This window comes from Ruegeria sp. A3M17 (assembly GCF_003318255.1).
Lineage (GTDB): Bacteria > Pseudomonadota > Alphaproteobacteria > Rhodobacterales > Rhodobacteraceae > Ruegeria.
Window position 1 is genome coordinate 229,866 of record NZ_QOCF01000035.1, and the last position, 56,755, is coordinate 286,620.

Consider the following 56,755-nt stretch of genomic DNA (forward strand, 5'->3'; position numbering starts at 1 on the left):
GCGATTTCCGTGCGTCGTAACGCTCAGCTGCTGCCCGAACCGTCCGGCCCGCGCCAAGGGCGCGAAGGGCGCGGCCCCCGGTTGCGGCTGCTCATCGCAGGTGACAGCTCGGCAGCGGGTGTGGGGGCGGGGCGACAGCAACAGGCGCTTTCGGGGTTTCTGGTGGCGCGGTTGGCCCGCCATTACAGCGTAGAGTGGCGACTGGAGGCGACAACGGGCCACACAACACAGGATACACTGGAACGATTGAACCGCCTTGAAGGCACCTATGACGCCGCTGTGACAGCCTTGGGTGTAAACGACGTCACGCGTGGAGTATCCCGGCAAAAATTCACGGCTTTGCAGACCCAACTTCTGGATCATCTGACGAGCAAACTGGGTGTTCGCCATGTCGTGGTTACCGCCGTACCGCAGATGAACCGTTTTCCGGCCTTGCCCCAGCCGCTGGCCTGGGCACTGGGGCGACAGGCGGCCCGGCTGGATCAGGGTTTGCAAAAGGCCGTTATGGCATTTCCGCAAGCCCGGCACCTGTCATTGGAGTTTCCGGATGACCCGGCACTGGCTGCTCCGGACGGATATCACCCAAGCCCCAAAGCCTATCGCTTGTGGGCAGAGGCCGCGGCCGACTTATTGCATCAGCGCTGACGCCGCATCTGACGAATCATCGGGATCGTATAGACCACCAAAGCCGCCCAGATCAGCGGGAACGCGATCATGCGGCCCCGATCGATCTGTTCACCGAACACAGTAATCGCAGTGATAAAGATCATTGTCGGCGCGATGTACTGCAGGATTCCCATTGTGGACAACCGCACCAATTTGGCCCCGTTGGCATAGACCAGCAGCGGAACAGCGGTGACAATGCCGGCACAGGCCAGCAGCATGGTGTCCCCAGCGGCAGCGCCAAAGTGGCCGGTTCCTTTTGCCCCCAACCAGGTGATGTAGACCAAGGCAGGGATCAGCAGGATCAGAACCTCAAGCAGAAAGCCCTGATTGGGACCGATGGGCAGCGAGCGTTTGAAGAAAGCATAAAAACCCCAACTGACCGTCAGGGCCAGCGCAGCCCACGGCAGCCGACCCGCTTCGACGATCAATACCAGCACACCCAAAGCAGCTAACCCCACCGCCGCCAATTGCGTACGATTCAAAGGCTCACGTAACAGGATTGCTCCTAGTGCAATGCTGAACAGCGGGTTGATGTAATAGCCCAATGCTGCGTCCAATGCGTTACCGCTGGCAATCGCCCAGACGTAAATGGCCCAATTCACCGAGATCAAAGCCGCTGTCAGACAGGCCATGCCCAGCATTTTCGGGTTTTGTAAGGCAGCCTTCAAATCCCTGGTTCGCCCTAGCGCCACCAGCAACAGCCCAGCCACAGGCACCGACCATACAATCCGATGCGCCACGATCTCGACCGGCCCGATATGCGCCAGAGCTTTCATGTAAAGCGGCAGGAAACCCCATAGAACGTAGGCGGTCACCGCCAGAGCCAATCCCTTTGGCGTGTCCTCATTCTGGGGTGATGTTGCGACGTCCGCCATCATGGATCTCCGGGTGATACCGTTTGTCTATACGGCTGTTCCGGAGGGTTTGGAAACTGCGAAAACCGTGAACGGTCGCATCAAGAAAATTGATATGTACCAATAAAACGGGGCGCCGAGGCGCCCCGTGTGTCGAACCTTGGCGTTAAACTTTAACGCGCTCGGATTTTGGGTCGTACATCGGCTTGAGCGACGCCTCGGCTTTGACTTTGACGCCGCACACATCAATCTCGTACGTCGAGGCCAACACGTCAGCGGCCTTTTCGCCTTCACAGGGCACATAACCCAGACCGATCGCGCCGCCCAGAGTGTGGCCATAGTTGCCCGAGGACAGATAGCCAACATACTCGCCGTCCCGGATGATCGGCTCGTTATGGAACAACAGCGGTTCCGGATCGGTCAGCTTGAACTGAACCAAACGGTTATGCGGTCCGCTTTCCTTGCGCGCGATCACCGCCTCGCGACCAATGAAGTCGCTGCCCTTGTCAACCTTGACGGCAAAGCCAAGACCGGCATCGACCACATGGTCCTCGCAAGTGATGTCGTGGCCGAAGTGGCGGAAGCCTTTTTCGATCCGGGCGCTGTCCATCATATGCATCCCGCACAGTTTTAGCCCCATATCCTGACCTGCTTCGTGCAGGGTTTCGAACACGTGACCTGCCATGTCAGACGAGACGTAGATTTCCCAGCCAAGCTCTCCCACATAGGTCACGCGGTGTGCTCGAGCCAGACCCATGCCAATCTCGATATCCTGCGCGGTGCCAAACGGATTGGTCGCGTTGGTGAAATCGTTGGGCGAGACCTTTTCAAGCAGCGTACGCGCATTTGGACCCATAATGGCCAGTACACCCTCACCCGCCGTGACATCGGTGATGACGACGTTAAAGTTGCCCGCATGGCGCTGCATCCAGGTCTGGTCAGCCAAACGGGTCGCTGCCGGAGTGACCACCATATATGCGATCTCGGTCAGGCGGGTGACGGTCACGTCCGCCTCAATCCCGCCTGCGCGATTAAGGAACTGAGTATAGACAATCTTGCCATTCGGGACCGAGTAATCGCTGCCACCGATATAGTTCATGAACGCTTCGGCATCAGGACCGTCGACGCGGATCTTGCCGAACGACGACATGTCGTACATGCCGACATTCTCGCGCACGGCTTTATGTTCGGCAGCCGAGTTCTCAAACCAGTTCTGGCGTTTCCAACTGTATTGGTATTCGCGCTCCTGCCCTTCGTTCGCGAACCAGTTGGCACGTTCCCAACCCGCCAACTCGCCCATGACCGCGCCCAGTTCCAGCAGGTGGTGGTGGAACGGGGTCCGACGCACGCCGCGCGCGGTGGCTTTTTGGCGATAGGGATAATGGTCAGCGTATAGCAGGCCTAGCGTCTCTTTCGAGCGCTCAAACAGGTACTGCTTATTGCCCTGGAACGGCTGCATCCGGCTGATGTCCACGTCTCCCAGATCGAACGGTTTTTCACCGCTGTCCATCCATTCGGCCAGCGCCATGCCAGCGCCACCGGCGGACTGGATGCCGATTGAGTTGAAGCCCGCCGCGACCCAGACATTGTCCATCTCAGGCGCGAGGCCCAGATGATAGGCGTCATCGGGGGTAAACGACTCGGGCCCATTGAAGAAGGTGTGAATACCCGCTTCGGCCAGCATCGGCATACGTTCACACGCAGCTTCGAGGATCGGTTCGAAATGGTCGAAATCCTCGGGCAGCTGGTCGAATTCAAAGGTGTCAGGAATACCGCCCATCGCCCAGGGCTTGGCATTCGGTTCAAATGCACCCAACAGGATTTTGCCTGCGTCCTCTTTGTAATACGCGCATTCATCAGGAACGCGCAGAACCGGCAACTGCGTCAGGCCCTCGATGTTTTCGGTGACGATGTAGAAGTGTTCGCAGGCATGAAGCGGGACGTTGGCGCCAGCCATACGGCCAACCTGATGCCCCCACATACCGGCGCAGTTCACCACCATGTCGCATTCGATGTGACCAGATGCGCTGCCGTCATCCGCGACCCAGTCAACGCCGGTCACCTTGCGGCCCTGCTTGACGATGTCAGTGACTTTTACGCGTTCTTTGACGATACCACCGCGTTGACGGGCCCCCTTGGCCAACGCCAAGGCGATGTTGGCCGGATCGCCTTGACCGTCCAACGGAAGGTATACGGCCCCTTTGACGCCTTCGAGGTTGATGTGGGGATACAGTTCCTGAACACGCTCATTCTCGATTTCTTCGACCTCGACGCCGAAAGCGCGCGCCATGGCTGCCTGACGGTAGATCTCTTCTTTGCGCTCTTCGGTTAGCGCAACAGTGATTGATCCGCAGCGTTTAAAGCCTGTGGCCACACCAGTTTCTTCCTCGAGCGAGCCATAAAGTTCCTGACTGTATTTCGCCAGTTTCGTCATGTTCGCCGTTGCGCGCAGCTGGGCGATCAGACCCGCCGCATGCCAGGTCGTGCCGCTGGTCAGCTGCTTACGCTCCAGCAGGACAACATCTTTCCAGCCTTTCTTGGTCAGATGATACGCCACCGAACATCCGATGACACCGCCACCGATGATGACAACACGGGCCTTGTTTGGAAGATCAGCCATTCTCATGATTCCGATTTATGAGTTTCCACCCAAAATGACATGGAAGAGCGACACAGAATGCACGAAAAACGTCAGTCCATTCGCAAAAATCAACGTTGTTTGAGTTGCCGTTTTTCGCGTCTCAGCACAAAGGGTGTCACGCCGAAAAAGCTTTTGTAGACCGACGAGAAACCGTTGGGAAACCCGCAGGCAAGACCAATTTCGCGAACGCTCATCGTTGTGTTCAGCAGCAAGTTATTGGCTTTTGCCAGCCGCATTTCGCGGTAAAAGCCATTGGGCGTGGTTCCGAAATAGTTCTTGAACTTCCGTTCCAGCGACCGGTTCGAGAGCATTAGCGCTTCGACGATTTCGTTAATCGGCAGCGGGTCTTCGATATTGGCCTGCATCACCTTGATGCACTGGTCCAGTTTGGCGTCACCCGTGGCGGTGGTTTTTGATCCGGAAAATGGCTGGAGCGACGAGAAGTCCCGGATGTTTTCGTGCAGCATGATGTCGGCCACCGTCATTCTGGTAGGCCCGGAAATGTGACGCCCGATCACCGCCAGCGCGACATCGATAGTCGCCTCCATCCCCGCGCAGGTCACCACGGCGCCCTGCTCCGTTGCAATCGACAGTTTGGCCTCGAACTGAGCCCGACGCTCACGCAGGAAGGAGGCGTTTTCCCAATGGGTCGACATGTCCTCGGTCCCCTGCTCGTCGATGTAGCGGCTTGCAGCTTCGGACAGTAAAAAAACCTGTGCACCGCGGAAAGTATAATCCGACACAACACGCCCCAGCGACAGATCAGGATGATCGGGGTCGGAATTTCCGATGACGAACAAGTAGTCCGCGTTGGGCTGCGACGGAATGCGGTCGGTCTGGATTGTTGCCTCGCTGCTGCTGGCGACCGGGCCACCCCTGAGAGAGCGATAAGCATAAGTGAATGGCGGACTCGGGCAAACGCGGTTGGCCAGCCGCAGCACCTCAACCAATGACGCCAGTTCCAGCAGCACATAGCCCGGCGCGACAACGATGTCGAAATGTCGCTGCGCGTTAGAAGCCGGGATGTTCGACGGCGATGGCATCACTTTCCTCTCAGACAATCCGGTGCCCGGCGGACCGCAATCGATCGGCAAGGACCTCAATGTGGTCCGGCCCGACTTCGCAGCATCCGCCAACAATCGTTGCCCCCTGCGCTACCCATTCCATGGCATGATCGGCATAAGCCTCGGGTCCAAGATCGTGGCGTTGTGTCAACACGTCGACAGTCGGCGCGTCTTTCAGAAAATCCTGTGCAATCCCGGTGAACCCGTTTGCATAGGCCCCAAATGGCCGCCCCATCGTGGCGATGACCTTCAGCGCAGCAGGAACGGCCTCGGGGCGGGAACAGTTTATCAGAACAGCGTCAGGGTTGAACCGATCCACAAGAGGCGCAATATCGGCAAGAAGTTCACCGGACCGCAGCCGTGTTCCGTCATCATCCATCACAGAAAGCGCCAGCCAGACCGGTTTGCCTGCCTCAGCCGTGCCGCGCAGGGCCCCTTCGGCCTCTTGCACCGAGGAAACGGTTTCGATCAGGAATAGGTCGACGTCATCGGACATGAGGGTAACCAACTCGGCAAACTTTTTGGCGGCGTCTTCCACATCAGGTTTCAGATCGGGGCGATAAGACGCCAGCAAAGGACCTAGCGCCCCGGCGACGCGCCCGGAACCGCCCGTGCGTGCGAGGTTCGCCTGGGTAACCGCAGCACGGACCAGGTCGGGCAGTTGATCCTCCATATCCAGACGCTCCAGTCGAGAACGATGGACCGCGTAGGTGTTGGTCGTTGCGACCGTCGCACCACGGCGGAAGTACTCGGCATGGACCTCCTCCACCAATTCAGGATGGTCGATCATCACGCGCGTCGACCACAGCGGCGTGGGTTTGTCCCCACTGCGTTTGACCAGTTCCTGCCCGATCGAGCCATCCAGAAGCGTGATATCCGCCATTTGCCAACCTCCCTACGGAATTAGAACGAGCTTTCCCGGCAGCGCCTTGGACTGAAAATCCTCTTGCGCCTTGGCGATGTCTTTTAGTGGATAGGTTTTGGCAACCAAAGGTTTGATGCGGCCTGCATTCATCATCTCGACAAGACGACCAAAGACTTCAAATGCCTGATGTGTGCAGCCATGAATCGTGATGTCGCGCAGGTAGATCTCGCGCAGGTCAGCCTGCACTATCGGTCCTGCGATTGCCCCGGAAACGGCATAATGACCGCCGGGTTTCAGGGCCAGAATCAGGCCGGGCCATGCCGGGCCTCCGACAACGTCGATCACGACGTCGAACATGTCCTTGGGCAGCGGCGCGTTGCGGTCAAAAGTGTCCACGGCCCCCTGCGCTTTGACCACCTCGGCCTTGGTTGAACCCGTAACGCCCCAAACTGTCGCCCCGCGCAGCGCCGCCAGTTGCACGGCGGCAAGGCCCACGCCACCCGAGGCACCGGTAATCAGCGCCTTATGCCCCGCGGTCACGCCAGCGCGGGTCAACAGATTTTCGGCTGTGCCAAATGCACAGGGGATGGCGGCGATTTCGACATCTGACAGGGGTGAGGTCGTCACGTCATACAGGTCGTCGGCCTGAACCAGACAGTACTGCGCAAACGCGCCGTCGATTTCATAGCCTAATGCGATAAAGCCAGTCGGATTGCCGGGACGCGGGCGTGGCAGGTTGATCGGGCCGGTCACCCGTTGCCCGGCCTGAAACCCGGTCTCTTGCCCTGCCAATTCGACTATCCCACACAGATCGCCACCCTGAATGCGCGGAAACGCCAACGCACCTCCCCAGCCTCCAGCATCAACATCCTGATCAACGGCGTCCGTTGCCCCGGTCACGTCCGAGGAATACCAGCCGACCCGTGTATTGATGTCCGTGTTGTTTACCGCTGCTGCCGCGACCCGAACCAGAACCTGCCCCGGTCCGGGCGTTAGGACCGGAATATCCTCGCGCCATTCCAGCGCTTCGGGACCGCCGTGGCGCGTCAGGTAAACGCCGGACATTTTCGTGGGCGTGGTCATCTTCAGACCCTGTCTTCCGGATGGGCTGGAACCGGCCCCATCGGCACAATGTCATAGCGCGCGTTCAACTCGGCCATTTTCGCCTCATCTGCAAAGTCTGCCTCAGTCATTGTCGCCAGTTCGGCCAGAAACCCGTCGAACCCCGAGGGCTGAAAGATCATCAGCATTCTGGCGGGCGCGCCATCGGCGACACGACACGCATGGGGTACTCCGGGCGGGACATGCATGGTTGTGCCCGGAGTACAGCGATGCCAGTCGCCATCAACGTAGAAATCCACCGCGCCTTCCAGAAAGTAGAAAGTCTCGGCGTGGGTATCATGGCGATGAAGGCCAAGCGCGAAGCTGGCCTTCAGATTGTCTTCCATGAGCGTGTATGCGCCATCGGTATCCTGACCAGACACCTTCACAAAGGTGTGGTCATTTTCCCAGTCATAGTTGGGACCCTCACCAGGTCCCAGTTTGGCGTATCGTTTGCTCATGGTGGTCTCCGTGAGAATTTAAGCGCGCAACCGCTCGTTCTCGGGATCCCAGAGCGGCTGATCCTGCTCTACCACGGCGCGGCACTTTTGGCCGTAGATTTCGACCTCAAGCTCGGTGCCGGGGTTGGCAAGCTCGGCCTTGACCATGCCCAGCGCGATGGACTTGCCGACGCGGTAACCCCATGCGCCCGATGTGGTCTCGCCCACGATCTCGCCGTTCTGCCAGATGCAGGACATGTAGGGCGCATCGCAGTCGCCGGCGTCCACGGTAATGGTGACAAAGGCCTTTTTTACGCCCTGCTGCTTTTCGTTCAGGATCGCGGCCTTGCCGGGGAAGTCCTGCGGCTTGTCCAGCTTGACGAAGCGTTCCAGCCCGCCTTCCAGCAGAGAGTAGTCGGTCGACAGGTCACCCTTCCATGCCCGGTAACCTTTTTCGATACGCAGAGAGTTCAGGGCGTACATCCCGAACGGCTTGGCACCAGCGTCGACGATTGCGTCATAGATCGCAGGCATATGCTCGTTCAGGGCATGCACTTCCCATCCCAGTTCACCGGCAAAGGAAACGCGGATCAGGTAGGCGGGCTGGCCTGCAACGGTGGCGGACTGGTGGGTCAGCCAACCAGTGGTCAGATCGGCATCCGTCAGGTTCGACAGGATCTCGCGCGAATTCGGGCCCGTGACGATCAGAGTGTCGCGTGTTGTTGTCACGTCCTCGATCGACACACTGGCAGGCATAGCATTCATCAGGATGTCCCGATCATGCCATTGCGCGGTGGCGGCAGTGATCATGACGAATTCGTCCTCGCCCAGACGGATACAGGACATCTCGGTCAGAATGCGGCCACGGTCGTCAGAGACATAGATGAGGTTCATCCTGCCGACCTTTGGCAGTCCTCCGGTTGCGAGGCCACGCAACGCCTCAGCGGCGCCTTCGCCCTTGACCATAAAGCGCGAGAAGCCTGGCAGATCCAGCACTCCACAATCATCTCGCACGGCCTCGCATTCTTCTTGGATCCGCTGCTCCCATGGGCCGGATCGGCCCCAGGTATGGGTGGCATCAAGCGATGTGTCGTCGCCCGGCATTGCGAACCAATTGGCCCGCTCCCATCCGTTATAGGCACCCATTACGCCGCCCAGCGCTTTGACCTTGTCATGCACCGGCGACAGTTTCTTGTCGCGTGCGGCAGGCCATTCATGATGGGGGAAGTGCATGGCGTATTCGTTGCCATAAACTTCCAGACCTTTCTGGTTGCAGTAGTCCTGATCTGTGTAATCGGTGTAGCGGCGCGGATCGACGGCCCACATGTCCCACTCGGTCGCGCCATCGACGATCCATTCGGCCAGCACCTTGCCTGCACCACCGCCCTGCGCGATGCCGAAGGTGAATGTGTGTGCCTCGAACGCGTTTTTCACACCTGGCATTGGGCCGATCAGCGGCAGGCCATCCGGTGCATATGGGATCGGGCCATTGATTACACGGCCAACGCCCGAGGTTGCCATCAGCGGAACCCGCTCCATCGCATCGGTAACGATGTCTTCGATGCGGTCCAGATCGTCATTCCACAGCTGGAACGAGAAATCCTCGGGCATAGCGTCGTCTTCGGTCATCCAATGGCCCTTGCAGTTAGGCTCATACGGTCCAAGGTTGAAGCCATTCTTTTCCTGCCGCAGGTAGTACGAGATATCCACGTCACGCAGCAGCGGCAGCTTCTTACCACCGTTCGCTTTGGACCATTCTTCAATTTCTGGAACTTCGTCCGTCAGCAAATACTGATGGCTCATGACCATCGCCGGAACGGTGCGGCCGCCAAAGGGCTTGAACCACTCGCCGACGCGTTGCGCGTAATATCCGGCCGCATTCACTACGTAATCACAGGCGATATCGCCCTTGTCGGTGTGGACGGTCCATGTGCCATCGGCGTGCTGAGTTACGCCAGTTGCCGGGCAGAACCGAATGATCTTCTGACCCATGTCACGGGCACCTTTGGCCAGCGCCTGTGTCAGTTGGGCCGGATCAATGTCGCCATCTGTCGGGTCGAACAAAACGCCTTCAAGATCGTGCGTTTCCAGAAACGGATAGCGCTCTTTAGCTTCTTCAGGCGTCCACATCTCCATCGGGATGCCTTGATAACGCCCCATCGCCATGGCGTGTTCGAACTCTTGCATCCGCTCTTTGCTATGCGCCAGACGGATCGAGCCTGAAACGTGGTAGTTCATCGGATAGTCGACCTCTTCGCCCAAGCGCGAATACAGCTCGGTCGAGTACCGCTGCATATTCATGATCGCCCATGAATTCGAGAAGGTCGGAACGTTACCAGCCGCGTGCCATGTCGAGCCTGCGGTCAATTCGTTCTTTTCCAGCAGCACACAATCAGTCCAGCCCTTCTTGGCCAGATGATACAGCGAGGAGGCCCCCACCACACCGCCACCGATAACAACCACGCGGGCTTTTGTCGGAAAATCACTCATGCGTTTTGATCCCTGTTACTGTGCCCGTTGGGGCAGATCGTCTGTGATGTCGTAATAATCGCCCTTGTCGGCCACAAAGATGTGCCGGGCGAGCTGAAGTCCGGTGGGCGTATCGAAGGCCCCCATGGAAATCGAAATCGTGTCCTCGTCATTGTGTTGCCAGAACAGGAATGAGCCACATGCGCTGCAAAAACCCCGGCGCGCGGTGTCCGAGGTACGGAACCACGTAAGCGTATCGCTTGCGGTAAAGCTCAAGTTATCCTGATGCGTCCAAGTCGAAGACCAAACATGGCCGGATTGCTTGCGGCATTGACCACAATGGCAGGCCGAGGGAGGCGACAGTTCTCCGTCAATCCGGAACGTGACAGCGCCGCAGAGGCAGGAACCAGTTTGCATATATTTACCCCTTTGCTGTGGGCGTGGAGCTAGTCCCCAGCAACACGCCATAGATAATGAAACAGGCGGCCATGACACGGCGCACCCATGTGTTGAACACAGCGCCCAGCGCCGCTTTACCCATCAAAGCGCCCATCAGGGTGAACCCGGTATAGCTGAGCGTGGTGATGATCAGCGCCGTGGGCATGATGACGACCATCTGCTGCCAGATCGGCACATCTGGTTGCACAAACTGCGAAAAGGCGGCGAGATACCCTGCCACACTTTTAGGATTGATCGTCGCGACCGCCAGTGCGTGTAGATACACGTGACGCGCGGGGCGTTCGGTAATTGGCACCGGGCGGGATGCATTCATCCATCCGCGAACCCCAACCCAGATCAGGAACGCTGCCCCCACCACTTTGGCGATGAAAAACCCGGTTGGGGAGGCTGTGATCAACGCGGTCACACCCAGCGCTGACAGGATCAAAAACGCACTGGCCTGCGTCAGGATCGCCAACACACCCAGCATCGCTTTGGGAAACGGCAGGCTCATCCCGTTCGAGATGCAGTTTGCCGCATTCGGACCCGGAGTGGTGACGAACACCACCCAGAACAATGCGAATATGGTCCAGGCCTCGAAACTCATCAGTACACCGGCGGGGCGATCACCCAGATGGCCACGGCGGGCTCATCGTAAGGGTTCGACCATTGATAAGGTTGGTGTTTAATCCGAAAGCTGTCGCCCGGACCCATAAAAAACCGACGGTCTCCGATCGTCAAATCCAGCCGGCCCGACACCATGTACCCGACCTCCTGCGTCGGTCGGTTGGCGGGCGTTTGCATTTTTGAGCGTGGTTTGAACGTCGAGTGCACCATCTCGAAATCATCGGTCAGGTCGGGCGAAAGCAGCTCTTCGATCAACCCTTCCTCGCCCGAGCCCATTGGGCGGCGCGATCCGGCACGCACGACATAACCCTGTTCGTCCGCAGGTGCCGAAGAGTGCGCGAACAGCATAGACATCGGAACGCCCAAACATTCGGCGATCTCGCGAAGGTCCGAAATTGATGGATCCGACATGTCACGCTCGACCTGGCTCAACCAACCGACAGAGCGGCCAAGGCGCGCTGCAATCTCGCTCAGCGTCAGCCCGCGCGCTTTGCGCAATGCGCGAAGGTCGGCTCCGAGTGTGGCACTGTGCGGGGCTTGGCTGTTCACTGAACGCTCCGAAATTTGGTGAAATTTTCTCCTCGTTTTTCACGATGCATTGATTCCGTGAAAAAACCAAGAATTTTTTCACTTGGGTCCACGGCATTGTTTGGATATCCGTCAACCATGTGGATTGCGGTGGTTTATCTGTGGGTCGTCAACACCCTGACTTTGCTTGCCTTTGGCTGGGATAAGCTGCGGGCAAGACGGCGGAAAAGGCGTATCCCGGAACGAAAATTATTGTGGTTGGCGGCGCTGGGCGGCAGTCCAGGCGCATTGCTGGGGCGGTGGATTTTCAGACACAAAACCCGCAAGCGGCTGTTTTCATACTACATCTTTGGGATTTTCGGCGCACAGGCTGTGCTGGCCTATCTTCTGGCGGCCTTGGAATTGCCCAGCCTGGTCTAGCGCGAAAATTCCATCAGGGATTAGGTGCTAACCATTTGGGAAACTGTCTGCTACACTCCCATTCTATCTGAATATGATTATTCTTACGCATTCGCAAAGGGTTGAATGACAAATGGACAACGGTATCGGCTTTTTCGACATAGTCTGGTCAATCTTCTGGCTGTTCCTGATGGTGGCCTGGTTCTGGGTGATGATTTCGGTTGTGGCCGATGTCTTCCGCTCCAAGGACCTGAGCGGCGGTGGAAAGGCAGTCTGGATCGCCTTTGTCATCCTGATTCCATGGATGGGCGTTCTGGCCTACCTGATCGTCCGCGGCGACAAGATGCACCAACACAATGCCGAGGCTATGAGCCAGATCGAACAGGCGCAAAAGGACTATATCCGCTCGGTGGCCACCGTATCTGCTGCGGATGAGCTGGAACGGCTTGCTGCGCTCAAGGAAAAAGGCGTTCTGACGGATGAGGAATTTGCGGCGCAGAAAGCCAAGCTTCTGAGCACCTGATAGGAAGCACACTCTAATCAAAATGGCCGGGGGTACGCCCCCGGCCATTTTTACTTGGCGAATACGCCGGCTAGAATTTCGCTCAGTTTCCTTTCGTCTTGTTCATTGAACGCGTTGGGTTGATCACTGTCGATATCGAACACCGCAATGACGTCACCGGCGGCGTTGTGCACAGGCAGCACCACCTCGGATCTGGTCGAAGATGCGCAGGCGATATGGCCCGGAAACGCATCCACATCCGGCACCAACTGTACCTCGCCCGTACGGGCGGCAGCGCCACAGACACCGCGGTCGAACGGGATGACCAGACAGCCGTGCCCACCTTGATAAGGTCCAATCTTCAAAAGCCCCGGCTCGGTGACACGGTAGAAACCTGTCCAGTCAAATCGATCATCGGAATGATGCACCTCGCACGCGACCGTGGCCATCAGGGCCACATTGTCGGTTTCACCCTCGGTCAGTGCGGCGATGGTCTTGGCAAGTGTATCGTAATCAGCTGTCATGTCGGAACTCGTGGCAGGTTTGCACCGGAGTATTTGGAAAAAGGTGAAGCGTCAAACGCGTTCGATGGCTATCGCCGTGCCTTCGCCGCCGCCGATGCAGATCGCCGCCACCCCGCGTTTCAGGTTTCGCTTTTCCAACGCGTTCAGCAGCGTGACCATAATCCGCGCACCCGACGCACCGATCGGATGCCCAAGTGCGCAAGCCCCGCCGTTCACGTTGACGATATCGCGGGGCAGACCCATCTCGTGCATGAACGCCATCGGCACGACCGCAAAGGCTTCGTTAACCTCCCACAGATCGACATCTTCCTTCGACCAGCCGATGTTGGTCAGCAGTTTCTGGGCGGCCGGTACTGGTGCCGTCGTGAACAGTCCCGGCGCTTGCGCGTGACTGGCATGGCCGACTATACGGGCACGAACGGTCAGTCCCTGCGCTTGGGCTGCGTTCTCGGATGCCAGCACCAATGCGGCGGCACCATCCGATATCGAAGAAGAGTTGGCCGCCGTGACAGTGCCATCCTTTCGAAACGCTGGCTTGAGCGTCGGGATTTTCTCAGGCCGCGCCGATAATGGCTGTTCATCCGTGGCCTGCGTGACCTCACTCTTGCGGGTGCGGACCGTAACCGGCGTGATTTCATCCGCGAATGCGCCGTTTTCCTGTGCGGCCAGCGCATTTGACAATGAACGCAGCGCATATTCGTCCTGCGCTTCACGTGTAAACTGATAGGCTTCGGCACAGTCTTCGGCGAATGTGCCCATCAGGCGACCTTTGTCATAGGCGTCCTCGAGCCCGTCCAGGAACATATGATCCATTGCCTGCGTATGACCCAATCGCGCGCCTTCGCGCATTTTGGGTAAAAGGTATGGCGCGTTCGTCATGCTCTCCATCCCGCCTGCGATCATTGTATCGGCATGCCCTAAAGCGATCTGGTCATAGGCCATCATGGCCGCTTTCATGCCCGATCCGCACATTTTGTTCAGCGTTGTGGCGGGAACGTCTTCGCCCAACCCTGCCGCAAAACCGGCCTGGCGCGCGGGCGCCTGCCCCTGCCCGGCCGGCAAAACACATCCCATAAGGACTTCGTCAACGGTTTCAGTACCGGCCCCTTGCAACGCTGCCCTGATGGCGTCGCCGCCCAGATCGGCCGCTGTCACGGTATCGAACATCCCCTGAAACCCACCCATCGGGGTCCGCGCCGCGCCGGCGATAACGACTTGCTTCATCTGGATGCTCCTTCGCTTTTCTACTGAGATGGATACCGAATGGTAAGAATTGCCGTCTAGCGTATTTCTACGAGTGATTATCAGTTTAGAGAACCCGCGCGCATGGCCCTGACCAGTAAGATAACAGACACGACGCAGATCATTACCGTGCATTCGGACCGGATTGATGCTGCAATGGCCATTCAGTTCAAGGAAGACATGCGCAATGAGGCCGAAGGTGGCGCGCCGCGTGTGGTCCTGGATCTGACGGGGGTGGAATTCATCGACTCTAGTGGCCTTGGGGCTATCGTCGCGTCGATGAAACAACTGGGCAGTGACCGCAGGTTGGATTTGGCCGGGTTGCACCCGTTTGTCGAAAAAGTGTTTCGGCTGACCCGCATGGATACGGTTTTCAACCTCTATCCTACCCTGGACGACGCTCTGGCACCGTCGGCGGAATGACTTCACGAATTGAATAGGCGCGATGTCGATGGGGAACGGGAACTGCTTGGATCTGAGCTTTGCTGCAACCGAAACCGAAGCCAGTGTTGGCATCGCCCAGCTAAGCAAAGGGCTGGAGGCGCAGGGTCTACCGCCACACAAGGCGAGCGACGTGAAAATCGCTCTGGCCGAGGCGATCAACAATGTGGTCGAGCATGCCTATGCGGGCGTCACTCCGGCCAAGGTCCGGGTGCATTGTCGCCTGCACCAAAACTGGCTGGACATTTTGATCTCTGACACCGGGACTCCCTTGCCTGGATTTCGCGTGCCCCACGGTGTGCCCGCGCCTTTGGGATCGACACTCGACGAGTTGCCCGAAGGCGGGTTTGGCTGGTTCCTGATCCACGAACTGACCAGCGACATTCGCTATGAACATCGGAACGGCTGCAACCGGTTGTCCTTGCGGTTTGACTTTCCCAACCCGACCGCCTGACCCAAAATCGTCACATAAAGGCCCTGATCGCACCATTGCCGCGCCGCAAACAAAGGGCAAAAAGGTATCCGTAGCTCAGATAGCTTCCCTCGGCGCCTCGTGTCACAGCCCCCACCCAGTGAACGGCGCCGAGGATCTTCTCCTTGATGTGACTAGACAATCTCTGACCACGCTTTACCTTCGGCGCGGTCAAAGGGAGAAGGCAAAGCTATGCGGGATTTTCACACTCCAGGTCGGTCCGAAGTTTTGGCAACCGAAGGAATGTGCGCCACATCACATCCTCTGGCCGCGCAGGCTGCGGTGAGTATTCTCCAACAAGGCGGCAATGCCATGGACGCCGCCATCGCAGGTGCCGTGCTGCTGGGTATTTGTGAACCGCAGATGACTGGGATCGGCGGTGATTGCTTTGTTCTGTTCAATCGCGCGGGCGAAGATCAAATTCGGGCTCTGAACGGGTCTGGCCGTGCGCCAGCAGCGGCGGATACCGATCGGTTGCGGGCCGAGGGGCTGGATTCAGTGCCATTAAACACGCCCGACGCCGTGACCATTCCCGGTGCAGTTGATGCGTTTTGCCATTTGGCAGAATCCGAAGGAAAGCTTGGGCTGGACGCAATTCTACAGCCAGCCATACACTATGCCGAGGTGGGTGTCCCGGTTGCACCCCGCGTCGCCGTTGATTGGAAAACGGGGGCTGCCACGTTACAGGGCGCCGCGCGCAGGCACTACCTGACTGACGGCGAAGCGCCAAAAACAGGTCAGGTCTTTCGCGCGCCAGGGCAAGCCGAGGTTTTGCGCCAGATTGCGCGCAATGGCCGTGATGCTTTTTATTCCGGTGAAATTGCACAGGATATGATTGACGCCCTGACGGCATTGGGTGGTGTTCACACGGCCGAGGATTTTCTGGCCACGCAATGCACAGAAACCCAACCCGTCAGCGGAAACTACAACGGCATCGATCTTGTCGAACACCCGCCCAACGGCCAAGGTGCGACTGCAATCCTGCTTTTGAACATCCTAAAGAACTTCGATCTGGCCGGTCTTGACCCATTTGGCCCAGAACTCATCCATCTTGAGGCCGAGGCCTCAAAACTCGCCTATGACGCGCGCAATCGGTTCATTGCGGACCCCGATCACACAACCCACGCTGAACGCTTCCTCGACCAGAGCGTGGCGGATAAGCTGGCCGCGTTGATTGACCCCAAGCGCGCCATGCCAGCGGCGGCCCCACTAACCGAGTCCATTCACAAGGACACGGTCTATATCACGGTTGTTGACCGGGATCGGATGGCCGTTTCGCTGATCTACTCCATATTTCACAGCTTCGGATCTGGCATCGCATCGAAAAAATACGGGATTTTGCTGCAAAACCGCGGCTCAGGCTTCAACCTGAGCGCCGGTCACCCAAACGAGCTTGGCCCGGGCAAACGCCCGATGCACACGATCATTCCCGGTATGCTTAAACGGGAAGGACGCGTGCTCATGCCATTTGGCGTGATGGGCGGCGCTTTTCAACCAACTGGCCACGCACGCCTATTGTCCAACCTCACGGATCATGGGTTGGGTTTGCAGGCCTCTGTGGACGCCCCGCGCGCCTTTGCAGACGGCGGCGTTCTGAAACTTGAACGCGGAATTCCGCCCAGCACATCTCAACAATTGAGCGATTTTGGGCACAACGTTCAGGTTCCAGAAACGCCACTTGGCGGGGCGCAAGCAATCCGAATCCGCACAGATGGTGTTCTGGAAGGCGCAAGCGACCCCAGAAAAGACGGTTGTGCGTTAGGTTATTGACCACCAGGGCGCGCAATCTGGCGCACCAAATCACTTAGTTCAAATTAAAGTGCAGCGGGTACGCGCCATTCTCGAAAGGACCGAACATGTCAGGAATATCAGGATGCTCAACCGGTTCCCCCGATTGGTCCGCAACCAGATTTTGTTCTGAAACATAAGCCACATAGAAGGATTGATCGTTTTCTGCGAGCAGATGGTAAAACGGCTGATCCTTGATGGGGCGGCTGTCCTCGGGAATGGCCTGATACCACTCTTCTGTGTTGGAAAATTCCGGGTCCACGTCAAAAATCACCCCTCGAAAGGGATGCTTTTTATGGCGGACCACCTGTCCCAGGCGGTACTTGGCATTTGTCTTCAGCATTATCTCAGCCCCCAGAGAACTTTCTACCTCTTTCCGGGCCGGAATGCCAATCATTGATCGGAAATTAAAGGAAACAGTCTGTGAACATCTTACTGACAGTGTTCGAAATTGTAGCGCCGGTTTTCCTGCTGGCGGGCATTGGATTCACCTGGGTCAAACTTGGTTTTGAGTACCGTTTGGAGTTTGTGACGCGCCTTGCCGTGACGCTTGCCGTGCCCAGCCTGATATTTGTGGCACTGATGCAGACCGAGATCCCGGCAGGAGAGTTGACCCGTTTCACACTGGCCGCAATTGCGGGACATGTTGGCCTTGCTGTGGCCTTGGGCGTTTTCGTTCGATTTTCAAACCTGGACCGCCGCACTTACCTGTCGCCGCTTATTTTTGGGAACACGGGCAATCTGGGTTTGCCGCTGTGTATTTTTGCGTTTGGTCAGGCAGGCCTTGGTTTTGCAGTCATTTTCCTGGCCATTACCGCCCTGTTTTCCTTCACCTATGGAATTTACCTCGTCGCTGGAAAGGGTGCATTCGGCAAAGTTGCGCGCGAACCGATGGTTTGGGCAACCCTGCTTGGGGCCTTATTCCTATGGCAGGACTGGGAAACGCCATTGTTCCTGACCAATACGCTAGAGCTGCTGGGCCAAATGGCCATCCCTATGATGTTGATTACAGTCGGTGTGGCAATTGCAAGGCTGACGACGCGCAAATTGAGTCAGGCGATCTGGCTGTCTATCCTGAAGCTTGTGGTCTGCTTCGCCCTTGGCTGGGCAATAGCCCGCTTCTTTGATCTGGATTCAACCGCCTTCGGCGTACTGGTCCTTCAGATGTGCACCCCGGTCGCAGTTACATCGTACCTACTGGCCGAGCGGTTTGACGCGGATTCGGACGCGGTTGCAGGGATGGTCATGGTATCAACTGTGCTGTCCGTGGGCGCTTTGCCTATAATTCTAGCCATTGTCCTATGACGATTGTGATTTCCTAAACGCTCAATTTGCGCTAGAATAAAGAAAAAAGGCACGAGGCACATGAGCAGAATTCTTTTCGTACTCTTCGGGGTGCTGCTTTTGGCATCCTGCGGTGGTGGGTCCAAACAGCCACCGAGCAGATTGAATGACGCGTGCAGCATTGCGCGCGAACGGCCTGATTTTATCAAGGCGTTCAAAAGCACCGAACGGAAATGGGGCGTCCCAATTCACGTTCAGATGGCGACAATCTATCAGGAAAGCCGCTATAAGCACGACGCACGCACACCGCACCAATACGTTCTGGGTGTGATCCCTATGGGCCGTCAAAGCAGCGCCTACGGTTTCAGTCAGGCGCTGGACGGCACCTGGGATGAATACCGCAAAGAGACCGGCAAACGGCGCGCCAAGCGGGACCGCATCCGCGATGCGTCAGATTTCATCGGCTGGTACATGAACAAAAGCCAACAGCGGAACGGTATTCACCCCACAGATACCCGCAACCAGTATCTGGCCTATCACGAGGGGCACACCGGCTTTGCCCGCGGCAGCCATAACAGCAAATCCTGGCTGTTGAACGTCGCCAATGACGTCGACGCACGCGCCAAGCTTTATCAGGCGCAGCTGGCCAATTGCCGCTACTGACAGAATTGCGGGTCAGCGATTGCCTGACCCGCTTCTTTTTGATCTGGAAAACAGATCGTTGCTGAGATTTCCGCCGGTACTCAACTGCCCCAGCAGAACGGTCGTCTGACTACCGGCATTGTCGTGAATGACCCATTTGCGCAGCTCAATCGGGTCCCCCGTGAACATCAGCTCAATCCGTCCGGATTCGGGGTTCTTTGGGTCCCGAGCGGTAACAACCGTGGCCGTCCCGTCAAAATCATGGGCGACCACCATATTCGCCTGTCCCAGATTGACGTTGCGCGCCAGCACCAGCGACAACGGCGTACGTTTTAGCGGGTACTGCTCCGGCGGTTGGTTCGATTTCGGATCAAAGATCTGCACCGTACCTGCGCGCGCCAGAACCACAGCGCTGTTGGGCGGGTCATATTCGAACCGCATCTTACCGGGGCGTTCCATCCACAGCTTTCCGGTACTCAGGGAACCGTCATCGTTAACTTGCGTAAACGTGGTCTCAACGGTTTTGAGGCCATTGAGGTAGTTTGAGATTTGCGACAACGGCAGCTTTTCAGCCGCCCAGGCCGCAGGCGCGGCGAGTGTCAAAGCAAGGGCAAAGGTAATCTGTTTCATAAGTCCCCAGATAAGCGCTCTGCCCTTGTTATTAAATATCCTATTGTTCAGGGACGAGGATTTCGCGTTTCCCGACATGATTTGCCGACGAAACAATGCTTTCATCCTCCATTTGCTCAACAAGTCGCGCAGCTTTGTTGTAGCCAATGGCAAGTTTCCGCTGAATGTACGAGGTCGAGCATTTGCGATCCTTGATCACAATCGCCACAGCCTGATCGTAAAGCGCGTCTTCGCCGTTGGTATTGCCGCCCGTGTTCAGGCCCAGAACCGCATCAATGTTGTCCGCTTTATCCTCAGATGGGCCGTCCAGCACGGTGTTCACATAGTCTGGTGGGCCGAACTGTTTTAGGTGGTTTACGATCTCTTCGACCTCTTCGTCCGACACAAACGGACCATGACAACGGGTAATCTTGGCACCGCCGGCCATGAAAAGCATATCACCCTGCCCCAAAAGCTGCTCGGCACCCATTTCACCCAAGATCGTGCGGCTGTCGATCTTTGAGGTCACCTGGAACGAAATCCGGGTTGGGAAGTTCGCCTTGATCGTACCAGTAATCACATCGACCGAGGGACGTTGCGTGGCCATGATCAGGTGAATACCCGAGGCCCGCGCCATCTGCGCCAGACGCTGGATGCAGGCTTCGATTTCTTTGCCCGCGACCATCATCAGGTCGGCCATCTCGTCAACAATCACGACGATGTAGGGCATCGCCTCGGGCGCGAATTCTTCAGTCTCGAACGTTGGCTCGCCGGTTTCGTCGTCAAACCCGGTCTGGACGGTGCGGCTGAACAATTCTCCTTTGGCCAGCGCGTCTTTTACGCGGCCATTGTAGCCCGCGATGTTGCGCACGCCCATCTTGGACATCTTGCGATAGCGGTCTTCCATCTCGCCCACGACCCATTTCAGGGCGACAACCGCCTTTTTCGGGTCGGTCACAACAGGCGAGAGAAGATGCGGAATGCCATCATAAACGGACAGTTCAAGCATCTTGGGGTCGATCATGATCAGGCGGCATTCATCCGGCGTCAGCTTGTACAGCAGCGACAGGATCATGGTGTTGATCGCGACCGACTTACCGGAACCGGTCGTCCCCGCAATCAGCAAGTGAGGCATCTTGGCCAGGTTTGCGACCATGGATTCGCCGCCGATATCCTTGCCCAGCGCCAGCGGCAGCGCGTGGTTGCCATCGCCGAAATCACGGCTGGCAAGGATTTCGCGCAACACCACCATCTCGCGGTTTTCATTCGGCAATTCAATCCCGATCACCGAGCGCCCCGGCAGGGTCGAAACACGTGCCGACAGCGCCGACATCGAGCGCGCGATATCATCGGCCAGACCGATAACCCGGCTGGCTTTCAGGCCCGGAGCAGGCTCTAGTTCGTACATGGTAACAACCGGGCCGGGGCGGACGCTGGTGATCTCACCCTTGACGCCATAGTCGTCCAGCACGTTTTCCAGCATGCGCGCGTTTTCTTCCAACGCCTCGTCGCTAAGGTGATGGCGCTGAATGCTGGAAGGGTTGGACAGCAGGCTCAAAGGCGGCAGCTCGAAGTCTGAATGCCGGTCTTCAAAGGACAGCCCAGGCTGTGCTTCGGCCTGTGCACGACGCGACGGCGCAGGCGCGCGGCGCACAGGCTGTGCCACCACGGGTTTGCGCGGTTCGGCCACTGGAATTTTCATCGCAGGAAGCGGGGCCGGTTCGGGCTCGGGCGCGTCTTCAAATACGGCCTCATCCTCATAGACGGGCTCGGGCGCAAAGTCCTGATGCAGGGGTTCCTGCTGCCATTCGGGTTCTGGCTCGGCTGTCAGCATCGGCTCGGGCGGCAGATCGTCCGAAGTCATCGGCGGCTCGGGCGGAAGCTCCTCTCCGCCTCTGGCGTTCAGGATCAGCGGGTCCGGCCCCCGGCCACGACCTTTGGTCAAAGGCAGGGTTGGATCGACCTCTGGCGCCACTTCACCTGCGGCCACTTTGCGATTGCGCACGGCTGCCGAAATCTTGGACTTGATACGATCTTCACCCGGCATTTCATCGAATCCGGCAACCGGTTCGCGGGCGACCAGTTCAGGTTCCGGCATGGGGTCGGCCCGGCGGATCAGGCTGGGCATCCGCGCCAGCAGACCTGGTTTTGCGGGTTCGGGCTCTTCGAAATCCGGCTCTTCGAACATCGGATCGGCATACGCCATATCATCGTCAAACACCGCATCGGTGGCCTCTGCGCGGATGGCCTTACGCTCTTCCCACTGTGCCCGGCGATCTCGTGCCGCCTGTGCGGTCACCGACGCACTGCGACCCAAGAGGTTCATCAGCATGTCATAGGACATCACAAGGCCCAACAAGAAGGCACGCGCGCCTTTGCGCACGTCGGCTTTTGTGAACCCAAGGACAAATGTACCCAGCACCAGCATGCCCGCGGCCATTGCCAGCGACATCAGTTTGACCATGAAATGGGATGAGATGGGCAGCAGCGTCAGCAACGCGCCCATGACGGTATCACCAAACAAACCACCCAGCCCAAAGCTGTGGGTCGTGCGCCAGGCCTCGCCCGGCACCAAAGTAGCGGCGTAGACTGAAACGATGGCAATCCAGATCGGCGCAAAGATCAGGCGGGCCACCGCTCGGTCCTCGCCAAAATGTCCGGCAAAGCGTATGCCCCAACCGATCAGCACCATTGCGATGCTCCAGCTGCCCCAACCCACGATCATGAACAGCGGCGCGGCGATCGACGCCCCAATTCGCCCCATCCAGTTTTGCACTGGCGCGTCGGTCGACACCATCCAGTTCGGATCATCCGGCGTGTAGGACCAGATCATCGCCGCCGAGGCCAGCCCCAGTAGGATCAGGGCGATCCCGATCAGTTCCTTGCTACGCCTTTCGATGGCGGCCTGGGTCGTACTGTCCAGCAATGGATCGCGGTTGCGCGCGTTATATGATGCCATTTTGCCCTCGTACCTCACGAATAGATGCAGTCACGGAGCGTAATCAGCCCCTGCCGCAACTCTGTTTTTGGGGCCACCATTGCGACCCGGATAAATTGCTCGCCCGGGTTCTGCCCCGGATCACCTTGAGAAAGATATGCACCAGGCAGAACCCGCACTCCGGTCTCCTGCCACAGCCTTAATGTGGTTTCCTCGCCATTTTCGACCGGCAGCCACAGGAAAAACCCGGCTTCAGGCGACATATAGCCCTGCACGCCCGCGAAAACCTCATCCGCGATCGTGTATTTTTCCTGATACAGCGCGCGGTTCTCTACAACATGCGCCTCATCTGCCCAAACTTTTGCGGCGGCAGCCTGCAAAGGCAACGGCAAAGGCGCACCTGCGTAGTTGCGTAGCTGCTTGACCCTCTTGATGGTCTCGGGACCACCGGCGATCAGGCCCGAGCGCAGACCAGCCAGATTGGACCGCTTTGACAGTGAATTGAACAAAGTGATCCGTTCCGGATCGGCCCCAAGTTCCTGCGCGACGGTCAGCACACCGGTTGGTGCCGTGTCGCGGTAAATCTCGGAATAACACTCATCCGCGAAGATGCGGAAATCATAGGTCTCAGCCAGTTTGATCAGTTCGACCCAATAGTCGCGCGAGGCGACTGCACCCTGCGGATTGGCAGGAGAACAGATATAGGCCGCCACGGTGCGGTTCAGAACGTCCTTTGGTAGCCCCGAATAGTTCGGCAAGTGACCTGTGGCGGCAGTTGCAGATACGAATACAGGCTCGGCACGAACCGACAGCGAGGCCACCATATAGACTTGGTAGAATGGATTCGGGCACAGAATGACGGGCTTTTCACCGTTTTTCTGCTCGGGGCACAGCGCCATCGCGGCGTTGTACAAACCTTCGCGCGTGCCGTTCAGCGCCATCACGTTGGTGTCGGGGTCCATCGAAACGCCATAGCGGCGATCAATCCAGTCAGTAATCGCCAACCGCAGCTCGGGCGACCCTTCGTTTGGCGGGTATCCCTTAAACCCGGCCGCGTTTTCTGTGATCACATCGGTGACCCACGCCGGGAAATCATGCATCGGCGCACCAATAGTCATGTGAATCACGTCAGCACCCGGCTGGTGATGATCCAACAGGGTGCGCAAACGCGGGAATGCATATTCCGGTAGGTCCGAAAACCGTTCGGGGAAATTCATAACTACTGCCTCAATACCGGGATCATTTCGCCCCGTTTTACAGGCAGACTACAGATCGCACCCGGTTTCGTCCAGACAAAGAGGTGGCGAATCAGGGGATTGTGGCATTCAGGCCAACGCCGCCTCGGTGGCTGATCCCAGCCTTAGCAGGGCCTCTTCCGAGCCCGGATAGCCCATCATCATCACGCCACATCCGGGGGCTCCGGTCGGCAGCGTCAGCGCAGCCAGCCCCATCAGATTGCCAATACGGGTGTTGCGCAGGGCCAGCAGGTTTTCCGTGACGTAGTAGTCATGGTCATTCATCAGCCGATCCAGATTCGGCGGCAGAATGGGGGCCGTGGGCGCGAGCACCGCATCAAACCCGGATGTGGCGGCATCCCATGCAGCCCGACAGGCTTTCAGCCTGGACCAGGCCGCGATGTAATCGGCACCGGTCGCGTTTTGACCCGACCGAAACCGTTCCAGAATCTCGGGATACATGGCGTCAGGGTTGGCTTCGATCACATCGCGCCACAACCCATAAGCTTCGGTCGTGTACAGAATGCCGGACAGCGCCATGGCGTCGTGCAACTCAGGAACCTCCAGCGGAACGATCTCGGCACCCGCCTTGGCGAGCTTTTGCAACCCATCCTCAAAGGCCTTGCGCGGTTCATCCCTCAGCTCGTCCTGCGCCACAGTCTGAAGATTGGCAAAACGGCGGCCTTTCAGACTGGCACCGCGAAGATCCGGTGGAGAACGCCCTTCGAGCAAGGCCAGCATATGGGCCGCGTCTTCGACTGAGCGGGTCAGTGGGCCAACAGTGTCGAACCGCAGACACAAGGGCACTGTTCCCTCAAGGCTGACGCGCCCGGCGGTGGTTTTCAGCCCAACCAGATTGTTCCAGGCCGACGGAATGCGCACCGACCCGCCCGTATCCGAACCGATCCCACAGGCGGCAAGCCCCCAGGCCACCGATGCTGCCGCGCCGGAGGAAGAGCCTCCGGATACCGCGTCTTCATCGTCAATGCATGGGGGCGTTCCAGTGATCGGGTTCAGGCCAAGGCCTGAGAAGGCCAGCTCGCTCATATGCGTCTTGCCCAGACAGACCGTGCCCATGGCGGTGGCGTTACGCACAACGACCGCGTCCATTTCGGGCACCCGGCCTTTCAGCAAGGCCGAGCCTGCCTCAGTCGCCGTGCCGGCGGTGTCGAACAGATCTTTCCAGCTGATCGGCACACCATCCAGGAGGGACCGCCGCAGGCCCAGATTGGCGCGCTCCTGCGCAGCCTGTGCCTCGGCCCTAGCACGATCATGCGTAACGCGGGCATAGATCCTGTCACGGTGCGGATGCGCGTCGATGGCGGCCAGATAGGTCTCGGTCAATTCAACTGGATCGATCTGTCCCATGCCGATACCCCGACCCAGATCACACGCCGTCATGGTCAGCCAGTCCTGCATCCCCGCCCCCTCTGGAAAAAGCACTTTGGAGGACGGTAGCGACAGGACCGCACATGGACAATCCCGAAAGGGCGCGCATATTGCAGGCATGGAACACAACTCGGACATCCTGATTGTAGGCGGCGGCCTGAACGGCCCGGCCCTGGCACTGGCACTGGCCCAGACGGGGCATTCCGTCACCGTTATCGACGCATTGGCCGAAAAAACGCGGAAAAACGCGGCTTTCGACGGGCGCGCCTATGCGCTGGCGCTGGCCTCGCAGCGCCTGCTGGCTGCGGTTGGCGTCTGGGACATAGTGGCAGACCATGCCCAGCCCATGCTTGAGATCAAGGTCACTGATGGCCATTCCGGCGCTGGTCCATCTCCATTTTTCCTGCATTTTGACCATGCCGAGATTGAAGAAGGCCCGATGGGCTACATGGTCGAAGACCGCCACCTGCGCCGCGCGTTTCTGGACACAATGGCCGAACAAAGCAGTATCACGCAGATCAGCGGTAAAACGGTTATTGGACAAGCCACCGACGATTCGGGCGTCACGCTGACGCTGGATGATGGCACAACCCTGACCGGCGGGCTGTTGGTTGGCTGTGATGGACGCCGCAGCGGCACCGCCGCGCGTGCCGGGATCAAGCGCACCGGCTGGGATTACGGCCAAACCGCGCTGGTTTGTGCCATCGAGCATGACCTGCCCCACAATGGCGTGGCGCATCAGTTCTTCATGCCCCCGGGCCCCTTGGCGATTCTGCCACTGACCGGCAATCGCAGCTCGATCGTCTGGAGCGAACGCTCTGAGATGGCCAAACGCATCAACGACATGCACGAGGCGGATTACCTGCAGGTATTGCGCCCGCGTTTCGGTGATTTTCTGGGGGACATCCGTCTGCAGGGTGACCGGTTCACCTATCCGTTGAACCTGACCATCGCCAATTCCTTTATTGGTGACCGCATGGCGCTGGTAGGCGACGCGGCCCACGGCATGCACCCAATCGCGGGTCAGGGTTTGAATGCAGGTCTTCGCGACGTAGGCGCTCTGGCCGAAGTTCTGACACTGGCTGGACGGCGCGGCGAGGATATCGCATCAGTTCTGGTACTGGAGCGCTATCAGGAATGGAGACGGTTCGACACGGCGGCGCTGGCCATGGCGACCGATGTGTTCAACAAGCTGTTTTCCAACGATAACCCGATACTGCGCTTCGGGCGCGACATCGGGATGGAGATCGTCGGTTCTATGCCAGGACTACGTCGCGGCTTTGTACGCGAGGCCGCCGGGCTAACCGGAGATCTGCCGAAACTACTGCAAGGGCACGCGATTTAATCCAGCTGCCGGGCTTCGTCCACCAGCATCACCGGGATACCGTTGCGGATTGGAAAGGCCAAATTGGCAGCTTTGGACACCAGTTCCTGCTTTTCGGCGTCGTAGTGCAAGGTGGTGTGCGTCTGCGGACAGATCAGCGCCTCAAGCATGTGGCGGTCAAAAGGGTGTTCGGCGTCGCTCATTGCAGTTTTTCCTCACTCGATCCGCCGCGCATGGCGAATTCAATCAATGTCACCAATGTCTCGCGGCGCGTGCGAAGGCAAGGTGCCTCAAGCAACGCCTGTTTATCTTCGGGATCGAAATCCATCAGCATCGACAGGGAATTCACTAACAGCTCGTCATCAGCGTCCTTCAACGTGTCCCAGTCGGTCGAAAGCTGACGCGAGGAAAAAAACCGTTCAAGAAGATCTAAGAATCGCGATCGGTCGAACGCATTGTCTGCTTCGGCCTTACCGAGATCGCGGTCAAACCCGTCCCATGAAACTGCACAGCGGCGATAAGGCGTAAACGCATCCAACTCGGACTTGATCCGAAACCGCGAGACACCGGACAGTGTAATCAGGTACCGGCCGTCTTCGGTTTCAGAGAATTGCGTCACACGCCCGGCACAGCCGATTTGATGCAGTTTGCTTTCGTTGGACTGACATGGGTTCGGCTGGATCATACCGATCAGCCGTTCAGGTGTTTTCAGCGCGTCGTCCAGCATTTGCAGGTAGCGCGGCTCAAAAATATGCAGCGGCAAGCGGGACCGGGGCAGCAACAGCGCCCCGGGCAATGGGAAAACGGATACCGTTTCCGGCAGATCAGCGGGATGCATCATGTACCCGAGTGTAGCCCTGATCAGGATTTAGGCAAATATCATCGAGCTGAGCTTGCGCCGCCCGTTCAGAACAATCGGATCATTGGGCTTCAGCGCGTCGAAAATGGTAAACATCTGCGCCTTTGCTGCGCCTTCATTCCACTCGCGGTCGCGGCGGAACAGTTCCAGCAACTGCGTAACAGCCTCTTCAACTTCACCATTGGCGTGCAGCGCCTGCGCAAGATCGAACCGCGCCTGATGATTGTCGGCATCGGCCTCGACCGCCGCTTTCAGCTCACCCACCGGGCCTGCATCGGCCGCTTGTTTCGCCAGCTCAAGCTGGGCATGGGCTGCTTCAACCTCGGCCGAGGTTGAAATCTCTGCGGGTGCGCCATTCAAAATGGCCTCGGCCTGCTCCAGATCGCCTGCGGCAATATGGGCGCGCACCAGACCGCCATAAGCGGCGGCGTGGTTCGGGTCTTCCCCCAGAATGGCGGAAAAGGTCTGTGCGGCGTCGACGGCTGCGCCATCGGCCAGCATTTCTTCGGCAGCCAGAACAGCGTCATCCAGCTGCCCCCCGGGGCTTTCACCACCTGCGGCCTCAATCACCCGGTCCACGAACGCCTTGATCTCGGACCCTGGAACGGCACCCTGAAACCCATCAACCGGCTGTCCTTTATGGAACGCGTACACCGTCGGGATCGACTGAACGCGCATTTGAGAGGCGATCATCTGCGCCTCATCCACGTTGATCTTGACCATCTTCACCGCCCCTTTGGCGGCGGTCACAGCCTCTTCCAGCAACGGTCCCAGCGTTTTGCACGGACCACACCAAGGTGCCCAGAAATCCACGATTACTGGGATTTCCTGCGAGGCCTCGACAACATCGGCCATAAAGGTGGCCTCGGATCCGTCCTTGATCAGATCGGCAGTATCAGGTTCGGCTGCGGCGTTCAGAAGGTCCATGGCATTCACTCTTTCGTTCGAATTTGGCCCCTATATGCAACTGCAAAGGGCAGAAACCAAGGGGAGAGTTGCAGGATCAAAGGTCGAATGTCGCAAAGACCGGTGCGTGGTCGCTGGGTTTTTCCCACCCGCGCGCATCGCGCAGAACGCGGCTGGAGTGCCCCGCGTTCGAGATATCCTGCGTGGCCCAGACATGATCCAGACGCCGCCCCTTGTCGGCTGCGTCCCAATCGCGGGCGCGATAGGACCACCAACTGTACAGCTGCCCCTCGGGGACGTCCTGACGGGTTATGTCCACCCATCCGCCCGCGTACTGCGTTTCGGCCAGCGCCTCAACCTCGATCGGTGTGTGCGAAACGACCTTGAGCAGTTTTTTGTGCGACCAGACGTCGTCCTCGCGCGGTGCGATGTTCAGATCGCCAACCAGAATGGACTTTTCGGGCTTTTCGGCATGGAACCAGTCGCGCATATCCGTGAGGTAATCGAGCTTCTGCCCGAACTTCTCGTTCTTTTCACGGTCCGGGATGTCGCCACCGGCGGGGACGTAGAAATTGTGAATGGTGACACCATTTTCCAACCGCCCAGCGATGTGGCGGGCGTGGCCGAGACCGGCGAAATCCTTGTCACCGACCTCTTCCATCGGCAGGCGCGACAGGATGGCGACGCCGTTATACCCCTTCTGGCCCCTTGCAACCATGTGGGTGTACCCCAGTTCGGCAAATCCTTCGGTCGGGATTTTCTCAACCGGAGACTTGCACTCCTGCAAACACAATACATCGGGAGCTTCTTCCTGCAGTAATTTCAGCACGATAGGCTCGCGCAGGCGGACCGAGTTGATGTTCCAGGTGGCAAGGGTAAAGGGCATGGGGGATTCCTCTGTCGCGGTTGGTCGGAGGTTAGCGTGGTGAGGGATGGGGTGCCATAGGAAACGATCGAGGAAGAGCAGCTAAGCGGACAAACCTGCCGTTCGTTGAGGTAACTCTCCAGATTTAGCCAAACTTGGGAGATTGGGCCAAAGATCACTGTTTTCTCCACCAAGACGCATTACAGTCGGTCACTCGACTAAAAGACAAGACCGCTTATGGATCTGTAACGCTAATTTCGCTTAAAGCTTCACCCGCAGCACTGCTAGGCTGGCTGATACCAAAAATAGTGCTCAGAGTGACGGCCACGTCTACCGTGGAAACCGGACGGCTGACGCGAGTTGGCTTGATACCTGGACCAGCGAAAATGATTGGAACATGCGTGTCGTAGCGCCAAGGCGATCCGTGCATTACGGCAATTGGACCTTCCTCGAAGAGAAATGAATAAGGTGTCTGAACAACGTAAATGTCGCCAGAACGTGTCGGGTGATAGTTTCGCCGAATGTGCTCCTCAAGGGTATGCCCTCGTTGTTCAGCAAACGGTTCAGTTGGCATCGCAAGCTCAATGCCCGGTGCAGCCATCAAGTTTTCGACGATGCGTCGCTCGATAACACGCCTATCGGCGCCTGACGCTTTAATGGCGGCATTGTCCAGATATGCGTAAGGACGAAAAAAGAACTGTATTGCGGATTCCACTCCGAACTCATCGGCGATGACCGAATTCACATCTATCATCAATGCTTCGGTGGAGTTACGGAATGTCGAAAGCCCGGCTTCGGCCATCTCTTCTGGCGCTTCCGGCATGCCATGATCGGCGGAAAGAACATAAAGCACATTCGCACGTCCAACCTCTCGATCCATGAACTCAAAGAAATCAGCCAGTGTCTCATCCAAACAACGCACCATTTCTTCATTTTCTAGGCTGGATGGTCCGAAGAAATGGTTGGTTGCGTCTACACCTGAAAAACTGATGCTTAGGTAGTCTGGCCATTTATCATCACCAAGCCCCTCCTCTTTGACTACAGTTTTTGCAAAGTCGGCCGTAATCCGGTCCCCATGCGGCGACAACAGAACCTGCGTGTAATATAGCCCGTCATCCGGAGTCCCATAGAAATGGGGGAAAGTGCGACCGAAAGTGCCAAGGTTCGTTACGAAGGAGCGTTCCTTTCTTTCCATTAGGTACGGTGCGTCTGAACACTCCGGCCACCATTCACTTTCGATCTTCGCATCTGCGGGGCGTTTGGAATTCCAATCGAGAACCCAATCTGGATAAGCGTCATAGTAAAATTTACTTGTTTCAAATGCCCCTGTAGCCGCCGACAGCCATAGAGCTTTTCCAGAATGCCCTGCCATTGCAACCGCCGAACGGTCTTTACCAGATACGGAAAACACTTTTGATCGACCGGCATTTGCTTTCACCAGCTCGTCTCCGAACGTCGTCGCCAACAAGTTAACGGGAGAACGGCCCGAAGTCACTGCAGCGGCTTGTGTCGGGTCGACTTGATCAAGGTTTCCACCGAAGCCTGGAACCGGCAACATCGGGTAGTCCGGATCTTCAATATTGTATCCCAATCGCTCTTCAGCCCTGTTGAACCAGGCATTGCCAATCATTCCATGCTCAGAGGGATGGGCTCCTGTAGCGAGTGTCGCGTGGCCAACAATGGTTTCGGTGTTGGCGTGACGATGATGAGCGTCGGTGTACCAGACGCCGCTTTCCATAAGCCTTTTGAAGCCGGCCGCGCCGAAGGCGGCTTCATAACGAGAAATCAAGTCTCCGCGCAGTCCGTCAATTGTGATTTGCACAACGAGTCGGATGTCTTCCGTTGCACTAGCTGCCGTCGTGGAAATTGAAAAAAGGAGTGTTGAGACGATGGCAAATGATCGCTGCATTTATGACCTCATAGAACTACCCAATTCTCTGAATACCAGCATCTGGGTCCACCGGCTACTGAGGGTCACTAAAGATGCGTTTTTGAACTTCCGCTTTGGGCTCGAACCGGACATTCGTTCACACCTGCCGCCCCAAAAAAAGGCCGGGCCATAAGGCCCGGCAGTCCAACAGGGAGGTGCATGTCATAACCCGGACATGCGCGGGTTGGGAGTACTCTAATTACACATCCAGAGTATCACTTTGATCCACGTCAATCCACCCGGAGTTACGAGACCAAGCGATATCCGCCCGATTCTGTGACCAAAAGGCGCGCGTTCGATGGATCAGGTTCGATCTTTTGGCGCAGACGATAGATGTGGGTTTCCAGCGTATGTGTGGTGACACCGGCGTTATAACCCCAGACCTCGTGCAGCAGGACGTCGCGGGCGACCACGCCATCTGCCGAGCGGTACAGGAACTTGAGAATGTTGGTTTCTTTCTCGGTCAGGCGGATCTTTCGATCCTCTTCGGTGATCAACATCTTCATCGCCGGCTTAAAGGTATACGGCCCCAACACAAAGACCGCGTCTTCGGATTGTTCATGCTGGCGCAACTGCGCGCGGATGCGGGCCAGCAAGACCGGAAATTTGAACGGCTTAGAGACGTAATCATTGGCACCGGCATCCAAACCCAGAATGGTATCTGCGTCGCTGTCATGGCCGGTCAGCATCAGGATCGGGCTTTTGACGCCTTGTTTGCGCATCAGACGGCACAGCTCACGACCGTCCGTATCCGGCAGACCGACGTCCAGAATGACCAGATCGTAAATCGCCTCGCGTGCGCGCTCCATGGCGGATTGACCGTCTGCCGCTTCGAACACGTCGAAATCCTCGGTCATCACGAGTTGCTCGCTGAGCGCCTCGCGCAGATCTTCATCGTCATCCACCAGCAGGATTTTCTTGAGCTGAGCCATGTCCGGTCCTCCTAAGCCTTTTCCACCATTTGCGTGCGGAAGATGCAATCAACAAGATTTACTGCAATGGTCTCACGCCCTCGTGTCTGACGCAGAGGAATTGTTTCACTTTTTCTTCTGTTCGGGTTAGACGAAGACCAACACGTTATAGGGTAACATAGATGAGTCTTATCCCCGATATCTCGGAATTACTGGCACGGGCCCGCGCGGATTTGCGCATGGGCGTTCCAGTCGTATTGACTGATGACAGCGGATTCAGCGTCATAGCGATTGCGTCTGAGACATTAAGTGCGCAGCGGCTGGCCGATTTGCGGAGTTTCGAAGGCCAACCCGTGGTCGCAGTTACCGTAAGACGCGCCGAAACGCTGAAGGCGCGCGCCTATGATGGCGATCTCGCACGGGTAATCATCCCATCGGACACTGACATCGCATGGGTTCAGGCCGTTGCCGACCCCTCGGATGATCTGAACACCCCGATGAAGGGCCCCCTAATGTCCGAACGTCAGGGTAGTGCCAATCTGCACCGTATTGCCATCGCTTTGACGAAGTCCGCACGCCTCTTGCCGACCGCCGTGGTGGTTCCCATTGATGACGGTCGCGATTTTGCGGTGGCACACGGCCTGACCTGCATCGACCATACCCGCGCTGCACCGCATCTGGCAGATCGAAGCGCCCTGCACGCGATTGCAGCCGCGCGCCTGCCGATGGAAGTGTCCGAGGCCGGTCGGCTGCACGTTTTCCGCCCCGAAGATGGCGGAGAAGAACACTATGCCGTAGAAATCGGTCGCCCGGACCGAAGCAAACCTGTGCTGGCCCGTTTGCATTCGGCCTGTTTCACGGGCGACTTGATGGGCAGCTTGAAATGCGATTGCGGGCCCCAGTTGCGCGGAGCGCTGGCCCAGATGGGGTCTGAGGGCGCGGGCGTGTTGCTGTATCTCAACCAGGAAGGGCGCGGTATCGGCCTTGCCAACAAAATGCGGGCCTATTTCCTGCAGGATCAGGGCTTTGACACGGTCGAGGCCAATCACCGATTGGGATTCGAAGACGATGAACGCGATTTCCGACTGGGCTCGGACATTCTGAAAGAACTTGGTTTTTCGTCGGTTCGGTTACTGACAAACAACCCGGCGAAAATCGCGATGATGGAACAGACAGGCATCGCAGTGACCGAAAGGGTGCCGCTGAAAGTGGGTGAAACGGCCCATAACCGGGGATATCTGGCAACCAAGGCCGCGAAATCAGGCCATTTGCTGTGACCCCCGACGATCTGGTTCTTACGCCTCACGGTGTTCGGTTTGCCGGGCGTCTCTTTCCGTGTTCGATCGGAAAAGGCGGCCTGACAGATGACAAGCGCGAAGGCGATGGGGCAACGCCAATCGGGGTACATCACATTGTCGGCATGCTGTTTCGGCCGGACAGGCTCACTGCTCCGGCCTCATGGGCCATCCCCATAGGCCCCGGCGACCTTTGGTCTGATGACAGCGCGGACAGCCACTATAATCAGATGGTCAGCGCGCCCTATGCGCCCAGCCACGAAAAGCTGCGGCGCGCGGATCCTTTGTATGATCTGGTGCTGATCACCGACTGGAACTGGCCTAACTCTGTGTCAGACCGGGGATCAGCCATTTTCCTTCACCAATGGAGACGCCCCGGCTACCCGACCGAGGGCTGCGTCGCGTTTCGCCGAGACCATCTGCATTGGATCGCGCGTAGAGTTTCCCCCGGAACGCGTCTGATTATCCCGCAGGTTTGACCCTCTCGCCAAAGATGGCGGACCCCACGCGCACGTGGGTGGCACCCAACGCAATCGCCTGCTCGAAATCACCGCTCATCCCCATCGACAAGCCCGGCAACCCGTTGCGTTCGGCAATTTTGGCCAGCAACGCAAAATGCAGCGAGGGTTCTTCTTCAACTGGTGGAATTGCCATCAATCCCTGAACCGGCAAATCCAGTTCGCGGCACTCGGCGATGAAGGCGTCCGCATCTGCCGGCATGATCCCTGCTTTCTGTTCTTCTTCTCCGGTATTGACCTGGATGAACAGATCCGGACATTGGCCAAGCTCTTGCGCCAGCCGCGCCAGTGTTTTGGCCAGCTTGGGCCGATCCACCGAGTGAACCGCGTTGAACAGCTCCATTGCCTGCCGGGCCTTGTTGGTTTGCAGCGGTCCGATCAAATGCAGGTCTATCCCTGAGAATTTCTCCTTAAAGCCCGGCCATTTTTCGGCCGCTTCCTGCACACGGTTTTCCCCGAAACAGCGGTGGCCATGGCCTAGCACAGCCTCAACACGTTCATTCGGCTGGACCTTTGAAACCGCGATCAGCTTTGTCGATCCCGCAAGTCGTCCGGCGGCGGATTCGGCCTTGGCGATGCGGGCAGTGATGTCGTGCAGCGACATGGATTTCCTCTCTCTGCTTTGGGGCAGGAAAACACCAAGTCCGCTCAAAAGAAAAGGGCAGGTCCGAAGACCTGCCCTTAAACTTTGTGGTTTAGCTCAACTTAGAAGTTGAACTGAGCACCGAAGTCGGCACGTACTTGGCTGTCGCCGTCGCCACGCTTCTGTTGGCCGAGACCACCGCGCAGCGATGCACCGCCGCCCAGGTCGTACTTAACGCCGATACCATATTGCTGGTTGTCGTCATCCGCCGAACCGTCACCGTAAGCGGCGGTCAGAGTGGTTGCCGCGCCAAGGTTGTAGGCCAGCGACAGACCGTATGCGGTGCCGTTGCGATCGTCGTTTACAACGTCATCGTCAGCTACAAACACAGTACCCGAGAAGTCACCGAATTCTGCACCCAGGGTCAGAACGGTCAGCGACTGCTTTTCGCTGCTGCTGTTCACGTTCGCCTTGGTCTGACCATAGGCCAGTGCAGCGGTGATGTTGTTGAAGTTGTAGGTTGCGCTGATGTCCCAACGGTCTGCGTCCTGCGCAACACCGTCAAAAGCAATAGTTGCCTGGTCATATGACGCGCCGAATGCGAAATCGCCAACTGCGTACTGGAAGAACACAGCGTTCGAACCCGAACCGGTCGACGAGTAGGCCAGGAAGCTATAGTCAACGCCCGAGTACTGACCGATGAAGGATTCCAGGCCAGGCTCGTTACCGTAGTAGTTCGCCAGGTTGTCGAAGGAACCCGCAACGTTGCCGGCGTCAACACGCAGACCACCGTAGATGACCGAGAAGCGTGCGCCGTTCAGGCCAGCCGAGTTGGCTTCGCCGGTGTCGGCGTTTTCGTCAGCCTGCAGACGAACACGAGCCGAGAACTCAACGCCGCCATCGGTTTCTGCGGTGCCGTCGATGTTCAGACGGAAACGCGAGACCAGGATGGTGCTGTCGGTTTCGACGTTCGCGGTGCCATCAGCAATGATGTCGCCGTTTGCGTCTGTGGTGAAGTTGTTTACGTCACCGGTACGGTCTTCAAGGTAGCCAATACCAAAACGACCATAGCCGCTGAATTTAACGTCGGCCGCTGCAACACTTGCGGTTGCGATCAGAGCGGTCGATGCGAAGAGAACTTTTTTCATCTTGTTTCCCTCGGTTTCAAAAGTTTTTCTACTCGACACATGCCTCAGCACATGTCTCAGCACGGGAACCGTTTCGCTCGGATTGCCCCCAAAGCGCAAGCTTGCCTTAAATGTGAAGGGTGCATTGACCCCAAATTGGTGCAAGGATGCCACAGTCGATATTTGGGGATTAAACTGCCGTCCACACTGACATGTGTAACAAGAATAGGGTTGTTGCTGAACTGGACCTTGTCTAGGAGTAACACGTAACAAAGTAGACCAAGTGAAACAGGACCAGTCGACAATGCGCCTGCAGACGATTTTCGGTTTGACCATAATGACTGCTGCCGTGTCGGCCTGCGGACAGAATCAGAGTGCGGCTCCGAATCCCGCATTGCTGTATACAGATAGCACACGTACAGAAGAACGAGAGCTGAATGATCCAGAACGCTCAACAATCTGGGATGTGTTCAACCGCGGGAATGCTGAACAGATCGTCAATGTGAATCGGTATTTGTGGGCCGCCTCACTGGATGTGTTGAATTTCCTCCCAATTCAGGAAGTTGATCCATTTACCGGCGTGATCGTAACCGGTTACGGCACGCCGCCTGGTGGCGGACGTTCTTATCGCGCGACCGTGCATATAAGTGACCCGGCTCTGGCGGCGCGGTCGCTTTCGGTGGCACTGCAAAGCAGCGGAGGCGCTCCGGTCAGCGCTGCAACGGCGCGGGCGGTCGAGGATGCGATCCTGAACCGCGCACGCCAGTTGCGCATTGCGGACAACAAACTCTAGCCACCCGCCGAAAATCACAATATTACCACGCCGGGCTCACGCCCGGCGTTTTCATTCACGAAGGACCGCACAATGTCGCGCTACTCGGCCACCGAAATCGAAGCAAAATGGCAGGAAGCCTGGGACAAGGCCGGGATCTTCACCGCCGACCATAAGGCGGACAAGCCGAAATATTATGTGCTTGAGATGTTCCCCTACCCGTCAGGCCGAATCCATATGGGGCATGTGCGCAACTATACGATGGGCGACGTCATTGCGCGTCACAAGCTGGCGACGGGGCATAACGTGCTGCACCCGATGGGCTGGGATGCTTTTGGGATGCCCGCAGAGAACGCCGCCATGGCCATTGGCGGCCACCCGAAAGACTGGACATATAGCAACATCGCCGACATGCGCGGACAGATGAAGCCACTGGGCCTGTCGATAGACTGGTCCCGCGAATTCGCCACCTGTGACCCCGAATATTATGGCCAGCAGCAGGCTCTGTTCCTCGATATGCTCGACACTGGGTTGGTTTACCGCAAGAACGCCGTGGTGAACTGGGACCCGGTCGACATGACCGTTCTGGCCAATGAACAGGTGGAAAATGGACGTGGCTGGCGCTCGGGCGCGCTGGTGGAACGGCGCGAGCTGACCCAGTGGTTCTTCAAAATCTCGGACTATTCCGAAGAATTGCTGGATGCGCTTGATACGCTGGAAAACTGGCCTGCCAAAGTGCGGCTGATGCAGGAAAACTGGATCGGCAAGTCGCGCGGCCTGCAATTTGGCTTCGAACGTACTGATGGTGGTGAGCCGATCACCGTCTATACGACTCGGCCCGATACGCTGTTGGGCGCGTCCTTTGTTGGTATTTCGCCGGATCACCCGATTGCCAAGCAGCTTGAGGCCGAAAACCCCGAAGTTGCTGAGTTTGTTGCCGAATGCCGCAAGGGTGGCACCACGGAAGAGGCCATCGAGACGGCCGAAAAGCTGGGTTACGACACCGGCATTCGCGTGCGTCACCCGCTGGACCCGAACTGGGAACTGCCGGTCTGGATCGCCAACTTCATCCTGATGGATTACGGAACTGGCGCGATCTTTGCCTGCCCCGCGCATGACCAGCGCGACCTTGATTTCTGCCGCAAGTATGGCCTGCCGGTCATCGACACCTTCTTTGCACTGGATGACGATACGCCGGTCGACAAGATCGCCTTTGTGCCGCCGAAAACTGAAAAAGTCCGCTGGGTGGACCATTTCGCAGGCCTGACCGAGGCCACTGGGGATGAGGCGATCAACGCCACCGTCGATTTCGCGGAAAAAGCAGGCTGGGCTGAAGGCGTCACAAAATACCGTCTGCGCGACTGGGGCCTGAGCCGTCAACGCTATTGGGGTTGCCCGATTCCGGTCGTGCATTGCGACAAATGTGGCACCGTGCCCGAGAAGAAAGAAAATCTGCCGATCGAATTGCCTTACGACGATGGCAACGGCAAACCCATCGACTTCTCGATCCCCGGCAACCCGCTGGACCGCCATGCCAATTGGCGTGACACGCCTTGCCCATCCTGCGGCGCGCCCGCCAAGCGTGAAACCGATACGATGGACACTTTTGTCGATTCGTCGTGGTATTTCGCCCGTTTCACCGCGCCACGCGCTGACACGCCCACCGATCTGGCCGAGGCCGAATACTGGATGAATGTCGACCAGTATATCGGCGGGATCGAGCACGCGATTCTGCACCTGCTCTATTCGCGCTTTTTCGCGCGGGCGATGAACATCACGGGTCACCTGCCGAAGAAAGCCATCGAACCGTTCAATGCGCTGTTCACGCAGGGCATGGTCACGCATGAGATCTATCAGACACGCGATGCCAATGGCCGGCCGGTTTATCACCTGCCGGAAGATGTGACCGACGGGAAACTGGCCGACGGCACCGAGGTTGAGATCATCCCTTCGGCCAAGATGTCGAAATCCAAGAAAAACGTGGTCGACCCGGTCAGCATCATCTCGGCCTTCGGCGCAGATACCGCGCGTTGGTTCGTCCTGTCCGATTCGCCGCCTGAACGGGATGTGGAATGGACCGCATCCGGGGCCGAGGCTGCGTTCAAGCACCTTAGCCGTGTACATCGGATCGCGACGGAAATCGCCGAATCGGATGTTCCGGCCAATGCCGAGGATGAAATCCTGCTGCGCGAGATGCACAAAGCCATCCATGACGTCACAGGCGGAGTCGAATCTTTCGGCTTCAACGCCTCAATCGCCAAGCTTTATGCTTTCACCAACACGCTGGCCAAATCCAAGGCAGGCACCGCAGCCAAGCGCGAGGCCGCCAAAACACTGGCACAGCTGATGTCGCCGATGACCCCACACCTGTCCGAGGAACTCTGGCAGCTGCTGGGTGGCGAAGGGCTGGTTGCCACGGCGCCATGGCCAATTGCGGATGCAGCTATGCTGGTGGACGACACCGTAACCCTGCCGATCCAGATCAACGGCAAGCGCCGCGCGGAAATCAGCGTGGCCAAGGATATGCCCAAGGACGAGGTTGAAAAAATCGCGCTGAGCACCGAAGCTGTGCAAAAGGCGCTGGATGGCGCTACACCCAAGAAAGTAATCGTTGTACCGGGCCGGATCGTGAATGTCGTCGTTTAACCGCAGAACCTTGTTGCTGATGCCGTTGGCGCTTGCCGCCTGCGGGTTTGAACCTGTGTACGCTCCGGGCGGATCGGGCTCGGCCCTTTTTGGTCGCGTCGAAGTGTCGGCACCAAACACGGTCACCAGCTTTCTTCTGGTCGAAGATCTGGAACAAAAGCTTGGCCGTAGCGCAACATCCGGCAGTGAATACAGTCTGGACGTTTCCGTCGCGACCCAGACGGTGGCGGCATCGATCACCTCAACGAACGAAACCAACCGTCTTATCATCAACGGGACTGCCAACTATTCGCTTAGATCGAAAGCGACGGGGCAAGTTCTTGCCTCGGGCTCGGTGACGGACTTCGTGGGGTATTCGGCTGCTGGGTCCACCGTATCCACCCTGGCTGATGAGCGGGATGCTACGCAGCGCCTGATGGTGATTCTGTCCGATCAGATCATCAGTCGGCTGTACGCCACGCCGGATCTGTCTTCATGAAGCTGAGCCCGCGCGAGGCCGAGGGATATTTCTCGAGACCCGACGCGGACAAGACCGGGCTGTTGATCTACGGTGCGGATGCGATGCGCGTAGCGCTAAAGCGGCAACAGGTTTTGGCCGCTCTGCTGGGCGCCAATGCAGAAGAAGAGATGCGGTTGACCCGCCTGCCCGGAAGCGATCTGCGTGGCGATCCGGCCTTGTTGCTGGATGCCGTAAAGGCAGTCGGGTTCTTTCCCGGGCCACGCGCTGTATTCGTCGAAGACACAACCGACACGGCCGCCCCCGCAATCCTTGCCGCACTGGAGGATTGGGTGGCTGCCGATGCCCAGATCATCGTCACCGCCGGGCAGCTCAAGGCCAGTTCCAAGATTCGCAAAGCGTTCGAATCGCACCGCTCGGCCTATGCGGTAGGTATCTATGACGACCCGCCATCCCGGGCCGAGGTTGAACGAGTACTTTCTAAGGCCGGCTTGCAGAACATCCCGCGTGATTCGATGGCCGCGATTGCTGAGCTGGCAACCGGTATAAGCCCCGGTGACTTCACCCAAACGATTGAGAAACTGTCGCTTTACAAGCGCGGAGACAGTTCCGATCTGACCATTGAAGACGTCGAAGCCTGCGCGCCTCGTTCGACCGAGGCCGCCCTGGACGATGTGCTGAACGTGGTTGCCGATGGTCGCGCGGGTGAAATCGGCCCGCTGATCCGACGTTTGCAGTCACAGGGAACCAATGCGGTCAGCCTGTGCATCGGCGCGACAAGGCACTTCCGCACTTTGTATGCCTGCGCATCCGATCCGGGCGGAGCAGCGCAGGGCATCGGAAAGCTGCGCCCCCCGGTTTATGGGAAACGGCGTGACCGCATTCTGCGCCAGGCCCAGGGGTGGGGTGCGCCAAAACTGCAAACTGCGTTGACGGTTCTGACAGATACCGACCTGTCGCTGCGCTCGGCCGGGCGAACGGCACCGGCCATGGCATTGGTCGAACGCGCCATGATCCGTCTGGCGATGCTGGCGCGAACCCGCTAACCGCTTTGATCCAACCAATGTGCCGCCGAACGCCCAGCCCAACTGCCGGTCGCCAGGCAGGCCGTCAGAAGGTACCCCCCGGTCGGGGCCTCCCAATCCAGCATCTCTCCCGCGCAAAACACTCCGGGACATGCGGTCAGCATGAGCCCTTCATTAAGCGCAGCACGTGGCACGCCTCCTGCTGTGGAAATGGCCTCGTCCATAGGACGCAAGCCCGCGTGGGTGATCTGCAGATGCTTGATCACGCTCACGTCTAGCGACCGGATCTGGCCATCGCGCTTGGACATTTCATGAAACAGGGCGACCTTTTGCGGAGACAGGTGCAGAGATTTCTTCAGCCACTGCGACAGGGTCGTTTTCGATTTCTTTGACGCAAAACGACTACGCAACGTATCGGCATCCAAATCCGGAACCAAATCGACAAAAAGCGGCGCTCTGTCACGCAAGGCAGGGGTCAGTGAGTACAATCCGCCCCCTTCCAACCCTTTCGCCGACACCGCAGCCTCGCCGCGGCTCTCCAACTCTCCGGCCCTCCACCGAACCGATTTCAAAGCCGCGCCAAAATGCGGCTGCATATGGGGGCTCCAATCTACGGAAACGGCTGAATTTGCGGGTGCGAAAGGTGTGAGGGGCACGCCTTTGTCTTGCAGCACCGATGCCCATGCTCCGTCTGATCCCAACCGCGACCAGCTTGCCCCGCCCACCGCAAGAACGGTCACATCGGGGAACTGCTTCTGCCTGCCATCAGCCGTATCAAAAACGGCTTGGGCACCGTCCCAACCAACCCACCGCCAACGTGTTCTGACCTGCACACCCTCCTCTGCCAGCCGTGCCAGCCACGCCCGCAACAGCGGAGAGGCTTTCATCGACGTCGGAAATACCCGCGCGGTCGAGCCGACAAACAACTCTTGCCCCAGCCCTTGCGCCCATGTTTGCACGTCCGACGCATCGAATTCGGCAATCATTGGTCGCAACCAGGTCGCGGCCTCACCATAGGACCTCAGCAAAATCTCAAACTGTTCGTCCTTGGTCAGGTTCAGCCCGGACTTTCCCGCCATCAGGAACTTTCGCGCAACCGAAGGCTTGGCCTCTGCCACAACAACAGAGTGCCCGGCTTTGGCCAGTTCCTCGGCTGCCATCAGGCCTGCGGGTCCGCCGCCGATCACCAGTGCCTGTGCCATCCCTGCCCTCTTGCCTTTCGCGCCACCTGACGCAACCTTACCCTCGTCATGACGAACAGCGATCCGATCTGCCCGCTCTGCAACCGCCCGATCCCGGACGGGGACGGGGACGGGGACGGAAGCCTGCACCATCTGATCCCAAAACTCAAAGGGGGCAAGGGCGGACCCACCGTCCTGCTGCACCAGATCTGCCATAAAGAGGTGCATGTATCCCTGACCGAGGCGGAATTGGCCCGTGAATTCAACACCGTCGAGGCCCTGCGCGCCCATCCGAGGTTGGAGAAATTCCTGAATTGGGTTCGCAAACGCCCGCCCGGCTTTCGCTCGAAAGTTCCGGGCAAGCGTCGAGGTCGTTGATCAGCCGGGATTAACCGGGTCGCCAAACGCGTCCCGCGTCGGCGCGGCAAGCCCCTGAAACTCCAAACCGCGATAATCGGGCACATTGGCAAACCTGACGCCTTTGACGTGTTGGAACTCCAACGTTGTGTAGGGGCGTTTCCACAGCCATTCGCGATTTTCTACTGACCAAGGGTCTGGATTTGGCGGAGCCTCGTCGGTGAACGCGAAAAAATGCAGATCAAAGTCGTATCGCCCAATGTCCTGCATCGAAAGCAGGCGCATGCCCTTGCCCCGGCAGAATTCATCCTCGGCTTCTATATTTCCGGTGCGCAGGGTGATCTGGCCGATACAAGCCTGCGCAAACGGATCGCTCGGGTCTGCCGCGTTTGGCGGCCGGTTCCCTTCAAAATCGTGCTGAAGCAGTTCGATCACGAACCCTTCGGGGTCTTTGAGGTGACACATATACCCAATGTCCAGAAACTGTTTCGGATCTGATACCTCAATCCCCTTGTCGCGCAGGAATGCGGCCGCCAGATCGACATCCGGTACGGTGATGCCGATCTTCCAATAGCGTTGTCCGGTGTCATGGGTGTATCCCCCGCCGCCAGGCATCAGCAGCAAATCGGCGTCCTGCCCCGGATAGCCAATGCGCAGGCTCACTCCTTGAGTTTGCACCGACATTCCAAGAACGTCCGTATAAAATTTGCCCAGTTGTTCAGGATCGGCGACGCGCAATCGCAGGCCAGACAGCCTCATCGACACAGCCTTGCGATACCCGCAGCGATCTTGGGATCGGCGGCGGTGCTATCAGCAACCAGTTCACGCGCTGTCTGCATCAGCGCATCCGGCGCCACCATCCGGTCCACCAGACCAAAGGTATAAGCCTCATCCGCCGTGATCTTTTGACCGCCCATCAGGATCATCTTGGTGCGGGATGGCCCTATCAGGGCTGACATGCGCGCGGGATCAGACGGTTGCGGCAGAAAACCCAGTTTCATTACAGGATAGAAAAACTTGGCGGATGGGACCGCAATGCGAATATCGCAGGCCAGCACCATACCGTTCGCACCCCCAGCCAGGGTGCCGTTCAGCGCAGCGACCGTCAGGCATGGCAGCGCAGCGATTGCGCCCGACAAACGCTCCCATACATCCGAAGTTGCAAGACCCGCGCGGGCCTCATCCAGATCTGCACCGGCACTAAACACTTTGCCGGCCCCAGTCAGGATCAACGCGCGTGCCTCGGTGGCGGCTTCAGCAATCTCGGCCAGTTCGGTCAGCATCGCCCCTGTGAGCGCATTGGCTTTGCCGGGATTGTTCAAGGTAACAATCCACAAACCGTCTTCTTTGCTTAATTCGATCACGTCAGCCCTACCCTTTGTCGAATATCTTCACGCCGCAGCGAGATTTCGGTTCCCAAAAATTCATCCGCGTCTGCGGTACACATCCACAACAGCGCCTTGGCTGGCCAGTCGGCAGGGATATGATCGCTCCAATCCAATTGGCTGACCGCGTTAATTCCGCTGGTCTTGATAACCCGCTGCATATCGGTCGCCACGGTGCCTGGAGACAGTCCCATGGCGCGGATTCCGTGTATGGCCTCCTCAAGGTGCAGGCATTCCGTCAGCATCTTCGCTCCGGCCTTGGACGCGCAGTAATGGCTCCATGCCTCAATCGGGTTCGAGGCTGCGCCGGATGATACGGTCAACACAGTGCCCCCACCTGCGGCGCGCATGATGGGCAGGGCCGCGCGCATTCCGTGAAACACACCCTTGAGGTTGATATCGATCGCCTTGTCCCAAGCCGCAACATCCGCGTTCGAAAGATGGAAGATCGGATCAATGACACCGGCGTTCCCGATCAAGACATCCAATCCGCCAAAGCGGTCGACGCAATCTGCCACCGCCTGTTCAACCTGCGCAAAATCACTGACGTCACATTCCAGCGCGATTACATTTTCGCCCAGCGCGGATGCCAGTGTGGCGATTTGATCGCGGCTGCGCGCGACCAGTGCCACGTTCGCGCCTGCTGCGGCAAAAACGCGCCCTGCCTCTGCTCCGATGCCGCGGCTGGCCCCGGTTATCAGTACGGTTTTCCCCTGCATTTGGTTCCTATACCTCCAACGGTTTGAATTTGTGTGAATGCTTACCGCGCGAATGGGTAAAGGGTCCAGTCCTTGCCCCTTGACGCCCGCCGTCACAAACACGACGATGCCCGCAAAATTATCTAGAAGGGTACTGTAATGTCCGTTTTCCTTCGCCGCAGTTGCGGTGCTGTTTTGGCTTATGCCGTTATCACACAAGGCGCACTTGCCGATCTGACCACGCAGGATGTCTGGAATGACTGGAAAACCTATCTGGGTCAGATGGGGTACACCGTTTCGGGCGACCAGACCGTTGCAGGAAATGTCACGACGATTGCCAACATGGCCATGTCCATGGACTTACCGGAAGAAGAGGCAACTTTTCAGATGGTCGTTCCAGAAATGACCCTGACGGAAAATGGCGACGGTACGGTCAGTATTGGTTTCCCCGAGAATTTTCCGATGACGATTTCCGGAGAGGGGGACGGCGAAAAGTTCTCGGTCAATGTCGATTATTCGCAGAGCGAGATGACCATGGTTGTTTCGGGCTCCAAGGATGAGATGACCTACGACTATTCGGCCGATGCGATAGGCATCAAGCTGGATGGCCTGACTGTGGACGGTGAAAAGATGCCCGCTGATGCGCTGGCTCTCAGCCTGAACATGACAGATCTGGCTGGCAGCTCGGTGATGAAAATTGGTGAGAACCGTGACATTGATCAGAAGTTCACTGCGGGCGGGATGACCTATGATATGGCATTTCAGGACCCGGACAGCGGCGACACGGCCAAGGTCGACGGCTCGATGAGCCAGCTGGCGTTTGAAGGCACAAACGTTATCCCGTCTGAATTCGACATCTCGGACCCGCAGGCCTTCTATAAGGCGGGCTTCTCGTTCTCGGGGCTGTTCACCTACGGATCCGGCCAGAACGCGATTGCAGGCACCAGCGAAGGCGAGGCATTTTCGGTCGGAAGCGAGTCCCGGGGTGGCAAATTTGGCGCCAGCATCGACGCCGAGCGTCTTGCCTATGACATCGAGCAGAACAGCGCGAAAGTTGCAGTGACGACGGCCGACCTGCCCTTCCCGATCGAAATCGCGATGGAGAATGCCGGGTTCAAGTTTGAAATCCCGGTGCAGAAATCCGAGGAAATCCAACCGTTTGGCTTCGCGATGAACCTAAGCGACTTCACCATGTCGGATATCCTGTGGAGCATGTTCGACCCGGCAGGTGCCCTGCCGCGCGACCCGGCGACGATTGCGCTGGACACCACCGGAACCGCCAAGGTTCTGTTGAACATCTTTGATCCGACCGCAGTCGAAAACCTGGATACATCTGACGCAGCACCGGGCGAGTTGCACTCGCTGAAGATCAACGAACTGCTGGTGTCTTTGGTCGGAGCCAAGCTGACCGGTGAAGGCGATTTCACCTTCGACAACTCCAACGTCTCAGAGTTCGACGGAATGCCCACGCCGACCGGCGTTGCCAAGCTGAAACTGAATGGTGCCAACGCCCTGATCGACAAGCTGATCGAGATGGGTCTGGTGTCAGACAGCGATGCAATGGGCGCGCGGATGATGATGGGTCTGATGGCCGTACCGGGTGACGAGCCCGACACGCTGAATTCGGAAATCGAATTCACTGCGGACGGTCAGATTCTGGCGAACGGCCAGCGTATCAAGTAACACTTCGGGAAGGCGGCACGGCTGCCTTCCCAATCCTTCGCCCGTGGTGCGAACTCCGGCACCGGGCGCATCGTGCCGAATTCCCTTTCAATAGTTTGCTCAACCTAAAATAGCCGCAGGCCTTGCGAGACCGACGGTCCAAGGCTAGGTCGAAAGCACACAGACCGGAGGCCTCATGACCCGCACACCCGAAGAAATCAGCCATAATCTGCTGGACGCGGCCCGCAAAGCCGGGGCCGAAGCGGCGGATGCCATCGTTCTGGATGGCTCATCGGTATCGGTTGAAGTCCGCAGTGGCGCGCTGGAGCACGCGGAACGGTCCGAAGGCACCGACCTGGGACTGCGTGTGTTTCTGGGCAAGCGGCAGGCTATCGTCTCAAGTTCGGACAGTCGCCCCGAAACGCTGACGGCGATGGCGCAACGTGCAGTGGCCATGGCAAGCGAAGCTCCGGAAGATCCTTTTACAGGGTTGGCCACACCCGACCAGCTTGCAAAAGACTGGGATATCGCGGCGCTGGAACAATTCGACCCGACGCCGGAACCATCGGCGGATGCGCTTTTGCAGGATGCGCTGGCTGCCGAAGCTGCCGCATTGGCAATTCAGGGTGTGTCCCAAGTATCCGACGCAGCGGCAGCCTACGGCACCCACCGCGTGCATCTGGCTGCCACAAATGGCTTTTCCGGCGGGTATTCCCGCAGCAGTCGCTCGACCTCTTGCGTTGCTATCTCGGGCGAAGGCACGGGGATGGAACGTGACTATGACGGCGACAGCCGCACGTTCCAAAGTGACCTGCGCAGCCCTGATGAGATTGGCCGCTCGGCAGGTGAACGCGCCGTTGCACTGATTGGGGCACAAAAACCCGCGACAGGCACATTCCCTGTTCTGTTTGACGAGCGGATTTCGTCTTCGCTGATCGGTCATCTTTTGGCCGCCAGCAACGGCGCCGCCATTGCCCGTGGTGCGTCATGGCTGAAGGACAGTCTGGGAGAGCAGGTCCTGCCTGAACACCTGTCACTTATCGAAGACCCGCACCGCCCACGTATCTCAGGCTCTCGCCCCTTTGACGCCGAAGGTTTGCCAACACAGCGAAGGGCCGTTGTTGAAAACGGAGTGCTGACCGGTTGGACGCTGGATTTGGCCAGCGCACGAAAACTGGGCATGACCTCGACCGGGAATGCGGCGCGTGGCGTGTCTGGCCCTCCGTCGCCCAGCAACTGGAACCTGAGCCTGACCCAGGGCACGCACAGCCGGGACGATCTGCTGCGTGACATGGGAACGGGCCTGCTGGTGACCTCGATGATCGGATCGACGATCAACCCCAATACCGGCGACTACTCACGTGGGGCATCAGGCTTTTGGGTCAAAAACGGGGAAATCACCCACCCCGTCAACGAATGCACGATCGCTGGCAACCTGCGTGACATGCTGAAACGGATTATTCCGGCAAATGACTCACGCACGTATTTGTCCCGCGTGGTGCCATCGATCCTGATCGAAGGAATGACACTTGCCGGCACCTGACCTGCAACTGCTGATTGACGCCGCATTAGAGGCCGGAAAGATTGCCACTCGGTTTTCGGGGACCACGGCGCAACGCTGGGATAAACCCGACGGGGCCGGCCCGGTGACCGAAGCTGATCTGGCCGTCAACGCGATGCTTGAGAAAATGCTGCCCGCAGCGCGTCCGGGGTATGGCTGGCTTAGCGAAGAGTCCGAGGATTCAGCTGACAGGCTGTCGAAAGACCGTGTTTTCATCATTGATCCCATCGACGGCACCCGCAGCTTTGCCGAAGGCTCGCGGACATGGGCCCATTCATTGGCCATCGCCGAACAGGGCGAGGTGACAGCCGCTGTAATCTACCTGCCTTTGCGAAACCTGCTATACGCCGCAGCAAAAGGTCAGGGTGCTACGCTCAACACCGAAAAGATCCGGGTCAGCGAACTCGGTGTGTTGGAAAGCGCCCAGGTTCTGGCCGCGAAACCCAACATGCAGCCACAACACTGGCGTCAGGGGCAGGTGCCCGAGTTCAAGCGAAACTACCGGCCCTCGCTGGCCTATCGCATGGCCCTTGTTGCACAGGGTCGATTTGACGGGATGATGACCCTCAGGCCCAGCTGGGAATGGGACATCGCCGCCGGTGATCTGATTATACGCGAAGCCCTCGGCAGGTGTTCGGACCGCGCTGGGCTGCCTCTGCGGTTCAACAATGCAATTCCGCGTCTGAACGGTGTGATCGCTGCCGGTTCAGGTGTTTATGGGCTACTGTCGGAACAACTCGAGCCGGAAAGCCCTGGAATCGCACCATGAGCAAGCCGCGCTCGTTAAGCCTTGCCGCCTATCGCGTGCTGTCCTGGGGTATGCAGAATACCGCCAGCAACGGCGATATTGCGCGCCCGGAGGGCGAGGTTCTGTGGATTCACATCAACGCTTGGGAACGGCACCGCGCCATTGTCGACTTCTGCCAAAGACTGCAGCAGGCGCGCGCCACCCTATCGGTGGTTCTGACCGCGCCACCCGATGCAGATCTGACAAGATGGGCCAGCAGCGGATACCCTTTGGTCAACCTCCCCACCGAACAAACCGGGGCCGCGCGCGCGTTTCTGGACCATTGGCAGCCGGATATCGGAATATGGGTCGGTGGCGGCCTGATGCCAAACGTGATCACACGCGCCGAGGAACGCGGGATTCCCCTGATGTTGATCGAAGCGCAGGCGGACGTGAAAATCGCACGGGGCGGCCGTTGGTTACCCGATATCACAAGATACACGATTGACTGTTTTCAGACGATCCTGTGCACGACACCGGAAATCGCCCGTCAAATTCGGCGGCTGGGCGTCGCTTCGAACAAGGTGCAAGAGGCACCGCCCCTTCATGTCAGCCCAAACCCGCGCCCATGGCCCGAGGACGAGCTGATCGAAGTGAACCATGCGCTGTCTGGCCGACCGGTCTGGTTGGCGGCGTGGGTCCAGGACAAAGAGTTCATCTCGGTCCTCAGCGCGCATAGGCAGGCAATGCGCATGCTTCCGCGTTTGGCATTAGTCTTACAAGTGGCCGACATTACCGAAGCCGAACCGCTGCACCGGCGGCTTGAGGCGATGGATCTGCGCTGCACCAACTGGGATGAAAGCGGAACGATCGAGGATATGACTCAGGTGATCCTCTCCGCCGTGCCCGAGGATCTGGGTCTTTGGCAGCGGGTATCGCCTGTTACCTTCATGGGCAGCTCTCTGGAACGCGGCGCCGGGGGCGCGGACCCGCTGATCGCTACGGCGCTGGGCTCTGCCGTGATCCACGGCCCATTTGTGCACAGCCAACAACAGCTATACGATCAGCTCGACAGGGCGGGGGCCGCGCGCACGGTCAGGTCCGCCACCGAGCTGGGCGATGCAGTGGTGGAACTGTTGGCGCCGGATCAGGCCGCCAATATGGCGCTGGCCGGGTGGCAGATCGTAACCGAAGGTGCGCCGCAGGCGGATCACCTGATCGACATGATTCAGGACTACCTGGATCAGCGGAGTGCAGACGATGCGAGCACCTGATTTCTGGAATACCGCGCCGGATCGGCTGGACCTGCGCGCTCGAATGCTGGCACCGCTTGGGCGGCTCTACGCCGGCGCTACGGCGCGTCGGGTCGCCTCGGAACCCGGTGTTAACCCGGGCGTTCCTGTCATTTGCATTGGCAACCTGAACGCGGGCGGCACCGGCAAGACCCCGACTGTGATCTGGATGATCGAGCAATTGCGCGATGCCTGGCATGAGACACATGTGGTCACGCGCGGCCATGGCGGCTCGCTCGAAGGGCCGGTGCGCGTGGACCCCGGCAAGCATACCGCGGCGCAGGTCGGGGATGAGCCCCTGTTGCTGGCGGCTTTTGCCGATGTCTGGGTCGCCAAAGACCGCGCTGCTGGGGCAAAGGCAGCCGCCGCAGCGGGTGCCACGGTCATCGTGCTGGACGACGGCTTTCAAAACCCCTCGGTGGCGAAGGATTTCTCGGTCATTGTGGTGGACGCAGCACGCGGGTTCGGAAATGGGCTGTGCTTGCCGGCTGGCCCCCTGAGGGAACCGGTGGAAGTAGGGTTACAGCGCGCTGATCTGGTATTGTCCCTCGGCGAAGCTGATGCCCAAATCGAGTTTGCCGAACGCTGGGGGAAAAAACTGTCCGTCCCACATGCGACCGGCGCCGTTGAGCCGTTGCAAACCGGCATGGATTGGAGCGATACGCCCGTTCTCGCATTTGCAGGCATCGGACACCCCGAGAAGTTCTTTGCCACTTTGCGCCAACAAGGCGCGACCTTGCTGCGGGCCGAAGCGCTGGACGATCACCAGCCGCTGACACCCGCCCTGATGACCCGTCTTGAAAACGAAGCCCGCTTGTTGCGCGCGCAAATGGTCACCACGGAAAAAGACGCCGTTCGCCTGCCCGCTGCGTTTCGCAGCAAGGTCATCACGCTTCCGGTTCGTCTGAAGGTCGATGAGGCGGACAAGGTCAGGCAGATGCTTTTGCAGATCGCCCCGTCGCCCTGAAGGACGACCGGCCCGGATTGAGCCGGTCGTAAAAGCAATTAGCTGCCCAGTTCGTCTTCGATCAGCTTTTTGAAGCCGTCATAGGACTGATTCTCGACCGGATTGCCATTCACGATGAAAGATGGCGTCGCCTGAATACCGTCGCGCTCGGCATTTTCCTGATACCAGGCGACCAGCGTCTGCGCACGGGTGCCGTCCTGCAAGCAGGCCTCAAGCTGATCATTGTCGATACCAGCCAGACGCCCGATCTTGCGCAGCTCGTCCACGATTTCCGCCGGGCCACCGGCTTTGGTCCACTCGGACTGACCTTCGTAGATCAGGTCAGAGATGCCAAAGAACTTTTCGGGCCCGCCGCAGCGCGCAACCATCGACGCCCACAGGCCATAACGGTCAAAGTAGACCTCGCGATAGATGAACTTCACCTTACCTGTGTCGATGAAATCCTTCTTGAGCTGCTTGTACGCTCCCGTGTGGAAATTCGCACAATGCGGGCAGGTATAGGACGCATATTCGATGATTTCGACCGGTGCGTCTTCGGCGCCCAGAGTCATCTCGACGATGGTCGAGGTGTCCAGATCGACCTCTTGCGCCTCGGCGCTGCTGATCAGCGGATAGGCGGGGTTGGAATTTGACAGCGACAGCCAATAGCCGCCAGCGGCCACGGCGACGGCCGCACAAATTCCGGTTGCAATACGGCTCATTTCTCAGCCCTTTCTCAGCGTTTTTGCTTGGATAAAACGTTACGGCCCAGACGTTCAAGGGCTGCGCGCAGATCACCATCGTGAACTTCTTGCGCAGTGCGGTCCGCCTCGGCTGCTATTTCTGGTTCGATCTTGGGTTTCGCTTGTTTGGGCTTGTGGTCGAAACTGGCCTGCCCCTCGGCAAATCCTGTCGGAGCGGTCTGGGTGATGCGCACCCGGCTGATGGCGTTATAGCCATAGACCGCGTTCACCTTGCCGCGCAATTGTTCCTTCTGCATCTCCAGCATCGGGGCCTGCGGTCCGGTTGTCAGAACCGTCAGCGTGGCACCAATGCCACCCTTCCCGTAACCCACTTTTACCGGTCGCGCGATAGCGGCCATATCCTGTCCTACGATTTCGGACCAATGGGTCAGCAGGCGTGATACGGCAAAGCCCCGGCTTTCACCGGCGCGCCTGATCTGGTCGTTCAGCAATGTCGCGGTGCGTTTGAACCCGCGGGTCGAAGAACGTCTGCGCTGCATCTGGTTTCCAACTCCTGCGCCGCTATTGTAAAGGGCAGGACAACAGGCGCCAGCGAAACCCGACAGGGAGATAGATAAAACTTGCGTGACTCCGGTGAATTTGACGTGAGCAGTGCGCTGCTGGATTGGTACGACCGCCATGCTCGCGAGATGCCTTGGCGCGTAGCCCCCGCCGATCGGGCTGCGGGCGTGATGCCCGACCCCTACCGCATTTGGTTGTCCGAAGTCATGCTGCAGCAAACCACTGTTGCGGCTGTGCGCGACTATTTCGTGCGATTCACAACCCGCTGGCCAACGGTCGAAGCGCTGGCCGCCGCCCCGGATGATCAGGTTATGGGGGAATGGGCTGGTCTGGGATATTATGCGCGCGCCCGGAACCTTCTGAAATGCGCCCGGGTCGTGGCCGAACAACATGGCGGGCAGTTCCCGGATACTTACGAGGCGCTCCTGAAATTGCCGGGCATAGGGCCCTATACCGCAGCCGCAATTTCAGCCATCGCTTTCGACCGGCCCGAAACCGTGCTGGACGGTAATGTCGAACGGGTTATGGCCCGTCTCTACGACATTCATGACCCGCTACCGGGATCAAAACCATTGCTGAAAGACAAGGCCGCCGCGATGACGCCCACCACCCGGCCCGGCGACTACGCACAGGCGGTCATGGATCTAGGCGCCACAATCTGCACACCAAAGTCTCCAGCCTGTGGAATCTGCCCTGTCCGCGATCCGTGCGCGGCGCGCGTGGCAGGAACGCAGGCCCAGCTGCCACGCAAAACACCCAAGAAACCCAAACCCACACGATACGGCCATGTCTATATAGCTCAGGGCGATAACGGAGCCTTTCTGATGGAACGTCGTCCCGACAAGGGCCTGCTGGGTGGTATGCTGGGCTGGCCGGGATCAGAATGGTCAGACGGCCCGGCCGAGGCACCGCCCTTTCCGTGCGAATGGCAGGTGCTGCCGGGTGAGGTACGCCATACCTTTACCCATTTTCACCTGATCCTGCACATCTGGACGGCCACGCTGCCGGTCGGCTGGTCGCATGATGACCTGATTGTCATGGACAAACACGTATTCCGGCCCAGTGACCTGCCTACCGTTATGCGTAAGGCTTATGATCTCTGGCGCTCTACGTAACCCATTGTGCGGCACCGCGTGCCAGGTCTAATCTGCCCGCAGTTGTTCGGAGCGCAAAGATGATGGCATCAGACAGTCTGTCACGCTGGCAAGCGGCCCTACCGTTCTGGGTATCCTTGCTGCTGATCCCAGTCATCTGGCTCACCGCCTTTGCCGGTGGCTGGTGGGTCTTGCTTGTGCCTCTTTCGACCTGGTGGGTATTTGCGGTTCTGGACCGATTAACGGGCCTGAACCTTGAAAATGCCGATCCGGACACGCCGGACGGCGGTCTCAAGTGGTACATTCTGCTGACCAAGGCATGGGCCCCGGTTCAGTTTCTTACTTTGTTTGGGTTGCTCTGGTACGCCACTCATACCGATCACCTGTCTGTTTTGAGCAAGATTGGATTGTTCTTCGGGATGGGTGTGATCTCGGGCACCATCGGGATCAACTACAGCCATGAACTGATGCACCAGAAAAGGCGGTCAGAACGTTGGCTGGGTGATATTCTACTGGCCATGGCGTTGTATTCTCACTTCCGGTCCGAACATCTGCTGGTTCACCATCGCTATGTAGGAACGCCCCGCGATCCCGTCACTGCGCGGTACAACGAAGGATTTCACCGCTTCTATCCACGCGTCCTGTGGCAATGCCTTGTGTCCGCCTTCCATGCAGAACGGGATAAACTGGCGCGCAAGCAACGTCCATGGACCGATTTGGCGAACCCGTTCTGGCGCTATTGGGCGCTTCAGGCAGGCATGCTGGTGTTGGCTTTCTTGGTCGGTGGATGGTCAGGCCTTGCCCTGTTCCTGGTGCAGGCGGGCGTCGCCATATGGCAGCTAGAGCTGGTGAACTACGTCGAACATTACGGCCTGACCCGCAAACACCTTGGCGATGGCAAGTACGAGCATGTCCAGCCGCGCCATTCGTGGAACGCTTCGCAAAAAGCGTCGAACTGGCTGCTGATCAACCTGCAGCGTCACTCGGACCACCACTACAAACCCAACCGGCGCTTTCCGCTGCTGCAGCATCATTTGGAAGATGCGGCCCCGCAACTTCCCTATGGCTATCCGGTTATGACCATCGCTGCGATGGTACCACCGCTTTGGCGGCGCGTCATGAACCCCCGCGTTCGGGCTTGGCGGCGGCAATACTATCCCGAAGTCACCGATTGGAAGCCGTACAACAGATCTCTCAACCCGTTGCCGCGTTCGTGACCGCAGCGCGCGCCCGCGCGCTGCCCGGCCCAACGGAATGACGCGCATCTTTGATGCGTGGCAGACCGGCGGGAGCCGCCCGTCCTACTGCGCCCAGATATCCATAGTGCCCTGCACCCCGCGGACCGGCTGGTTTTCATACTTCACAAATCCTGCTGTCAGGTCGGCGGCGCTATTGCCCTCCTGCATCACCTGTGCCCGGACCGCGTCACTCAGCACCACGCGGACACCAAGATCACGCGTCATCGCCTCGAGCTTGGCAGAGACATTCACTGCATCCCCAATAACCGCGAATTCCAGTCGGTTCGCTCCGATATCTCCCAGTACCACCGAGCCATAGTGAACCCCAATTCCTACACGAATTTCCGGCTCACCTGCCCGTCGCCGCTCCAGGTTCCAGCGATCAATCACATCAATCATATCGCGTGCGCAAGCCACCGCGTTACTGGCATCCAATGGGGTCGTCACCGGCGTACCGAATGTGGCCATCAGCCCATCCCCAAGATATTTGTCCAACGTGCCGTGATGGCGAAACACTTCGGTTTCCATTCGCGCGTGAAAGCCGCGCAAAACTTCAATGACTTCATACGGGTCGCGCCCGGCCGCGAATTTGGTGAACCCCACGATGTCGATGAACAAAACGGCGATGTCTTCTTTGCGAACCTGCTTGAGCGGCTCATCATTCTGGCTGAGTTCGTCCACGACGTTCGGAGAGAAATATCGCGACAGGTTTGCACGCTCCCTCTCAAGCCCGGCATTTGTCATCAACAATCGATTGAGCCGCCGCATAGAGATACCAAGCGTAACCGCAACCATCAGGAATACGATCACCTGCTGAATACGCTGAGGGACCATAAAGCTGTTGGGATCCAGCAGTTCCGCAACATCCGGATATCCGGCCAATGCCTCGTACACGCGCTCACTGATGCCCGGAATTGGCGTAGCCACCCACCAGGCGATGATCCAGCCTACCGTCCACATCGTCGCCGTCCACGTGCCGATAGCCACGACCGTGCGCCACGAATAGGCCAGAGTTCCCGCGGCCAGAATGATGAAGAAATACTGGAAGTTGTCGAACCGGTATTGCATTGCCAGCGGTCGAACATCATCGCTGAACGGGTTCGGCACGATCATCCCCAAAGTCATGATCAGCAAGTCGACGAAGATCAGCAAAAGCTCGACTCGTGACTGGCCCACGCTGCCAGCCCGCCGGATCAACCAACCATTGGCGCAAATCAATAACAGGATGAAGTGATACCACAGAACGTCCCAATGGGGGTTCAGGTAGATCAACAAAATGCCGGTAAGGCCCATCGCCACCCAGCGAGCTCGGACGGCCAGTTCCAACCCTTCACGCTTGTGCCGTTCCAGCGCGGCCTCGGTGTACTTGTTGTCCAGATCATACTTGTCTGGCTGTGTTACAAAAAACCGCCCAAATCGGGATTCGCTGGCTGTTACATCCGACATTGCCAAGGTTCCTTCCGTGAGCAGCAGGACAAGGAATCTCATATCGGAACTGAATGAAGAATAAAACAAAAGACCCCGCCGAGATCGGCGGGGCAAGGCGTAGTGCCTTGTGTCAGGCCACAGGCACCGGCGGTATTCTTGAAATCAGTTGTGCATCTCGGCCCGGATCTGCTGACGCAAAACGTCGATCGGCACCGTTTTGCCATCGCGCTTGAAGCACCAATAGGTCCAGCCATTGCACGAGGGCGCGTTTTCCAGATGTGCCCCGACCTGGTGGATCGAGCCTTTGACGTTGTCGCCAACCAACGTTCCGTCAGCCCGAACCTTGGCCTTGTGGCGTTGGTTCATGGAATAAAGCTCTTCACCCGGGCGTAGCATGCCGCGTTCAACCAACTGACCGAAGGGCACGCGCGGCTCAGCGCGTTTGCTGGCGCTGACTTCCAGCGCCTCACGGTCGAACTTGCGGACTTTGGAAATCCGCTTCTCGGCGACCTTGCGATAGCTTTCCTCGCGCTCGATCCCGATAAATTCGCGGCCCAGCATCTTGGCTACGGCACCAGTGGTACCCGTCCCAAAGAACGGATCCAGAACAACATCGCCCGGGTTGGTCGAACCGATCAGGACACGGTGCAACAGGGATTCCGGCTTTTGCGTCGGGTGCGCCTTGTCGCCGTTCTCATCTTTGAGGCGCTCATGACCCGTGCAGATCGGCAGAACCCAGTCGCTGCGCATCTGAATGCCTTCGTTCAGTGCTTTCAGGGCTTCGTAGTTGAAAGTATATTTGGCACCTTCGCGCTTGGACGCCCAGATCATCGTCTCATGCGCGTTGGTAAGCCGCTTGCCGCGGAAATTCGGCATCGGGTTCGACTTACGCCAGACAACGTCGTTCAGAATCCAGTATCCGGCGTCCTGCAGTGCCGTACCGACGCGGAAGATGTTGTGGTAGGACCCAATCACCCAAATCGCACCATTGGGCTTGAGCAGACGATGCGCCGCTTTTAACCATTCGCGGGTGAACTGGTCATAAACACCAAAACTTGAAAACTGATCCCAGTGATCATCGACCGCATCAACCTGGCTGTTGTCGGGGCGGTGCAACTGGCCTTTTAGCTGCAGATTATACGGGGGATCCGCGAAAATCAGGTCAACCGACTCCGCGGGCAGACTGTTCATCACATCGATGCAGTCCCCGGATATAATCGTGTTTAAAGGGAGCGCTGTTGCGCCCTTTTTGGTTGTCGTTGTCATATCTCTGCCTCAAGTTCCACGGCGCTTTTGCGCTCATTTGGTTGAGACAAGGATGAGTCAAAGTCGATTCGCCGTCAATTTCTTTTTTGAATCAGCAGCTTACGATTTACTCTTGATACAAGATATTGTGTACTGGCTTGAACGAACGCCTATGATGTGGGGTCACACCAAGTTTTTGCAGCGCTTCCCTGTGTTGTTTTGACGGATAGCCTGCGTTCTTCTCCCATCCATAGCCGGGATGCTGTTGCGCCAAATCCACCATCAGTTGATCGCGCCAGT

General features: G+C 58.2%; 57 protein-coding genes (2 of these 57 only partly in view). 23 read left to right on the top strand and 34 right to left on the bottom strand.

Annotated elements, in window-relative coordinates; all coding sequences use genetic code 11:
• Positions 1 to 645, top strand: the 3' portion of a protein-coding gene (locus DS906_RS19640) for an SGNH/GDSL hydrolase family protein (protein WP_113791740.1). It extends 66 nt beyond the left edge of the window; the window shows 645 of its 711 coding nt (coding positions 67-711); the start codon falls outside the window, past its left edge; its stop codon occupies positions 643 to 645.
• On the opposite strand, the gene rarD is transcribed toward DS906_RS19640, so the two are convergent.
• The 10 genes from rarD to DS906_RS19690 form a co-directional block, all read right to left on the bottom strand.
• Complete coding sequence (gene rarD / locus DS906_RS19645; RefSeq protein WP_113791741.1) at positions 636 to 1,541, bottom strand: EamA family transporter RarD; 906 nt, start codon at positions 1,539 to 1,541, stop codon at positions 636 to 638. The genes DS906_RS19640 and rarD overlap by 10 nt on opposite strands.
• Before the next feature lie 145 nt (positions 1,542 to 1,686).
• Positions 1,687 to 4,140, bottom strand: coding sequence for an FAD-dependent oxidoreductase (locus DS906_RS19650; RefSeq protein ID WP_113791742.1), 2,454 nt, complete (start codon positions 4,138 to 4,140; stop codon positions 1,687 to 1,689).
• Positions 4,141 to 4,229: 89 nt separating this feature from the next.
• Positions 4,230 to 5,204 carry a GlxA family transcriptional regulator gene (locus tag DS906_RS19655; protein ID WP_113791743.1) on the bottom strand — a complete coding sequence of 325 codons (975 nt, stop codon included), beginning with the start codon at positions 5,202 to 5,204 and terminating at the stop codon, positions 4,230 to 4,232.
• Positions 5,205 to 5,214: 10 nt separating this feature from the next.
• Positions 5,215 to 6,108, bottom strand: a complete 894-nt coding sequence (locus tag DS906_RS19660) for a homocysteine S-methyltransferase family protein (RefSeq protein ID WP_113791744.1) — start codon at positions 6,106 to 6,108, stop codon at positions 5,215 to 5,217.
• A 12-nt stretch (positions 6,109 to 6,120) separates the two neighbouring features.
• Entirely contained in the window at positions 6,121 to 7,173 is a 1,053-nt protein-coding gene (locus DS906_RS19665; protein WP_113791745.1) for a zinc-binding dehydrogenase, read from the bottom strand.
• Between the two features lie 2 nt (positions 7,174 to 7,175).
• A complete protein-coding gene (locus DS906_RS19670; protein WP_113791746.1) occupies positions 7,176 to 7,652 on the bottom strand; it encodes a cupin domain-containing protein in 477 nt (158 codons plus the stop codon).
• 18 nt (positions 7,653 to 7,670) lie between these two features.
• Positions 7,671 to 10,121: an FAD-dependent oxidoreductase gene (locus DS906_RS19675; protein ID WP_113791747.1), complete on the bottom strand. Its 2,451-nt coding sequence runs from the start codon at positions 10,119 to 10,121 to the stop codon at positions 7,671 to 7,673.
• A gap of 15 nt (positions 10,122 to 10,136) precedes the next feature.
• Complete coding sequence (locus DS906_RS19680; RefSeq protein WP_113791748.1) at positions 10,137 to 10,517, bottom strand: GFA family protein; 381 nt, start codon at positions 10,515 to 10,517, stop codon at positions 10,137 to 10,139.
• Positions 10,518 to 10,521: 4 nt separating this feature from the next.
• Positions 10,522 to 11,145, bottom strand: a complete 624-nt coding sequence (locus DS906_RS19685; protein WP_113791749.1) for a LysE family translocator — start codon at positions 11,143 to 11,145, stop codon at positions 10,522 to 10,524.
• The gene (locus tag DS906_RS19690; RefSeq protein ID WP_113791750.1) at positions 11,145 to 11,714 is read right to left on the bottom strand and encodes a helix-turn-helix domain-containing protein; all 570 of its coding nucleotides are present in this window, start codon (positions 11,712 to 11,714) and stop codon (positions 11,145 to 11,147) included. Before DS906_RS19690 ends, DS906_RS19685 begins: the two co-directional genes overlap by 1 nt.
• Before the next feature lie 18 nt (positions 11,715 to 11,732).
• Here DS906_RS19690 and DS906_RS19695 point away from each other — a divergent pair, with 18 nt between their 5' ends.
• Together DS906_RS19695 and DS906_RS19700 are read left to right on the top strand one after the other, a co-directional pair.
• Entirely contained in the window at positions 11,733 to 12,113 is a 381-nt protein-coding gene (locus tag DS906_RS19695) for a DUF1294 domain-containing protein (protein WP_233494853.1), read from the top strand.
• Between the two features lie 112 nt (positions 12,114 to 12,225).
• Positions 12,226 to 12,615: an SHOCT domain-containing protein gene (locus DS906_RS19700; RefSeq protein WP_058279764.1), complete on the top strand. Its 390-nt coding sequence runs from the start codon at positions 12,226 to 12,228 to the stop codon at positions 12,613 to 12,615.
• Positions 12,616 to 12,665: 50 nt separating this feature from the next.
• On the opposite strand, the gene DS906_RS19705 is transcribed toward DS906_RS19700, so the two are convergent.
• Positions 12,666 to 13,118: a GAF domain-containing protein gene (locus tag DS906_RS19705; protein ID WP_113791752.1), complete on the bottom strand. Its 453-nt coding sequence runs from the start codon at positions 13,116 to 13,118 to the stop codon at positions 12,666 to 12,668.
• A 51-nt stretch (positions 13,119 to 13,169) separates the two neighbouring features.
• The gene (locus DS906_RS19710; protein ID WP_113791753.1) at positions 13,170 to 14,342 is read right to left on the bottom strand and encodes an acetyl-CoA C-acyltransferase; all 1,173 of its coding nucleotides are present in this window, start codon (positions 14,340 to 14,342) and stop codon (positions 13,170 to 13,172) included.
• Positions 14,343 to 14,444: 102 nt separating this feature from the next.
• On the opposite strand from DS906_RS19710, the gene DS906_RS19715 reads away from it, so the two are divergent.
• The 3 genes from DS906_RS19715 (at position 14,445) to ggt (ending at position 17,043) form a co-directional block, all read left to right on the top strand.
• Positions 14,445 to 14,783, top strand: coding sequence for an STAS domain-containing protein (locus tag DS906_RS19715; protein ID WP_113791754.1), 339 nt, complete (start codon positions 14,445 to 14,447; stop codon positions 14,781 to 14,783).
• A 28-nt stretch (positions 14,784 to 14,811) separates the two neighbouring features.
• The gene (locus DS906_RS19720) at positions 14,812 to 15,255 is read left to right on the top strand and encodes an ATP-binding protein (RefSeq protein WP_233494848.1); all 444 of its coding nucleotides are present in this window, start codon (positions 14,812 to 14,814) and stop codon (positions 15,253 to 15,255) included.
• A 210-nt stretch (positions 15,256 to 15,465) separates the two neighbouring features.
• Positions 15,466 to 17,043 carry a gamma-glutamyltransferase gene (ggt, locus tag DS906_RS19725; RefSeq protein WP_113791756.1) on the top strand — a complete coding sequence of 526 codons (1,578 nt, stop codon included), beginning with the start codon at positions 15,466 to 15,468 and terminating at the stop codon, positions 17,041 to 17,043.
• Positions 17,044 to 17,077: 34 nt separating this feature from the next.
• On the opposite strand, the gene hspQ is transcribed toward ggt, so the two are convergent.
• Entirely contained in the window at positions 17,078 to 17,404 is a 327-nt protein-coding gene (gene hspQ / locus DS906_RS19730; protein WP_108861127.1) for a heat shock protein HspQ, read from the bottom strand.
• Positions 17,405 to 17,484: 80 nt separating this feature from the next.
• Here hspQ and DS906_RS19735 point away from each other — a divergent pair, with 80 nt between their 5' ends.
• Both DS906_RS19735 and DS906_RS19740 read left to right on the top strand, forming a co-directional pair.
• Entirely contained in the window at positions 17,485 to 18,366 is an 882-nt protein-coding gene (locus DS906_RS19735; protein WP_113791757.1) for an AEC family transporter, read from the top strand.
• A gap of 60 nt (positions 18,367 to 18,426) precedes the next feature.
• Positions 18,427 to 19,008 (top strand): hypothetical protein, encoded by a 582-nt coding sequence (locus tag DS906_RS19740; RefSeq protein WP_058279757.1) that lies wholly within the window; start codon positions 18,427 to 18,429, stop codon positions 19,006 to 19,008.
• Positions 19,009 to 19,020: 12 nt separating this feature from the next.
• On the opposite strand, the gene DS906_RS19745 is transcribed toward DS906_RS19740, so the two are convergent.
• From DS906_RS19745 to DS906_RS19760, 4 genes are all read right to left on the bottom strand, one after another.
• Positions 19,021 to 19,617, bottom strand: coding sequence for an outer membrane lipoprotein carrier protein LolA (locus tag DS906_RS19745; RefSeq protein ID WP_113791758.1), 597 nt, complete (start codon positions 19,615 to 19,617; stop codon positions 19,021 to 19,023).
• A 40-nt stretch (positions 19,618 to 19,657) separates the two neighbouring features.
• Complete coding sequence (locus DS906_RS19750; RefSeq protein WP_113791759.1) at positions 19,658 to 22,555, bottom strand: DNA translocase FtsK; 2,898 nt, start codon at positions 22,553 to 22,555, stop codon at positions 19,658 to 19,660.
• A gap of 14 nt (positions 22,556 to 22,569) precedes the next feature.
• Positions 22,570 to 23,751 carry an aminotransferase class I/II-fold pyridoxal phosphate-dependent enzyme gene (locus tag DS906_RS19755; protein ID WP_113791760.1) on the bottom strand — a complete coding sequence of 394 codons (1,182 nt, stop codon included), beginning with the start codon at positions 23,749 to 23,751 and terminating at the stop codon, positions 22,570 to 22,572.
• Between the two features lie 108 nt (positions 23,752 to 23,859).
• The gene (locus DS906_RS19760; protein ID WP_113791761.1) at positions 23,860 to 25,188 is read right to left on the bottom strand and encodes an amidase; all 1,329 of its coding nucleotides are present in this window, start codon (positions 25,186 to 25,188) and stop codon (positions 23,860 to 23,862) included.
• 25 nt (positions 25,189 to 25,213) lie between these two features.
• Here DS906_RS19760 and DS906_RS19765 point away from each other — a divergent pair, with 25 nt between their 5' ends.
• Positions 25,214 to 26,503 (top strand): FAD-dependent monooxygenase, encoded by a 1,290-nt coding sequence (locus DS906_RS19765; RefSeq protein ID WP_233494849.1) that lies wholly within the window; start codon positions 25,214 to 25,216, stop codon positions 26,501 to 26,503.
• On the opposite strand, the gene DS906_RS19770 is transcribed toward DS906_RS19765, so the two are convergent.
• The 6 genes from DS906_RS19770 to DS906_RS19795 form a co-directional block, all read right to left on the bottom strand.
• On the bottom strand, positions 26,500 to 26,685 hold the full coding sequence (locus tag DS906_RS19770; protein ID WP_113791763.1) for a Trm112 family protein: 186 nt from the start codon (positions 26,683 to 26,685) through the stop codon (positions 26,500 to 26,502). The two genes, DS906_RS19765 and DS906_RS19770, sit on opposite strands and share 4 nt — an antisense overlap.
• Positions 26,682 to 27,323, bottom strand: a complete 642-nt coding sequence (locus DS906_RS19775) for an LON peptidase substrate-binding domain-containing protein (RefSeq protein ID WP_113791764.1) — start codon at positions 27,321 to 27,323, stop codon at positions 26,682 to 26,684. The genes DS906_RS19770 and DS906_RS19775 overlap by 4 nt, the downstream gene beginning before the upstream one ends.
• Positions 27,324 to 27,350: 27 nt before the next feature.
• Positions 27,351 to 28,268, bottom strand: a complete 918-nt coding sequence (gene trxA, locus DS906_RS19780; RefSeq protein ID WP_113791765.1) for a thioredoxin — start codon at positions 28,266 to 28,268, stop codon at positions 27,351 to 27,353.
• 76 nt (positions 28,269 to 28,344) lie between these two features.
• Complete coding sequence (locus tag DS906_RS19785; protein WP_113791766.1) at positions 28,345 to 29,133, bottom strand: exodeoxyribonuclease III; 789 nt, start codon at positions 29,131 to 29,133, stop codon at positions 28,345 to 28,347.
• 214 nt (positions 29,134 to 29,347) lie between these two features.
• Positions 29,348 to 31,021: an alkaline phosphatase family protein gene (locus tag DS906_RS19790; RefSeq protein WP_113791767.1), complete on the bottom strand. Its 1,674-nt coding sequence runs from the start codon at positions 31,019 to 31,021 to the stop codon at positions 29,348 to 29,350.
• Between the two features lie 266 nt (positions 31,022 to 31,287).
• The gene (locus DS906_RS19795; protein ID WP_058272567.1) at positions 31,288 to 31,974 is read right to left on the bottom strand and encodes a response regulator transcription factor; all 687 of its coding nucleotides are present in this window, start codon (positions 31,972 to 31,974) and stop codon (positions 31,288 to 31,290) included.
• A gap of 161 nt (positions 31,975 to 32,135) precedes the next feature.
• Here DS906_RS19795 and ribA point away from each other — a divergent pair, with 161 nt between their 5' ends.
• A complete protein-coding gene (ribA, locus tag DS906_RS19800) occupies positions 32,136 to 33,230 on the top strand; it encodes a GTP cyclohydrolase II (RefSeq protein ID WP_113791768.1) in 1,095 nt (364 codons plus the stop codon).
• Positions 33,227 to 33,727, top strand: a complete 501-nt coding sequence (locus DS906_RS19805) for a L,D-transpeptidase (RefSeq protein WP_113791769.1) — start codon at positions 33,227 to 33,229, stop codon at positions 33,725 to 33,727. The genes ribA and DS906_RS19805 overlap by 4 nt, the downstream gene beginning before the upstream one ends.
• Here DS906_RS19805 and DS906_RS19810 read toward each other — a convergent pair.
• A complete protein-coding gene (locus DS906_RS19810; protein WP_113791770.1) occupies positions 33,711 to 34,370 on the bottom strand; it encodes a YggS family pyridoxal phosphate-dependent enzyme in 660 nt (219 codons plus the stop codon). The two genes, DS906_RS19805 and DS906_RS19810, sit on opposite strands and share 17 nt — an antisense overlap.
• A 101-nt stretch (positions 34,371 to 34,471) precedes the next feature.
• Positions 34,472 to 35,497, bottom strand: a complete 1,026-nt coding sequence (locus DS906_RS19815; RefSeq protein ID WP_113791771.1) for a porin — start codon at positions 35,495 to 35,497, stop codon at positions 34,472 to 34,474.
• Positions 35,498 to 35,780: 283 nt separating this feature from the next.
• On the opposite strand from DS906_RS19815, the gene DS906_RS19820 reads away from it, so the two are divergent.
• From DS906_RS19820 to holA, 4 genes are all read left to right on the top strand, one after another.
• A complete protein-coding gene (locus DS906_RS19820) occupies positions 35,781 to 36,269 on the top strand; it encodes a DUF3576 domain-containing protein (RefSeq protein ID WP_113791772.1) in 489 nt (162 codons plus the stop codon).
• A 72-nt stretch (positions 36,270 to 36,341) separates the two neighbouring features.
• Positions 36,342 to 38,894 carry a leucine--tRNA ligase gene (gene leuS / locus DS906_RS19825; RefSeq protein ID WP_113791773.1) on the top strand — a complete coding sequence of 851 codons (2,553 nt, stop codon included), beginning with the start codon at positions 36,342 to 36,344 and terminating at the stop codon, positions 38,892 to 38,894.
• A complete protein-coding gene (lptE, locus tag DS906_RS19830; protein ID WP_113791774.1) occupies positions 38,881 to 39,372 on the top strand; it encodes an LPS assembly lipoprotein LptE in 492 nt (163 codons plus the stop codon). The genes leuS and lptE overlap by 14 nt, the downstream gene beginning before the upstream one ends.
• Entirely contained in the window at positions 39,369 to 40,397 is a 1,029-nt protein-coding gene (gene holA / locus DS906_RS19835) for a DNA polymerase III subunit delta (protein WP_113791775.1), read from the top strand. Before lptE ends, holA begins: the two co-directional genes overlap by 4 nt.
• Here the strand turns inward: holA and DS906_RS19840 are convergent.
• Positions 40,394 to 41,578: a TIGR03862 family flavoprotein gene (locus DS906_RS19840; RefSeq protein WP_113791776.1), complete on the bottom strand. Its 1,185-nt coding sequence runs from the start codon at positions 41,576 to 41,578 to the stop codon at positions 40,394 to 40,396. The genes holA and DS906_RS19840 overlap by 4 nt on opposite strands.
• 48 nt (positions 41,579 to 41,626) lie before the next feature.
• On the opposite strand from DS906_RS19840, the gene DS906_RS19845 reads away from it, so the two are divergent.
• Positions 41,627 to 41,935, top strand: a complete 309-nt coding sequence (locus DS906_RS19845; protein WP_113791777.1) for an HNH endonuclease — start codon at positions 41,627 to 41,629, stop codon at positions 41,933 to 41,935.
• Here DS906_RS19845 and DS906_RS19850 read toward each other — a convergent pair whose 3' ends face one another.
• From DS906_RS19850 to DS906_RS19860, 3 genes are read right to left on the bottom strand one after another with little or no spacing between them, the layout of a single operon-like run.
• The gene (locus tag DS906_RS19850; protein ID WP_113791778.1) at positions 41,936 to 42,673 is read right to left on the bottom strand and encodes a VOC family protein; all 738 of its coding nucleotides are present in this window, start codon (positions 42,671 to 42,673) and stop codon (positions 41,936 to 41,938) included.
• Positions 42,670 to 43,278, bottom strand: coding sequence for an enoyl-CoA hydratase/isomerase family protein (locus tag DS906_RS19855; RefSeq protein WP_113791779.1), 609 nt, complete (start codon positions 43,276 to 43,278; stop codon positions 42,670 to 42,672). Before DS906_RS19855 ends, DS906_RS19850 begins: the two co-directional genes overlap by 4 nt.
• The gene (locus tag DS906_RS19860) at positions 43,275 to 44,018 is read right to left on the bottom strand and encodes an SDR family oxidoreductase (RefSeq protein WP_113791780.1); all 744 of its coding nucleotides are present in this window, start codon (positions 44,016 to 44,018) and stop codon (positions 43,275 to 43,277) included. Before DS906_RS19860 ends, DS906_RS19855 begins: the two co-directional genes overlap by 4 nt.
• Positions 44,019 to 44,156: 138 nt before the next feature.
• Between DS906_RS19860 and DS906_RS19865 the strand changes: the two genes are divergently transcribed.
• From DS906_RS19865 to lpxK, 5 genes are all read left to right on the top strand, one after another.
• Entirely contained in the window at positions 44,157 to 45,680 is a 1,524-nt protein-coding gene (locus tag DS906_RS19865) for a DUF2125 domain-containing protein (RefSeq protein ID WP_113791781.1), read from the top strand.
• A gap of 175 nt (positions 45,681 to 45,855) precedes the next feature.
• Positions 45,856 to 47,202 carry a TldD/PmbA family protein gene (locus DS906_RS19870; protein WP_113791782.1) on the top strand — a complete coding sequence of 449 codons (1,347 nt, stop codon included), beginning with the start codon at positions 45,856 to 45,858 and terminating at the stop codon, positions 47,200 to 47,202.
• Positions 47,189 to 47,989 (top strand): 3'(2'),5'-bisphosphate nucleotidase CysQ, encoded by an 801-nt coding sequence (locus DS906_RS19875; RefSeq protein ID WP_113791783.1) that lies wholly within the window; start codon positions 47,189 to 47,191, stop codon positions 47,987 to 47,989. Before DS906_RS19870 ends, DS906_RS19875 begins: the two co-directional genes overlap by 14 nt.
• Complete coding sequence (locus DS906_RS19880) at positions 47,986 to 49,221, top strand: 3-deoxy-D-manno-octulosonic acid transferase (protein ID WP_113791784.1); 1,236 nt, start codon at positions 47,986 to 47,988, stop codon at positions 49,219 to 49,221. The genes DS906_RS19875 and DS906_RS19880 overlap by 4 nt, the downstream gene beginning before the upstream one ends.
• Positions 49,208 to 50,206: a tetraacyldisaccharide 4'-kinase gene (gene lpxK / locus DS906_RS19885; protein WP_113791785.1), complete on the top strand. Its 999-nt coding sequence runs from the start codon at positions 49,208 to 49,210 to the stop codon at positions 50,204 to 50,206. The genes DS906_RS19880 and lpxK overlap by 14 nt, the downstream gene beginning before the upstream one ends.
• Before the next feature lie 38 nt (positions 50,207 to 50,244).
• Here lpxK and DS906_RS19890 read toward each other — a convergent pair whose 3' ends face one another.
• Both DS906_RS19890 and DS906_RS19895 read right to left on the bottom strand, forming a co-directional pair.
• The gene (locus tag DS906_RS19890; protein WP_113791786.1) at positions 50,245 to 50,907 is read right to left on the bottom strand and encodes a DsbA family protein; all 663 of its coding nucleotides are present in this window, start codon (positions 50,905 to 50,907) and stop codon (positions 50,245 to 50,247) included.
• A 14-nt stretch (positions 50,908 to 50,921) separates the two neighbouring features.
• On the bottom strand, positions 50,922 to 51,428 hold the full coding sequence (locus tag DS906_RS19895; protein WP_113791787.1) for a DUF721 domain-containing protein: 507 nt from the start codon (positions 51,426 to 51,428) through the stop codon (positions 50,922 to 50,924).
• Positions 51,429 to 51,509: 81 nt separating this feature from the next.
• On the opposite strand from DS906_RS19895, the gene mutY reads away from it, so the two are divergent.
• Both mutY and DS906_RS19905 read left to right on the top strand, forming a co-directional pair.
• On the top strand, positions 51,510 to 52,565 hold the full coding sequence (gene mutY, locus DS906_RS19900) for an A/G-specific adenine glycosylase (RefSeq protein ID WP_113791788.1): 1,056 nt from the start codon (positions 51,510 to 51,512) through the stop codon (positions 52,563 to 52,565).
• 59 nt (positions 52,566 to 52,624) lie between these two features.
• Complete coding sequence (locus DS906_RS19905) at positions 52,625 to 53,761, top strand: alkane 1-monooxygenase (RefSeq protein ID WP_113791789.1); 1,137 nt, start codon at positions 52,625 to 52,627, stop codon at positions 53,759 to 53,761.
• Between the two features lie 84 nt (positions 53,762 to 53,845).
• Here the strand turns inward: DS906_RS19905 and DS906_RS19910 are convergent, their stop codons facing one another.
• The 3 genes from DS906_RS19910 to DS906_RS19920 form a co-directional block, all read right to left on the bottom strand.
• The gene (locus tag DS906_RS19910; RefSeq protein WP_113791865.1) at positions 53,846 to 55,228 is read right to left on the bottom strand and encodes an adenylate/guanylate cyclase domain-containing protein; all 1,383 of its coding nucleotides are present in this window, start codon (positions 55,226 to 55,228) and stop codon (positions 53,846 to 53,848) included.
• 144 nt (positions 55,229 to 55,372) lie between these two features.
• Complete coding sequence (locus DS906_RS19915; protein ID WP_113791790.1) at positions 55,373 to 56,476, bottom strand: site-specific DNA-methyltransferase; 1,104 nt, start codon at positions 56,474 to 56,476, stop codon at positions 55,373 to 55,375.
• 106 nt (positions 56,477 to 56,582) lie between these two features.
• A protein-coding gene (locus DS906_RS19920) for a ribonuclease HII (protein ID WP_113791866.1) crosses the window boundary here: on the bottom strand, positions 56,583 to 56,755 show its 3' portion. The gene runs 445 nt beyond the window's last position; the window shows 173 of its 618 coding nt (coding positions 446-618); the start codon falls outside the window, past its right edge; the stop codon is at positions 56,583 to 56,585.

Bases quoted from the DNA above. Each gene is read 5' to 3' on its own strand.
- DS906_RS19660 (WP_113791744.1), bottom strand. From the start codon at position 6,108: ATGGCGGATATCACGCTTCTGGATGGCTCGATCGGGCAGGAACTGGTC.
- DS906_RS19705 (WP_113791752.1), bottom strand. From the start codon at position 13,118: ATGACAGCTGATTACGATACACTTGCCAAGACCATCGCCGCACTGACC.
- DS906_RS19890 (WP_113791786.1), bottom strand. From the start codon at position 50,907: ATGAGCCGTATTGCAACCGGAATTTGTGCGGCCGTCGCCGTGGCCGCT.
- DS906_RS19845 (WP_113791777.1), top strand. From the start codon at position 41,627: ATGACGAACAGCGATCCGATCTGCCCGCTCTGCAACCGCCCGATCCCG.
- hspQ (WP_108861127.1), bottom strand. From the start codon at position 17,404: ATGCTGAAGACAAATGCCAAGTACCGCCTGGGACAGGTGGTCCGCCAT.
- DS906_RS19840 (WP_113791776.1), bottom strand. From the start codon at position 41,578: ATGGCACAGGCACTGGTGATCGGCGGCGGACCCGCAGGCCTGATGGCA.
- DS906_RS19770 (WP_113791763.1), bottom strand. From the start codon at position 26,685: ATGAGCGACGCCGAACACCCTTTTGACCGCCACATGCTTGAGGCGCTG.
- DS906_RS19685 (WP_113791749.1), bottom strand. From the start codon at position 11,145: ATGAGTTTCGAGGCCTGGACCATATTCGCATTGTTCTGGGTGGTGTTC.
- DS906_RS19820 (WP_113791772.1), top strand. From the start codon at position 35,781: ATGCGCCTGCAGACGATTTTCGGTTTGACCATAATGACTGCTGCCGTG.
- DS906_RS19700 (WP_058279764.1), top strand. From the start codon at position 12,226: ATGGACAACGGTATCGGCTTTTTCGACATAGTCTGGTCAATCTTCTGG.
- lptE (WP_113791774.1), top strand. From the start codon at position 38,881: ATGTCGTCGTTTAACCGCAGAACCTTGTTGCTGATGCCGTTGGCGCTT.
- DS906_RS19905 (WP_113791789.1), top strand. From the start codon at position 52,625: ATGATGGCATCAGACAGTCTGTCACGCTGGCAAGCGGCCCTACCGTTC.
- DS906_RS19750 (WP_113791759.1), bottom strand. From the start codon at position 22,555: ATGGCATCATATAACGCGCGCAACCGCGATCCATTGCTGGACAGTACG.
- DS906_RS19680 (WP_113791748.1), bottom strand. From the start codon at position 10,517: ATGCAAACTGGTTCCTGCCTCTGCGGCGCTGTCACGTTCCGGATTGAC.
- DS906_RS19870 (WP_113791782.1), top strand. From the start codon at position 45,856: ATGACCCGCACACCCGAAGAAATCAGCCATAATCTGCTGGACGCGGCC.
- rarD (WP_113791741.1), bottom strand. From the start codon at position 1,541: ATGGCGGACGTCGCAACATCACCCCAGAATGAGGACACGCCAAAGGGA.
- ggt (WP_113791756.1), top strand. From the start codon at position 15,466: ATGCGGGATTTTCACACTCCAGGTCGGTCCGAAGTTTTGGCAACCGAA.
- DS906_RS19915 (WP_113791790.1), bottom strand. From the start codon at position 56,476: ATGACAACGACAACCAAAAAGGGCGCAACAGCGCTCCCTTTAAACACG.
- DS906_RS19895 (WP_113791787.1), bottom strand. From the start codon at position 51,428: ATGCAGCGCAGACGTTCTTCGACCCGCGGGTTCAAACGCACCGCGACA.
- trxA (WP_113791765.1), bottom strand. From the start codon at position 28,268: ATGGACCTTCTGAACGCCGCAGCCGAACCTGATACTGCCGATCTGATC.
- DS906_RS19860 (WP_113791780.1), bottom strand. From the start codon at position 44,018: ATGCAGGGGAAAACCGTACTGATAACCGGGGCCAGCCGCGGCATCGGA.
- DS906_RS19740 (WP_058279757.1), top strand. From the start codon at position 18,427: ATGAGCAGAATTCTTTTCGTACTCTTCGGGGTGCTGCTTTTGGCATCC.
- DS906_RS19675 (WP_113791747.1), bottom strand. From the start codon at position 10,121: ATGAGTGATTTTCCGACAAAAGCCCGCGTGGTTGTTATCGGTGGCGGT.
- DS906_RS19650 (WP_113791742.1), bottom strand. From the start codon at position 4,140: ATGGCTGATCTTCCAAACAAGGCCCGTGTTGTCATCATCGGTGGCGGT.
- DS906_RS19745 (WP_113791758.1), bottom strand. From the start codon at position 19,617: ATGAAACAGATTACCTTTGCCCTTGCTTTGACACTCGCCGCGCCTGCG.
- DS906_RS19795 (WP_058272567.1), bottom strand. From the start codon at position 31,974: ATGGCTCAGCTCAAGAAAATCCTGCTGGTGGATGACGATGAAGATCTG.
- DS906_RS19775 (WP_113791764.1), bottom strand. From the start codon at position 27,323: ATGATGCATCCCGCTGATCTGCCGGAAACGGTATCCGTTTTCCCATTG.
- DS906_RS19670 (WP_113791746.1), bottom strand. From the start codon at position 7,652: ATGAGCAAACGATACGCCAAACTGGGACCTGGTGAGGGTCCCAACTAT.
- DS906_RS19720 (WP_233494848.1), top strand. From the start codon at position 14,812: ATGGGGAACGGGAACTGCTTGGATCTGAGCTTTGCTGCAACCGAAACC.
- DS906_RS19710 (WP_113791753.1), bottom strand. From the start codon at position 14,342: ATGAAGCAAGTCGTTATCGCCGGCGCGGCGCGGACCCCGATGGGTGGG.
- DS906_RS19815 (WP_113791771.1), bottom strand. From the start codon at position 35,497: ATGAAAAAAGTTCTCTTCGCATCGACCGCTCTGATCGCAACCGCAAGT.
- DS906_RS19715 (WP_113791754.1), top strand. From the start codon at position 14,445: ATGGCCCTGACCAGTAAGATAACAGACACGACGCAGATCATTACCGTG.
- DS906_RS19865 (WP_113791781.1), top strand. From the start codon at position 44,157: ATGTCCGTTTTCCTTCGCCGCAGTTGCGGTGCTGTTTTGGCTTATGCC.
- holA (WP_113791775.1), top strand. From the start codon at position 39,369: ATGAAGCTGAGCCCGCGCGAGGCCGAGGGATATTTCTCGAGACCCGAC.
- DS906_RS19790 (WP_113791767.1), bottom strand. From the start codon at position 31,021: ATGCAGCGATCATTTGCCATCGTCTCAACACTCCTTTTTTCAATTTCC.
- ribA (WP_113791768.1), top strand. From the start codon at position 32,136: ATGAGTCTTATCCCCGATATCTCGGAATTACTGGCACGGGCCCGCGCG.
- lpxK (WP_113791785.1), top strand. From the start codon at position 49,208: ATGCGAGCACCTGATTTCTGGAATACCGCGCCGGATCGGCTGGACCTG.
- DS906_RS19755 (WP_113791760.1), bottom strand. From the start codon at position 23,751: ATGAATTTCCCCGAACGGTTTTCGGACCTACCGGAATATGCATTCCCG.
- DS906_RS19665 (WP_113791745.1), bottom strand. From the start codon at position 7,173: ATGACCACGCCCACGAAAATGTCCGGCGTTTACCTGACGCGCCACGGC.
- DS906_RS19880 (WP_113791784.1), top strand. From the start codon at position 47,986: ATGAGCAAGCCGCGCTCGTTAAGCCTTGCCGCCTATCGCGTGCTGTCC.
- DS906_RS19655 (WP_113791743.1), bottom strand. From the start codon at position 5,204: ATGCCATCGCCGTCGAACATCCCGGCTTCTAACGCGCAGCGACATTTC.
- leuS (WP_113791773.1), top strand. From the start codon at position 36,342: ATGTCGCGCTACTCGGCCACCGAAATCGAAGCAAAATGGCAGGAAGCC.
- DS906_RS19785 (WP_113791766.1), bottom strand. From the start codon at position 29,133: ATGCCCTTTACCCTTGCCACCTGGAACATCAACTCGGTCCGCCTGCGC.
- DS906_RS19810 (WP_113791770.1), bottom strand. From the start codon at position 34,370: ATGTCGCTGCACGACATCACTGCCCGCATCGCCAAGGCCGAATCCGCC.
- DS906_RS19850 (WP_113791778.1), bottom strand. From the start codon at position 42,673: ATGAGGCTGTCTGGCCTGCGATTGCGCGTCGCCGATCCTGAACAACTG.
- DS906_RS19910 (WP_113791865.1), bottom strand. From the start codon at position 55,228: ATGTCGGATGTAACAGCCAGCGAATCCCGATTTGGGCGGTTTTTTGTA.
- DS906_RS19760 (WP_113791761.1), bottom strand. From the start codon at position 25,188: ATGCAGGACTGGCTGACCATGACGGCGTGTGATCTGGGTCGGGGTATC.